Annotated in this window: 67 protein-coding genes and 1 pseudogene (2 of these 68 only partly in view); 22 read left to right on the top strand and 46 right to left on the bottom strand. The window is 62.0% G+C overall.

Features of this window, described 5'->3' with window-relative positions; genetic code table 11:
* From AC1Q67_RS17680 to AC1Q67_RS17665, 4 genes are all read right to left on the bottom strand, one after another.
* Nucleotides 1–1447, bottom strand: the beginning of a protein-coding gene (locus AC1Q67_RS17680; RefSeq protein ID WP_492237024.1) for a baseplate multidomain protein megatron. Its footprint begins 2411 nt before the window's first position; 1447 of the gene's 3858 nt are visible here — the first part of the coding sequence; its start codon is at nt 1445–1447; its stop codon lies off the left edge, out of view.
* Nucleotides 1448–1625: 178 nt separating this feature from the next.
* A complete protein-coding gene (locus tag AC1Q67_RS17675; RefSeq protein ID WP_492237025.1) occupies nt 1626–2069 on the bottom strand; it encodes a C40 family peptidase in 444 nt (147 codons plus the stop codon).
* Between the two features lie 172 nt (nt 2070–2241).
* Nucleotides 2242–3132, bottom strand: coding sequence for a phage/gene transfer agent baseplate hub protein (locus AC1Q67_RS17670; protein WP_492237026.1), 891 nt, complete (start codon nt 3130–3132; stop codon nt 2242–2244).
* A complete protein-coding gene (locus tag AC1Q67_RS17665; RefSeq protein WP_492237027.1) occupies nt 3129–3773 on the bottom strand; it encodes a phage distal tail protein, Rcc01695 family in 645 nt (214 codons plus the stop codon). Before AC1Q67_RS17665 ends, AC1Q67_RS17670 begins: the two co-directional genes overlap by 4 nt.
* A 93-nt stretch (nt 3774–3866) precedes the next feature.
* Between AC1Q67_RS17665 and AC1Q67_RS17660 the strand changes: the two genes are divergently transcribed.
* The gene (locus AC1Q67_RS17660) at nt 3867–4103 is read left to right on the top strand and encodes a hypothetical protein (RefSeq protein ID WP_024574028.1); all 237 of its coding nucleotides are present in this window, start codon (nt 3867–3869) and stop codon (nt 4101–4103) included.
* Here AC1Q67_RS17660 and AC1Q67_RS17655 read toward each other — a convergent pair.
* From AC1Q67_RS17655 to AC1Q67_RS17625, 7 genes are all read right to left on the bottom strand, one after another.
* The gene (locus AC1Q67_RS17655; RefSeq protein WP_492237028.1) at nt 4100–4684 is read right to left on the bottom strand and encodes a phage tail tape measure protein; all 585 of its coding nucleotides are present in this window, start codon (nt 4682–4684) and stop codon (nt 4100–4102) included. The genes AC1Q67_RS17660 and AC1Q67_RS17655 overlap by 4 nt on opposite strands.
* Before the next feature lie 3 nt (nt 4685–4687).
* Nucleotides 4688–4888, bottom strand: coding sequence for a rcc01693 family protein (locus AC1Q67_RS17650; RefSeq protein ID WP_492237029.1), 201 nt, complete (start codon nt 4886–4888; stop codon nt 4688–4690).
* Entirely contained in the window at nt 4885–5214 is a 330-nt protein-coding gene (locus AC1Q67_RS17645) for a gene transfer agent family protein (protein WP_492237030.1), read from the bottom strand. Before AC1Q67_RS17645 ends, AC1Q67_RS17650 begins: the two co-directional genes overlap by 4 nt.
* A 102-nt stretch (nt 5215–5316) precedes the next feature.
* Nucleotides 5317–5724, bottom strand: coding sequence for a phage major tail protein, TP901-1 family (locus AC1Q67_RS17640; RefSeq protein ID WP_492237031.1), 408 nt, complete (start codon nt 5722–5724; stop codon nt 5317–5319).
* Between the two features lie 10 nt (nt 5725–5734).
* Complete coding sequence (locus AC1Q67_RS17635) at nt 5735–6145, bottom strand: DUF3168 domain-containing protein (RefSeq protein WP_492237032.1); 411 nt, start codon at nt 6143–6145, stop codon at nt 5735–5737.
* Nucleotides 6146–6330: 185 nt separating this feature from the next.
* Nucleotides 6331–6651 carry a phage head closure protein gene (locus AC1Q67_RS17630; protein ID WP_492237033.1) on the bottom strand — a complete coding sequence of 107 codons (321 nt, stop codon included), beginning with the start codon at nt 6649–6651 and terminating at the stop codon, nt 6331–6333.
* Nucleotides 6648–7217, bottom strand: coding sequence for a head-tail connector protein (locus AC1Q67_RS17625; protein ID WP_492237034.1), 570 nt, complete (start codon nt 7215–7217; stop codon nt 6648–6650). The genes AC1Q67_RS17630 and AC1Q67_RS17625 overlap by 4 nt, the downstream gene beginning before the upstream one ends.
* Before the next feature lie 73 nt (nt 7218–7290).
* Between AC1Q67_RS17625 and AC1Q67_RS17620 the strand changes: the two genes are divergently transcribed.
* Both AC1Q67_RS17620 and AC1Q67_RS17615 read left to right on the top strand, forming a co-directional pair.
* Nucleotides 7291–8058: a S1 family peptidase gene (locus AC1Q67_RS17620; protein WP_492237035.1), complete on the top strand. Its 768-nt coding sequence runs from the start codon at nt 7291–7293 to the stop codon at nt 8056–8058.
* 110 nt (nt 8059–8168) lie between these two features.
* On the top strand, nt 8169–8579 hold the full coding sequence (locus AC1Q67_RS17615) for a YbaY family lipoprotein (RefSeq protein WP_029660816.1): 411 nt from the start codon (nt 8169–8171) through the stop codon (nt 8577–8579).
* A 372-nt stretch (nt 8580–8951) separates the two neighbouring features.
* Here AC1Q67_RS17615 and AC1Q67_RS17610 read toward each other — a convergent pair whose 3' ends face one another.
* From AC1Q67_RS17610 to AC1Q67_RS17550, 13 genes and pseudogenes are all read right to left on the bottom strand, one after another.
* Entirely contained in the window at nt 8952–9164 is a 213-nt protein-coding gene (locus AC1Q67_RS17610; RefSeq protein ID WP_492237036.1) for a hypothetical protein, read from the bottom strand.
* A gap of 71 nt (nt 9165–9235) precedes the next feature.
* On the bottom strand, nt 9236–9616 hold the full coding sequence (locus tag AC1Q67_RS17605; protein WP_492237037.1) for a DUF2019 domain-containing protein: 381 nt from the start codon (nt 9614–9616) through the stop codon (nt 9236–9238).
* Between the two features lie 480 nt (nt 9617–10096).
* A pseudogene (locus AC1Q67_RS17600) lies at nt 10097–10327 on the bottom strand (phage major capsid protein); the annotation flags it as partial.
* Nucleotides 10328–10349: 22 nt separating this feature from the next.
* Nucleotides 10350–10721, bottom strand: a complete 372-nt coding sequence (locus AC1Q67_RS17595; RefSeq protein WP_492237038.1) for a DUF2019 domain-containing protein — start codon at nt 10719–10721, stop codon at nt 10350–10352.
* 303 nt (nt 10722–11024) lie between these two features.
* Nucleotides 11025–11396 carry a DUF2019 domain-containing protein gene (locus AC1Q67_RS17590; protein ID WP_492237039.1) on the bottom strand — a complete coding sequence of 124 codons (372 nt, stop codon included), beginning with the start codon at nt 11394–11396 and terminating at the stop codon, nt 11025–11027.
* Nucleotides 11393–12304 (bottom strand): hypothetical protein, encoded by a 912-nt coding sequence (locus AC1Q67_RS17585; RefSeq protein WP_492237040.1) that lies wholly within the window; start codon nt 12302–12304, stop codon nt 11393–11395. The genes AC1Q67_RS17590 and AC1Q67_RS17585 overlap by 4 nt, the downstream gene beginning before the upstream one ends.
* Before the next feature lie 183 nt (nt 12305–12487).
* Entirely contained in the window at nt 12488–13759 is a 1272-nt protein-coding gene (locus tag AC1Q67_RS17580; protein ID WP_492237041.1) for a phage major capsid protein, read from the bottom strand.
* Nucleotides 13760–13864: 105 nt separating this feature from the next.
* Entirely contained in the window at nt 13865–14233 is a 369-nt protein-coding gene (locus AC1Q67_RS17575) for a hypothetical protein (protein WP_492237042.1), read from the bottom strand.
* A 77-nt stretch (nt 14234–14310) separates the two neighbouring features.
* Complete coding sequence (locus tag AC1Q67_RS17570) at nt 14311–14682, bottom strand: hypothetical protein (RefSeq protein WP_492237043.1); 372 nt, start codon at nt 14680–14682, stop codon at nt 14311–14313.
* 57 nt (nt 14683–14739) lie between these two features.
* Nucleotides 14740–15108 (bottom strand): hypothetical protein, encoded by a 369-nt coding sequence (locus AC1Q67_RS17565; RefSeq protein ID WP_492237044.1) that lies wholly within the window; start codon nt 15106–15108, stop codon nt 14740–14742.
* An 874-nt stretch (nt 15109–15982) separates the two neighbouring features.
* On the bottom strand, nt 15983–16495 hold the full coding sequence (locus tag AC1Q67_RS17560; protein WP_492237045.1) for an HK97 family phage prohead protease: 513 nt from the start codon (nt 16493–16495) through the stop codon (nt 15983–15985).
* 241 nt (nt 16496–16736) lie between these two features.
* Complete coding sequence (locus tag AC1Q67_RS17555) at nt 16737–16925, bottom strand: hypothetical protein (RefSeq protein WP_492237046.1); 189 nt, start codon at nt 16923–16925, stop codon at nt 16737–16739.
* Nucleotides 16926–16928: 3 nt separating this feature from the next.
* Nucleotides 16929–17144, bottom strand: a complete 216-nt coding sequence (locus AC1Q67_RS17550; RefSeq protein ID WP_492237047.1) for a hypothetical protein — start codon at nt 17142–17144, stop codon at nt 16929–16931.
* A 96-nt stretch (nt 17145–17240) separates the two neighbouring features.
* On the opposite strand from AC1Q67_RS17550, the gene AC1Q67_RS17545 reads away from it, so the two are divergent.
* Nucleotides 17241–18317: an acyltransferase family protein gene (locus AC1Q67_RS17545; protein WP_492237048.1), complete on the top strand. Its 1077-nt coding sequence runs from the start codon at nt 17241–17243 to the stop codon at nt 18315–18317.
* A gap of 4 nt (nt 18318–18321) precedes the next feature.
* On the opposite strand, the gene AC1Q67_RS17540 is transcribed toward AC1Q67_RS17545, so the two are convergent.
* The 3 genes from AC1Q67_RS17540 to AC1Q67_RS17530 all read right to left on the bottom strand — a co-directional run bounded on the left by AC1Q67_RS17540 (nt 18322) and on the right by AC1Q67_RS17530 (nt 21287).
* Entirely contained in the window at nt 18322–19494 is a 1173-nt protein-coding gene (locus tag AC1Q67_RS17540) for a phage portal protein (protein WP_492237049.1), read from the bottom strand.
* 214 nt (nt 19495–19708) lie between these two features.
* The gene (locus tag AC1Q67_RS17535; protein WP_492237170.1) at nt 19709–20977 is read right to left on the bottom strand and encodes a DNA-packaging protein; all 1269 of its coding nucleotides are present in this window, start codon (nt 20975–20977) and stop codon (nt 19709–19711) included.
* Nucleotides 20964–21287 carry a hypothetical protein gene (locus AC1Q67_RS17530; RefSeq protein WP_492237050.1) on the bottom strand — a complete coding sequence of 108 codons (324 nt, stop codon included), beginning with the start codon at nt 21285–21287 and terminating at the stop codon, nt 20964–20966. Before AC1Q67_RS17530 ends, AC1Q67_RS17535 begins: the two co-directional genes overlap by 14 nt.
* A gap of 163 nt (nt 21288–21450) precedes the next feature.
* Between AC1Q67_RS17530 and AC1Q67_RS17525 the strand changes: the two genes are divergently transcribed.
* Nucleotides 21451–21864, top strand: coding sequence for a hypothetical protein (locus AC1Q67_RS17525; RefSeq protein ID WP_492237051.1), 414 nt, complete (start codon nt 21451–21453; stop codon nt 21862–21864).
* Here AC1Q67_RS17525 and AC1Q67_RS17520 read toward each other — a convergent pair.
* Both AC1Q67_RS17520 and AC1Q67_RS17515 read right to left on the bottom strand, forming a co-directional pair.
* Nucleotides 21854–22018, bottom strand: coding sequence for a hypothetical protein (locus AC1Q67_RS17520; protein ID WP_492237052.1), 165 nt, complete (start codon nt 22016–22018; stop codon nt 21854–21856). The two genes, AC1Q67_RS17525 and AC1Q67_RS17520, sit on opposite strands and share 11 nt — an antisense overlap.
* Nucleotides 22019–22223: 205 nt before the next feature.
* Nucleotides 22224–22601 carry a response regulator gene (locus AC1Q67_RS17515; protein ID WP_492237053.1) on the bottom strand — a complete coding sequence of 126 codons (378 nt, stop codon included), beginning with the start codon at nt 22599–22601 and terminating at the stop codon, nt 22224–22226.
* A gap of 125 nt (nt 22602–22726) precedes the next feature.
* Here AC1Q67_RS17515 and AC1Q67_RS17510 point away from each other — a divergent pair, with 125 nt between their 5' ends.
* Nucleotides 22727–22912, top strand: a complete 186-nt coding sequence (locus AC1Q67_RS17510; RefSeq protein ID WP_024574004.1) for a hypothetical protein — start codon at nt 22727–22729, stop codon at nt 22910–22912.
* 137 nt (nt 22913–23049) lie between these two features.
* Nucleotides 23050–23289, top strand: a complete 240-nt coding sequence (locus AC1Q67_RS17505) for a hypothetical protein (RefSeq protein WP_024574003.1) — start codon at nt 23050–23052, stop codon at nt 23287–23289.
* A 96-nt stretch (nt 23290–23385) separates the two neighbouring features.
* On the opposite strand, the gene AC1Q67_RS17500 is transcribed toward AC1Q67_RS17505, so the two are convergent.
* From AC1Q67_RS17500 to AC1Q67_RS17485, 4 genes are all read right to left on the bottom strand, one after another.
* On the bottom strand, nt 23386–24102 hold the full coding sequence (locus tag AC1Q67_RS17500; RefSeq protein ID WP_492238161.1) for an RES family NAD+ phosphorylase: 717 nt from the start codon (nt 24100–24102) through the stop codon (nt 23386–23388).
* Nucleotides 24093–24491: an MbcA/ParS/Xre antitoxin family protein gene (locus tag AC1Q67_RS17495; RefSeq protein ID WP_024574001.1), complete on the bottom strand. Its 399-nt coding sequence runs from the start codon at nt 24489–24491 to the stop codon at nt 24093–24095. The genes AC1Q67_RS17500 and AC1Q67_RS17495 overlap by 10 nt, the downstream gene beginning before the upstream one ends.
* Before the next feature lie 869 nt (nt 24492–25360).
* Nucleotides 25361–26956: an MDR family MFS transporter gene (locus AC1Q67_RS17490; protein WP_492237055.1), complete on the bottom strand. Its 1596-nt coding sequence runs from the start codon at nt 26954–26956 to the stop codon at nt 25361–25363.
* A gap of 199 nt (nt 26957–27155) precedes the next feature.
* Complete coding sequence (locus AC1Q67_RS17485; protein WP_492237056.1) at nt 27156–27674, bottom strand: YcgN family cysteine cluster protein; 519 nt, start codon at nt 27672–27674, stop codon at nt 27156–27158.
* A gap of 316 nt (nt 27675–27990) precedes the next feature.
* Between AC1Q67_RS17485 and AC1Q67_RS17480 the strand changes: the two genes are divergently transcribed.
* The 3 genes from AC1Q67_RS17480 to AC1Q67_RS17470 are packed head-to-tail and all read left to right on the top strand — an operon-like array spanning nt 27991 to nt 31433.
* On the top strand, nt 27991–30267 hold the full coding sequence (locus AC1Q67_RS17480) for a transglycosylase domain-containing protein (RefSeq protein WP_492237057.1): 2277 nt from the start codon (nt 27991–27993) through the stop codon (nt 30265–30267).
* A gap of 24 nt (nt 30268–30291) precedes the next feature.
* The gene (locus tag AC1Q67_RS17475) at nt 30292–30870 is read left to right on the top strand and encodes a DUF1214 domain-containing protein (protein WP_024573997.1); all 579 of its coding nucleotides are present in this window, start codon (nt 30292–30294) and stop codon (nt 30868–30870) included.
* Entirely contained in the window at nt 30867–31433 is a 567-nt protein-coding gene (locus AC1Q67_RS17470) for a DUF1254 domain-containing protein (RefSeq protein WP_492237058.1), read from the top strand. The genes AC1Q67_RS17475 and AC1Q67_RS17470 overlap by 4 nt, the downstream gene beginning before the upstream one ends.
* Before the next feature lie 63 nt (nt 31434–31496).
* Here the strand turns inward: AC1Q67_RS17470 and AC1Q67_RS17465 are convergent, their stop codons facing one another.
* The 4 genes from AC1Q67_RS17465 to AC1Q67_RS17450 form a co-directional block, all read right to left on the bottom strand.
* On the bottom strand, nt 31497–32114 hold the full coding sequence (locus tag AC1Q67_RS17465) for a TerC family protein (RefSeq protein WP_492237059.1): 618 nt from the start codon (nt 32112–32114) through the stop codon (nt 31497–31499).
* A gap of 220 nt (nt 32115–32334) precedes the next feature.
* Nucleotides 32335–32676 carry a hypothetical protein gene (locus AC1Q67_RS17460; RefSeq protein ID WP_492237060.1) on the bottom strand — a complete coding sequence of 114 codons (342 nt, stop codon included), beginning with the start codon at nt 32674–32676 and terminating at the stop codon, nt 32335–32337.
* Nucleotides 32677–32818: 142 nt separating this feature from the next.
* Entirely contained in the window at nt 32819–33547 is a 729-nt protein-coding gene (locus AC1Q67_RS17455; protein WP_024573993.1) for a hypothetical protein, read from the bottom strand.
* Between the two features lie 63 nt (nt 33548–33610).
* The gene (locus AC1Q67_RS17450) at nt 33611–33817 is read right to left on the bottom strand and encodes a hypothetical protein (protein WP_024573992.1); all 207 of its coding nucleotides are present in this window, start codon (nt 33815–33817) and stop codon (nt 33611–33613) included.
* 126 nt (nt 33818–33943) lie between these two features.
* Here AC1Q67_RS17450 and AC1Q67_RS17445 point away from each other — a divergent pair, with 126 nt between their 5' ends.
* Nucleotides 33944–34942: a DUF2336 domain-containing protein gene (locus AC1Q67_RS17445; RefSeq protein ID WP_024573991.1), complete on the top strand. Its 999-nt coding sequence runs from the start codon at nt 33944–33946 to the stop codon at nt 34940–34942.
* On the opposite strand, the gene AC1Q67_RS17440 is transcribed toward AC1Q67_RS17445, so the two are convergent.
* The gene (locus tag AC1Q67_RS17440) at nt 34939–35286 is read right to left on the bottom strand and encodes a DUF1491 family protein (RefSeq protein WP_492237061.1); all 348 of its coding nucleotides are present in this window, start codon (nt 35284–35286) and stop codon (nt 34939–34941) included. The two genes, AC1Q67_RS17445 and AC1Q67_RS17440, sit on opposite strands and share 4 nt — an antisense overlap.
* Nucleotides 35287–35348: 62 nt before the next feature.
* On the opposite strand from AC1Q67_RS17440, the gene AC1Q67_RS17435 reads away from it, so the two are divergent.
* Complete coding sequence (locus AC1Q67_RS17435; protein ID WP_492237062.1) at nt 35349–35501, top strand: hypothetical protein; 153 nt, start codon at nt 35349–35351, stop codon at nt 35499–35501.
* Between the two features lie 3 nt (nt 35502–35504).
* On the opposite strand, the gene AC1Q67_RS17430 is transcribed toward AC1Q67_RS17435, so the two are convergent.
* Together AC1Q67_RS17430 and AC1Q67_RS17425 are read right to left on the bottom strand one after the other, a co-directional pair.
* Entirely contained in the window at nt 35505–36140 is a 636-nt protein-coding gene (locus tag AC1Q67_RS17430; RefSeq protein ID WP_492237063.1) for a peptidoglycan-binding domain-containing protein, read from the bottom strand.
* Nucleotides 36133–37893 (bottom strand): PAS domain-containing sensor histidine kinase, encoded by a 1761-nt coding sequence (locus tag AC1Q67_RS17425; protein WP_492237064.1) that lies wholly within the window; start codon nt 37891–37893, stop codon nt 36133–36135. Before AC1Q67_RS17425 ends, AC1Q67_RS17430 begins: the two co-directional genes overlap by 8 nt.
* A gap of 508 nt (nt 37894–38401) precedes the next feature.
* Between AC1Q67_RS17425 and AC1Q67_RS17420 the strand changes: the two genes are divergently transcribed.
* Nucleotides 38402–38860: a DUF5330 domain-containing protein gene (locus tag AC1Q67_RS17420; RefSeq protein ID WP_492237065.1), complete on the top strand. Its 459-nt coding sequence runs from the start codon at nt 38402–38404 to the stop codon at nt 38858–38860.
* A 115-nt stretch (nt 38861–38975) separates the two neighbouring features.
* Nucleotides 38976–39401 carry a SufE family protein gene (locus tag AC1Q67_RS17415; protein ID WP_024573986.1) on the top strand — a complete coding sequence of 142 codons (426 nt, stop codon included), beginning with the start codon at nt 38976–38978 and terminating at the stop codon, nt 39399–39401.
* Between the two features lie 4 nt (nt 39402–39405).
* Here AC1Q67_RS17415 and AC1Q67_RS17410 read toward each other — a convergent pair whose 3' ends face one another.
* The 4 genes from AC1Q67_RS17410 to AC1Q67_RS17395 form a co-directional block, all read right to left on the bottom strand.
* A complete protein-coding gene (locus AC1Q67_RS17410) occupies nt 39406–40008 on the bottom strand; it encodes a DUF6456 domain-containing protein (protein ID WP_492237066.1) in 603 nt (200 codons plus the stop codon).
* Nucleotides 40005–40379 carry a helix-turn-helix domain-containing protein gene (locus AC1Q67_RS17405; protein ID WP_492237067.1) on the bottom strand — a complete coding sequence of 125 codons (375 nt, stop codon included), beginning with the start codon at nt 40377–40379 and terminating at the stop codon, nt 40005–40007. Before AC1Q67_RS17405 ends, AC1Q67_RS17410 begins: the two co-directional genes overlap by 4 nt.
* A gap of 147 nt (nt 40380–40526) precedes the next feature.
* Nucleotides 40527–40940 carry a Ros/MucR family transcriptional regulator gene (locus AC1Q67_RS17400; RefSeq protein ID WP_024573963.1) on the bottom strand — a complete coding sequence of 138 codons (414 nt, stop codon included), beginning with the start codon at nt 40938–40940 and terminating at the stop codon, nt 40527–40529.
* Nucleotides 40941–41126: 186 nt separating this feature from the next.
* Nucleotides 41127–42104, bottom strand: coding sequence for a hypothetical protein (locus AC1Q67_RS17395; RefSeq protein ID WP_492237068.1), 978 nt, complete (start codon nt 42102–42104; stop codon nt 41127–41129).
* A 327-nt stretch (nt 42105–42431) separates the two neighbouring features.
* Between AC1Q67_RS17395 and AC1Q67_RS17390 the strand changes: the two genes are divergently transcribed.
* Both AC1Q67_RS17390 and AC1Q67_RS17385 read left to right on the top strand, forming a co-directional pair.
* Nucleotides 42432–44081, top strand: coding sequence for a glycosyltransferase family 39 protein (locus tag AC1Q67_RS17390; RefSeq protein ID WP_492237069.1), 1650 nt, complete (start codon nt 42432–42434; stop codon nt 44079–44081).
* A 122-nt stretch (nt 44082–44203) separates the two neighbouring features.
* Complete coding sequence (locus AC1Q67_RS17385; RefSeq protein WP_492237070.1) at nt 44204–44983, top strand: class II aldolase/adducin family protein; 780 nt, start codon at nt 44204–44206, stop codon at nt 44981–44983.
* Nucleotides 44984–45101: 118 nt separating this feature from the next.
* Here the strand turns inward: AC1Q67_RS17385 and AC1Q67_RS17380 are convergent, their stop codons facing one another.
* Together AC1Q67_RS17380 and AC1Q67_RS17375 are read right to left on the bottom strand one after the other, a co-directional pair.
* Nucleotides 45102–46502 (bottom strand): M20/M25/M40 family metallo-hydrolase, encoded by a 1401-nt coding sequence (locus tag AC1Q67_RS17380; RefSeq protein WP_492237071.1) that lies wholly within the window; start codon nt 46500–46502, stop codon nt 45102–45104.
* Nucleotides 46503–46550: 48 nt separating this feature from the next.
* A complete protein-coding gene (locus AC1Q67_RS17375) occupies nt 46551–48266 on the bottom strand; it encodes a helicase HerA-like domain-containing protein (protein ID WP_492237072.1) in 1716 nt (571 codons plus the stop codon).
* 463 nt (nt 48267–48729) lie between these two features.
* Here AC1Q67_RS17375 and AC1Q67_RS17370 point away from each other — a divergent pair, with 463 nt between their 5' ends.
* From AC1Q67_RS17370 to AC1Q67_RS17345, 6 genes are all read left to right on the top strand, one after another.
* Nucleotides 48730–49095 (top strand): DUF2267 domain-containing protein, encoded by a 366-nt coding sequence (locus AC1Q67_RS17370; protein ID WP_492237073.1) that lies wholly within the window; start codon nt 48730–48732, stop codon nt 49093–49095.
* A 26-nt stretch (nt 49096–49121) separates the two neighbouring features.
* Nucleotides 49122–49544, top strand: a complete 423-nt coding sequence (locus AC1Q67_RS17365; protein ID WP_024573956.1) for a DUF4332 domain-containing protein — start codon at nt 49122–49124, stop codon at nt 49542–49544.
* Between the two features lie 105 nt (nt 49545–49649).
* A complete protein-coding gene (gene folP, locus AC1Q67_RS17360) occupies nt 49650–50504 on the top strand; it encodes a dihydropteroate synthase (protein WP_492237074.1) in 855 nt (284 codons plus the stop codon).
* Nucleotides 50501–50866, top strand: a complete 366-nt coding sequence (gene folB, locus AC1Q67_RS17355; RefSeq protein WP_492237075.1) for a dihydroneopterin aldolase — start codon at nt 50501–50503, stop codon at nt 50864–50866. The genes folP and folB overlap by 4 nt, the downstream gene beginning before the upstream one ends.
* Before the next feature lie 6 nt (nt 50867–50872).
* Nucleotides 50873–51364, top strand: a complete 492-nt coding sequence (gene folK, locus AC1Q67_RS17350) for a 2-amino-4-hydroxy-6-hydroxymethyldihydropteridine diphosphokinase (RefSeq protein WP_492237076.1) — start codon at nt 50873–50875, stop codon at nt 51362–51364.
* 84 nt (nt 51365–51448) lie between these two features.
* Nucleotides 51449–53241, top strand: the 5' portion of a protein-coding gene (locus tag AC1Q67_RS17345; RefSeq protein WP_492237077.1) for a methylmalonyl-CoA mutase family protein. It continues 70 nt past the right edge of the window; only the first 1793 of its 1863 coding nucleotides appear in the window; the start codon lies at nt 51449–51451; the stop codon falls past the right edge of the window.

Raw genomic sequence — 53241 nt, 5'->3', positions numbered from 1 at the left:
CGCCGACGACAGCCTTTACATCCGAGGCCAGTGTCGTCAGCGCCTGCACCGCCGGATACACGCCTGACGCCGAGCGAACGCGCGTCAGCGCTTTCAGTTCCGAGCCGATCAGGAATGCATCGACGCCGTCGCATGACACAGCGAGATTGGCGTAATGCAAAATCATCCGGCGATAATTCCAGCCGCTGGTGCCGCCGCCGGAAAAGAAGTTCGCAATCTGCGTCGCAGCCGTGCTCGTCCCGTCTGGCGAGCCGCTCACGCCCGGCGCTGGATTGCACGTGATACGCCCGCGCCAGGGATAGACCGGCTGCGACGATGCACCGGTCCACGGATCGGTCAGCGTATTGCCCGCCGAAATATCCATCATCAGGAACGGATAGAGCGTGACCTTCAATCCGCGTGCCTTCAGCTCCGCGATCAGATGCCGCACGCTGTCGTCGGACGGGGTGCCGCCGTAGGCCGGACGCCCTTCCACCGAGGAAACAACCGAGGCTGTCCCCCGGCTCAGCCCCGCCACAGACCACGTCCCGCTGGATGTGACCTTGATCGCGTTATCCACGCGCGGCTGCGCGGTGCAATTGCCCGCGCGCAGATCGTTGCCGAACCACGTAACGACAATCGCGACACGTTCGAGATTGGGACAGGTCGCCTGAAGATCGTCCAGCGAAGCGATAACATCGGAGGGCGCATTGGCGACATGACGGTTTTCCGGCGCGGACTGGCCGGGGCCGAGTACGCGCACCACGGCCGATGTTTCGTAACCGAATTCGGTCGCGCCGGGGATCAGCGTCACCGCGCGCGTCATCTGTTCGAGCTTGCCGATCGGCCGTACGATCTCGAACGACAGTTGCGGAATGCGATTGCCGAAATCCGCCAGCGGCAGCCGCTCGAACACGACATAGGCCAGCCCGCGATAGGCCGGCGCATTGCCTGCGCCCTCCTTCGCGACGATCAGATCGTCCGCGGCCTGGTCTTCGCCGCCGCGATGAACGCGCACGTTGAGGTTCGACGTATCGAGCGGCTTGCCGTCAGCCCAGATGCGGCCGACATGGCCGATCTCACCTTCGCAAAGCCCGACCGCGAAGTTCGCATAATAGGAATACGTCGTCGTGGTGACGCTGCCGCCGCTACCTGTGATCCCGCCCTTGCCGCCCGCGCTGCCACCCTCGGTGCGCGTGGAGACGACTTCCTCCAGCCGCGTCGCCCAGATCACCTGGCCCGACAGCCGCGCGCGGCCATAGACCCGCGGGATCGGCGCGCCCTCAGTGGAGGCCATGACGTCGAGGTCCGCAAGGCGCGGCCCCTGCACCGTGCGGTCCTGCGCGAACAGGGAATGGTCGATGATGTTGCCGACCAGCGCGCCGGCGATCCGGCCCGCGATGGCGCCGGCCGGACCGAATACCGCACCCGCCGCGCCGCCTGCGACTGAAAGAACGAGAGCTGCCATGTGGACCCGCTGAATGTCGATATGTTTCAGATGTCCGCTCGTCCCCGCGAAAGCGGGGACCCAGACGGAAATGGACTGGATTCCCGCTTTCGCGGGAATGAGCGGAGAAAATGTAAACGCGCGAAGATTTCATCGTCGTCCCGGCGCAGGCCGGGACGACCAGTGAATGTTTCGGCGATCAATCCGTCACTCCCGGAAACCGAAACGCAAATGCGAGCCGCCGCCGCCACCAGGGCGACAGCGCGACTTCGCAAACCGCAGCCCCGTCGTGGGCGTGGATCATGGTGCCTTCGCCGGTCGCAATCGCCGCGTGCTTGGCGACAAAGCCGTCGCGCCAGCGAAACAGCAGCACATCGCCGCCGCCGATCTCATCGCGCGCCACCGGAACGAGATGCCGCGTGGCGGCGTCCACCAGCGTCTCCGCGCCAGAGGCTTCGGCCCAGTCCGGCGCATAAGGTGGCGGCAGCTCCGGCTCCTCGCCGATACAGTTGCGCCAGACCCCGCGCACGAGGCCGAGGCAATCGCAGCCGACACCTTTCAGTGAACCCTGATGGCGATAGCGCGTGCCGATCCATGCGCGCGTCTCGGCGACGATGGCGGCGCGGGTAAGAGATGAGGTCATCGATACGTCCAAAAAATGGAGCCACCCCCACCCCGGCGCTGCGCGCCGACCCTCCCCACAAGGGGGAGGGATAAAATCGGGCGCGATCCCGCCAGGAGTTGATCCCTCCCCTCGATGGGGAGGGTGGCCGACCGACAGGTCGGTCGGGTGGGGTGAAAGCATCCGCTATTACTCATCCCGCCAACGACCGGCCATCATTGCCCGCCCCCGCATCCGGCGACGCGATGACGAAGTCATTGCCCGGAATATGCGGGAAGCCGCGAAAGTTGACGGCATTGGAAAAACGCTCGCGACAGGTGGCAAACCGCTTGTCGCATCCTGCCGTCACCGCGAACGCATCACCGCTCGTGATCGCTTCCGGCATCGCCTGCCATAGCGACAGCCGCGGGTGTCCCGACGCCATGCGGTGATCCTTGATCTCGACGGACAGTCCGGCGTTGGCGCCGGACGTCCAGGTCAGCCTGCCGCCGGTGAAAACGCCATCCGCAAACGTATCGAGCCCTGCCGCAACGAGCGCAGACGTGGACTCGATGGACATCACGCTGCCCGCGCCTTGCAGCCCCGCAGCGACGAGATCGAACCTGCAACGCGGATCGCCGAGATCGGCGCTGCATCGCGCGGTGAACAGCCGCCCGCTCTGTTGCGAAAGCGAGTCCGCCAGCCCGCGCAGTTCGGCGCTGAATGCCTGCCCCTCGCGCTTGACCTCGCCGAGCGTCGAGCGCGCCGTCAGCACACGCAGCGACACGTCGCTCCAGTCCACCAGCCAGCTTTCGACACCTGCAGCGTCATAGCGGCCCGCGGCGAGATCGCTTTCGAGCAGCGCGTCGTCCGACAGCGCGCCGGCGATTTCCGCGCCATCGACCGAAAGGTCGAAGCGGCTGGTGGCTTCTGAAGACGTAAAGCCGGTGCCGGCGCGATAGGTCACGCCGGCAATGACCAGATCGTCATCATGATCGGTGAAGCCCTGCACCACACCGTCGCGCCGCGAGAGCTTCCAGCAATGCGCCAGTGTGGTGACGCCGGAATCAAGCCTGGCCTGAAGTTCCGATGGAATGTCTCTCATGGGCGGATCTCCACCAAGGGAATCTTCGGGATCGCGCCCGCAGCGAAAGCCGACAGGTCGACCTCAAGATAATCGGTGTCGAACCGCACCGGCACATCGAACAGGAAGCCTGCCGTCACTGCCGCGCCGCTCGCAGGGGCGTGTCCCGGCAAAAACGTGACAACGCCCGTTGTGGGGTCACAGGTAAACGCGATGCCCGCTGAAACCTCGCTGCCTGCGACCGCGACCCGCACGCTGCCCGGCACCGGCTTCGCGACAGTACGTGTGTAAGGCGCATAGGTGCTGCCGTAGGTCTTGACCAACTGAAAAGCCGCACGAGCGCCATCGCCCGTGCCCAGCGTCTGGTCGAGCGGCGTAACGCTCGACGCTGGCGCCGCGGAGGAATGATCGAGCCGGTCGCGCCAGCGGAAGCCGTAGAGCTGTCCCCGCCGCTCCTCAAAGAACGCTACCACCTGCTGCAATGCGTCGAGCGTCTTGACGCCGTAACCGGCATCGAAGCGGCGGCGGGAATGGGCCCAGCGTGCGTTGCGCTCTTCGCGCCCGGAGCCAAAGGTAATAATGTCGGTGCGCCGCTCGGGTCCGCCCGCGCTTTTCAGCGCGACGTCGAGCGGAAACAGCACCTCATGAAAACCGGCGGGCATGGTTCAATCCCGTGTTTGTTAACGACGGCCGGGAACCGATGTGCCCGGCGGACATTGATTGATCGGAGATCGCCACGAACGGGAGACCGGACCATGGCCCAGTGCGAAACCTGCGGAAACGACTACGACAAGGCATTTCAGGTCACGATGGGTGGCAAGACCCACACCTATGACAGCTTCGAATGCGCCATCCACGCCCTGGCGCCGTCATGCGCCAACTGCGGCACGCGCATTGTCGGTCACGGGCTCGAGAACAAGGGCACGTTCTATTGCTGCGACCACTGCGCCGAGCACAAGGGCGTCAAGGGGTTGCGCGACCGCGTGCATTAAAGGCTGCGTTGCCCGCGCGACACCGCGCGCGCGATCTGGCCGGTGATATAGTTCTCTGAACGGCGGAAACTTTCGAGATCCGGCGTGGCGATCTGGATTGTGACGTTGTTACCGCTCGTGCGCCCGGTCACGCCGAGCTTGCCGTCCGGTCCCCGCGCCAGCGGCATGATCGCTTCCGGCCCCGCCTCGCCCGCAAGGCCGACGCCGCCCTGCATCAGCGGGAAATATTCCGGCGTGCCGATCACCCCGCCGCTCGCGAACGGCTTCACCGCCCCGGAGGCAGCAGCCAAAGAGATCCCGGCCGATGACCCCGTTCCGGTGAGGCCCGAGAGCAGGTTTGACAACCCGCCCGCAATGCTTTTCTCCAGCGGCCTGAATGCGAGACGCACCGCCATGTCGGACAGCCGCAGCGTCAGCGACTTCAGCACGTCGTCGAACTGCCTGCCGCCGACCACCGACGCCGTAAACGCGCTGGTCATCGCCCGCGAAAATGCCATCGCTCCGGTCGTGAGTTCGCGCGTGCGCAACCCAAGCGCGCCAAGCGTCAGCGAAACGTCGTCGCCAGATGAATCGATTGCCATGAATTACTCTCCACGCGGTTTATCGGGAAACGTCTTCATCAAGTTGTCGAGCGCTGTGCGGTCCATCGGCGCTGTGATCGGACCGCGCACCGCCGCGACTGCGCAGGCCAGTTCGCGCGGCGTCATCCGCCAGAATTGATCCGGCGGCAGATGCAGCACGCCGATGCCAAAGCCGATCGCTTCATGCCAGGGAAACGGCTTCATCGCGCCTCACCGATCGGTGCGTCGTCGAACGTAGCAGCAATCAGATCGGCAGCGATGCGCACATAACCCGCCGCACCGCCGTCAACTGTCATGGCCGCGACTTCATCGTCCGACACAGCCTCGCCCGCGCCGCGCAGGCCCGCGGCGATAATTTTCGTCAGATCGCGCGATGACAGCCGCCCGGTGCCGAAGCGCTCCGCCAGTGCCATAAGGTCATTCGCACCGAACGCGGATTCCAGTTCGGCGAGTGCACCGAGCGTCAGCACCAATGTGCGCCGCCTGCCGCCGATGTCGGCGGAAATTTCCCCGCGATAGGTGTTGGGCATCTTTCTCTCCTCTATTCCCGTCATTGCGAGCGAAGCGAAGCAATCCATCTTTGGATTTCGAAAGAATGGATTGCTTCGTCGCAAGTGCTCCTCGCAATGACGCTACGCCGCCGTAAATGTGAGCGCGCCGGCCGATTCCAGCGAAAGGTCGAACGTCACCTCGCCGTTGTGCTCGCCGGAAAACTCGAGACTCGAAATCTGGAACAGGCCTTCGATAATGCCGAAGTCCGGCACCAAGACCTGGCACAATTTCAGTGCGCCGTCGAAGAACACTTGACGCACCAGCGCGTCAGAAGCTGTGTCCCTGAACAGTCCCCTGCCCGAGACCGACGCACGCTTGATTCCGGCACCCGCGAGCAGTTCGCGCCAGCGCTCGGTGGATTCCGCGTGGGTGACATCCACCGTTTCCGCGTTGAACGCGATCCTGCGGCTGCGCAATCCGGCGACGGTGACGAAGCTCGTGCCGTCGTGCATCTTCAGCAACAGATCCTTGCCTTTCTGGGCGCCCATTATTGTCTCCTCAGATCATGGGTTCAGTAACCGCGCGAAACCGCACCAGCGCGTGATAGGTGCGTCCGTCGGACTCGCGGCGGATGTCGGCGATTGAAAATCGTAAGTTGACCAGCCGGTGGCCATCCGGCTCCAGCGGTGCGTCGTCGAGCGCCTGCAACAGCACACCGGCGATCACATGCGCCTCACGGTGGCCACCCTTGCGCGACCAGGCATGCAGCGTGAGCTGATGTTCCTGTGCCTGCCCGCCGTCAGACGAGGCATCGATCAGCCGCGCCTCGCCCAGCGTTACGTAAGGAAATTCAGCATCGCGCGGCGGCTCATCGTAAACCCGCGCCCCACCGAGAACGGATGCGAGCGCGCTATCCGCGAGCAGCGCGTCATGGATCGCGGCGCGCAGCGCCACGTTGGCAAGAGTCATAAATGGGGTCTTTCTTTCGATCTCCCCTTGAGGGGAGCTGAGTGTGTATGGCTCCCTCTCCCCGCCCGCGGGGAGAGGGTTGGGGTGAGGGGCAGCTTCTTTGACAAACCTGAGATCGGCCCCTCACCCGGATCGCTTCGCGACCCGACCTCTCCCCGTAAAAACGGGGAGAGGTTTCAAGAGGGTCACCCCATCCGCACGTCCGCATCGATCTCGATGAAGCGGCGATCGTCGCGCTCGCGAATCGAGACGATGCGATAGATCCGCGCGCCGTCGCTGAAGCGATGCTGCAGCGTCAGCGACAGATTGCTGCGCAGGACGATGCGATAATCCTGCGTCGCGCCGTCGGCATCGGCCTGTACGTCGCGGCGCGAGCCAAGCGGCGTCACCTGCGCCCACACTGTGGCGAACGTTGTCCAGGTCCGCACCACGCCGCCCTGATCGTCGGGCGTCTCGACCGGTTGCTGGACCGCCAGCCGTGTTTTCAACTGTCCGAGATCGATCATAGCGACAGCACCCGATGCGACGAAATCATGGCGTTGACGCTGGCCGGCATCATCGGCACAGACTGGCCAATGGCAATCAGCCCGCGGTTCTCATACCAGTGCGCCACCAGCATGCGGATCGCCTGCAACAATGTCGGCGGCACGTCCGCCCCGGACGCACCGAAGCCGACGTCGAGATCGAGTTCGATCCCCGCGACGCTGCGTCCCGGCACCGGCAGCGACCAGCTCGGCGCCGCGATGACGCCTGTGGCGGCATCGATCACAAAGATTTCCGGATCGATCGCGCTTGCTTCATTCGCCGCGCTGAACACACGGGCCCCCGCAAGCGCCCGCAGCGGGCCGATGCGGGGCGCGATGCGCCCGCCGTCCGGCCAGCGATCCAGCACCAGCCGCCAGGTCTGCGCGATCAATGCACGGCGCGTCAGCGCCTCGACATGGTTGCGTGCCGCGGAGATCAGCGACGAGATGATGGCGTCGTCGTCGCCGTGCTCCACGCGCAGAAAGCGCTTCGCGTCCACAAGCGAGAGCGGTTCCGCCGCAGGCGCGGTAAGAAGGTATGCAGGCATTGATGAAACCTTTGTGTTCAGTCGTTACGCAACGCGGTTGACAAAGCGCGCCCGGCGAGGCTCAACCTTGCGGATGATCCCGCTTTCCCGCCTTTGCGCCGCCCTCGTCATTTCGTCGGTCTTCGTGCAGCCGTCGCATGCGATCACCGGCAGCCGCTCCGCGCCGAGCAGCGACGTTGCGCGATCCATCGTCACAGTGGTTGCCGCGGGTGGCGGCGTCTGCACCGGCACGATGATTTCGCCGAGCATTATCCTGACCGCCGCGCATTGCATCGCGCCGGGCACGGCCAATCGTGTGATCGACTATTCATCGAAGCCGCCGACGCTGATCGCGCCGAAGCAGGTCGCGGTGCATCCGCGCTACAACGCGCAATCCATCGCCGCGCATCGGGCAACAGCGGATGTCGCGCTGCTGCGCCTGTCCGCGCCGATGCCCGGCAAGTCGGCCGCGCTTCTCGGCGTGCCGCGCATTCCGTTTTCGCCGGTGTCGCGCTTCACTGTCGTCGGCATCGGATCGACGGTCGCCGGCAGCGATAGCGGCGTCGGCACCGTCCGCGCGGCGCCGCTCGCCGTCACCGGCCAGCCCGGCACATTGCAGGTGCGCCTGGTCGATCCGCAAACCCAGAATAAAAGCGCTGGCATGGGCGCCTGCACCGGAGACTCCGGCGCGCCCGCGTTCGAGGATCAGGACGGCCGCAGCGTCATCACCGGTGTGGTGAGCTGGTCGACCGGCGCAAACAACTCGGCGGGCTGCGGCGGCCTCACCGGCGTAACGCCGCTGACGCTCTACCGCGACTGGATCGTCACCACCGCGCGAAGCTGGGGCGCTGGGATTCCGTAAACGCCATGCGGCGGCGTGCCGCATCGCCGCTCCGGTTCCCGCCCCAAGGGCCTGACAAACGGCCGGCGATCGCCTACCCTTCGATTCATAAAAAGAAACGGGAGCTCCTCATGATCTCACGACGCGGTATCGTCGCACTTCTCGCCGCGCCGCTGCTGTTGCCCGCCGCAACCGCAGGCGCGCAGACCACCATGCTGATGGGAACCGTGAACTACAATGAGCGCATGGCGCTGCCGCAGAATGCAACCGTTCTGGTGCAGCTCCTCGATATCTCGCTTGCCGATGCGCCCGCCCAGGTGATCGCCGAGGATCGCATCACCGGCGCCGCCGGCAGCCCGATTCCCTACAAACTGCGCTTCGACCAGAACCTGATCAAGCCGCGCCGCACCTACGCTTTGCAAGCCCGCATCTCGGACGGCGATCGCCTGATGTTCATCAACACCAACCGCCACGCTGTCTTCGCGGGCGGCCGCAACAACACGCGCATCCTGGTGCAGCGCGTGGACTCGCAGCAGCGCTAGGATCCGTCCGCGAATAAAACAATCTGTGAGGGACAAAGATGCATCGGGATCTCGCATATGGTCTTCGGCCAGTCGCCGTTGCTGCGTTGTCAGTCGCGCTAATGGCCGCCGCGTCGGCGCAGCAGAGCGACCCGAAAGTCAGGCAACGCCAGCACGCCGCGCCATCGCATCAGGCGGCAAAGCCGCAGCCCGTCGCGCGTCGGCGCCCAACACCCTGCTCCGAGTTCGGCGCAGGCTTCGTGCGAATGCCTGGCTCGGACAGCTGCATCCGCTTCGGCGGCGGTGTCGGGATCGGCGTGGGCGCGGTGCCTTGAGAAGCAACGCAAACGGCGGCGCGCGAAAGATCGCGCCTGCCAGGACCTTCCTCGCCCTTCAGCGCTGATAGTGATGGTGCTTCTTGCGCTTGTGGACTTTTGACGGTTGAACGGGTTGTACGGACTGCTGATACCGCTTGCGCGATTCTTCCAGTGCCCGCTGATAGCCCGGCGAACTCATGATGTTCGGCGCTGCGCCGCGCGCGGAGGCCGGGGTGGCTGCGGAGAGACCGGACGCCGCAACAAGCATCAACAAGGCAATTCTGATCATGGCGTCACGTCCGACCTTTTTTCACTCTTCCCAACGTTTCTCGCGAAAGACAGACCGCGAACGGAGTAAATTCAGTTTCGCCGCAACATCTCAGCCAATTCTCCATCGAGCGAGCTAAGGTATAAGCCGGCTTCGATAGCGAATGGATATTTTCCTGAGTCCGCTATAGCTTGGATTTGCATTCGAGCCTCCTCGGGAAACATATTCATCAAACTTCTGCCAGCGTTGAGCCGCACGTTAAGATTTGGATGATCGAAAAGCCTCATGAGAGTCCTACCTCGATCGTCCGGCCGAGATTTCAGCTCGTCGCCGATTTCACGGATTTCGCCGCCTAGCCGGTTGACGACGGACATTTGCGCTAAATCGGATGCAACACTCTGACGTACACTGAGCTCAGCATATTGCTCGCACAAATCATCGACCTTCCAGGTCGTAAAGTCTCGCTTGCTCATTTGAGAACTCCATAATCCCGGAGCACTTTGAGTCCGTATTCCCTTCGGGTCTCAAAGTCCTTGTCTTTCAACAGGTCCCGGGGCGAAAGCCAGCTTCCGTCTGCCTGTTCGACCTTCCTCGCGTAGTGGCTGGTAATATCAAGATGCTTCAAGAACGGCACCAGAACGAGATTTTCGCGCCCCTGAACCAAATCCTCGGAAAAAGCCCGCCGTTCGTGCAGCTTTTTCCTCTACAATGTGATGTCGGTGGTAGCCGCTCCTATCTTCTAGATTAACTCGATCCTGCAGTTCCTCAAGTGATCTTGGCGGATCATTAGCCGATTTAATCGTATAGCAGTCACACGTGCTGTACGGCGCTCACCTCTCTCCGCACGCGGGGAGAGGTCGGAGACAGAGCGAAGCGAAGTCTCCGGGTGAGGGGCAATTTTTTAAGGCCCCTCACCCCAACCCTCTCCCCGCGAGAGCGGGGAGAGGGCGACGTCAACTCGCCGCGAACTTCACCAGCTTGATCGCATCGAAATCCTGGACGCCGCCGCCGACACGCTTGGTGGTGTAGAACAGCACATAGGGCTTTGCGGAATACGGATCGCGCAGTACGCGCACGCCGACGCGATCCACGATGCGTTGCGATGGCTTAAAAACGCCTCGGTCGAGATTCAAGAGCGTCATTCCCGCATCACCCGCCTGGGGAAACCACTTAGACTGAGCAATCGCCTCAAGCTGGCTGCGCGCCTCAAGTCGGCTTGTAAAATCCAGTGTCAAGATTATGAAGGCACATTCCGGCATCGCCAGCCTGCGGAAACCATTTTGAATCGACAATTGCCTGAAGCTGGCATCGCGCTTCCAGCGGAGCGACTGCAAGCGTGAGTTTAGCAGCCTGGAGACGAACATGCATATTAGGAAACTCAAAGAGTTGGACGAGCATCCTGCGCTGATCCCCAGGGCGAGCCTTCAACCCGTCATGGATGTCTTTCATTCGCTCGAACAGCCGGTTGTATTTCGCGCTCTGACCACCGAGTAACGCTTTATCCTGCTCTCGTGTATTTTCCGCAAAAAGCTGAATGAGGGCATCATCGCTTAATTTCGAAAGATCAACTCTCTTCATGGCTTGAAAACCCCGAACAGAATCATGGCGTCCCGCCCGACCTTTTTTCGCTCTTCCCAACTCTTGTCCGATAAATACTCACGCGGCGACAGCCAGCCATACTCTGGACTACGCTGCGCATACCAACCCGTAATCTGGTAGTGCTTTAGCCTAGGGATACTAACCAGATTTGACGGATCAACAATCTGACTTCGCGTGAAACCGAAGTACTCCGCCCATGTCTGCTCCACCACATGATGCGTGTCATAGCCGGGCCTCTTCTGACATTCGCCAGCTTAGAGTTCTTCGCCATCACCGGCAGAGTTAACCTGGAGTATAGCGCCCTTCATCAATTGCGCTCAGCATCTGAGATGCATTCATCGCAATCGGAAATTCCTTCCGGTCCTTGATCAATTGCAAGACTTCCCTTGCCTCTCGGGGTGCAAAGACAAACGTAGCTATCGCAGCCTTGAACCGCACGGTCGGACTTGGGTGACGATAGAGTGGTAATAGCGCGCGACGCTGATCGCCTTCTCGAGCTTTAAGCTGCGCTTCAACTTTTTCCATCTGCCTGTAGAGACGATTGTATTCGGCACTTCTAATGCCTTCCAATGCCGCGTTCTGTTTTTCAGCGATCGCTGTGAATATAGCTACAAAGTCTTCGATTGTTGCCGTTTCAAGATCACCCTGACTCATGGCTTGAGAACTCCAGCATCGATCAACGCTCTTATCCCGACCCGCCTCCGTTCGCCTGCGTCTTTGTCTCTCAGATAATTTCGAGGGGTTACTCCCCCGAACTCCTCGTTAGGTGTATCGTACCATCCTGAAATTTCATAATGCTTTAGCGTCGGAATTCGCACGATGTTGCTCGGCTCATTGATTTCGCGCCGTGTGAACCCCAGTCGGTCCAGCAAGGTTCGCTCCTCGATATGATGGTCTTCGTAACCTCTCTCGCTGACAGGACTTACCCTGCTCTGAAGTTCATCCAACGTTCGCGGCGGATCGCTATATGATTTCATCGCCGGATCGTAGGACTTCAACCACTCAATCTGGTCCTTCGCTCCGAAGAACATATCTACAACCGGAGCATATCGGCCAACCCGGCTCACCCACCGCGCAATCCCCCAGACGATTTCCATCCTACCTGATGGAGTTTGGGGCCGCTGTTGTGGAATCTCCGACGGCTCAAGTGGTGGCCCCTCGTTGTGACCAATGCCTGGGCCGTCGCCGTCCTCCGATACGGCCGCAAGCTGCGTGTAGACACTGTTGTCCGTCTCGCCCGGAGTGATCTGAAACAGCGAAAACACATCGCTGAAGTTCGGCAGATCGCCAAAATCGATATTTCCCATCGGTGACGCGGCGGGATTGGCTCCGCTGCCAGCACCGCCGCCACTGCCGTCCGTCCATCGTCCGCTCTCGCGCCCGTTTCCGGCGGGCACACGCGGCTGGTTCGGGCTGTATTTGCGCTCGACACCGCAATAGACGCTGGCTGCTGCACTGGGCGCCAGAAAGCGCGCGACATCCGAACGCACCCAGCGATAAGCATCCGGCCGCAGCCATCTCTGCTGTTGATGGCGTGCGTAGGCATCCTCGCGTGCGGACATGCGACGTGATCCTGTGGGACATAATGAAAGGAAAAGCGGTCACACGTGCTGTACGGCGCTCACCTCTCCCCGCGCGCGGGGAGAGGTCGGAGACAGAGCGAAGCGAAGTCTCCGGATGAGGGGCAACTTTTTAAAGACCCCTCACCCCAACCCTCTCCCCGCAAGGGCGGGGAGAGGGCGAAGTCAACTCGCCGCGAACTTGACGAGCTTGATCGCATCAAAATCCTGGACGCCGCCGCCGACACGCTTGGTGGTATAGAACAGCACATAGGGCTTGGCGGAATACGGATCGCGCAGCACGCGCACGCCGACGCGATCCACGATCAGGTAGCCGCGGCGGAAATCACCGAACGCGATGGAAAGCGAGTTCGCGCCGATATCCGGCATGTCCTCGGCCTCGATCAGCGGGAACGTCATCAGCGATGCGCGCCCGCCCGCCTGCGCCGGCGGCTGCCACAGATACGCGCCGCCGCTATCCTTGAACTTGCGGATCGCAGCCTGCGTCTTGCGGTTCATCACGAAGGTGCCGTTCTGGCGATAGCCCGCCTTCAGTGCGTAGATGGTGTCGACCAGTACATCGGACGGATTGCTTGCGGGAAACGCGCCCGCGCTGCCGCTCGCGACATAGCCGAGATTGCCCCAGGTCCACGAGCCGTTGGCCACCGCCGTGTAGTTGAGAAAGCCCTTCGGCTTGTTGCTGCCGTCGCCGTTGACGAAGGCCGCGCCCTCCTGCACCGCGAAGGTCAGCTCGACTTCGGAGGCGATCCACTCGTCGATGTTCACCGCCGAGTCATCGAGCAGCGTCGCGGTCGCCGCAGGCATGGCGTAAAGCTCCATCGCCGGGAAGCTCAGCGCATCGAGCGTCGGCGACGTGGTCTGCGCGCGCGCATCGCTCTCGCCGACCCAGCCGGTGGCGGGACCTGCGGTCATGAACGGCTTCTTGTAGACATTGCCGGATATCTCGCGCACCGACGAGATGGCGCGGATCGGCGAGATCACCGCAAGCCGCGCGCCGATCTCGTGTTCGAGTTCGGCCGGCACGAGATAGCCGCCATCGGCATTGGAGCCGGCGGACATCGCCTTGGTTTCCAGCGCGCGCAGCGCCCCGCTCTCGCCCTGGCGCACATAAGCCTCGAACGCGCTCTTGTGCTCGCGCGCCGCGCCATCCGAAAAACGCGAACGGCTGCTGTCCCGCCGGGTGCCTTCAAGCACGGGACGCGCGGATTTCAACGCGAGATCGTCGATCCGCTTCATCTGCGCGTCGAGCGCGCCATTGATGCGATCGACCTTCTCGTCCAGCAGCACGTCGGCGCGGCGGCCCATCGATGCGAGGCGTTCGTCGTTCGATGCCTTGAACTCCTCGAACATCGCCATGATGGCGTCGTGCTCGCCCCGCGCAGCGGATGAAATGCCGGACTTGTGCTCCGGCGCCGTGTCGTTGATGTCGTAGTCCATGTGGTTCTCCTTGGTTAGGATCGGGTTGAAAGTGAAATGCGCAAACAAAAACGCCGCCCGAAGGGGGCGGCGAATTGCGGTCAGCAGTATCGTTAGCGACGATTGTTAATCAAAAGTGAGACTGCGAAGCAGTTCAGGAAAATACTCGCGCTTCAGATCGTCGATAATCTTATCTCTGGAAATAACAATGCCCATGCCAGGCCAGCCCTGCGGGCGTCCCGCAAGGCGAATGGTGATCCGCCAATCAGGATACCGCTCAAGAATAAGCTGCAGCTTCTTTGCAATTGGGGGCCACGCCAAAGACAACGGCAATTCGACTTGCAGGACATCCCAGCCCCAGTCCTCATCGACGAGCCAGTAGTCAGACTCTCCGATCAATCCCTGACGGGCAAAATCCTTGAGAATGGCCTCCGTTTCATCAAACAGGTTTTTCCAGACGCGTTCGTGCGCGTTGTCGAGGTCAATTTCGCTCATCATCGTCACACCGAGTTGTGGAGTTCAAATGCGCAACGCAGCTTTCTCCAATTACAGTGACAACAAGTTCGAAGCGTTCAGAACGTCATGTCACGCAACTCTGCCGGCAGGAATTCCCGTCTGAGTTCGTCCTTGATGCCACTGACGGAAACAATGACGCCCATGCCGGGCTGCTTGTCCGTGTATTTTCTCATCACCTGCATGGTAATCCGCCAATGCGAAAAATCAGCCAGAAGAAGCTGAAAACTTCGCGCGATCCGCGGCCACAAAGGAGAGAAAACGAGCTCGATCTCCACAATATCCCAGCCTAAATCGTCCTCGACGACAAAATAGTCGCGTTCCTTGAGCATTCCCTGCTCGCAGAACTCTCTGAGTACTTCAACGACCGGCGCATGGAGTGTCCGCCAGATGGCCTCGTGGGCTCGGATCGCCTCGAGTTTAGCGTTCACCTTTCACTCCCCTCGGCCACGGAAACGAAATATCCGCCGAAATACCCGCGAAACCACCTATCCCAGCACGACGAGAATACGATCCGGACAGATCGAATGATTGGTCCAGACTCTGACTCTGGTAAAGTGAGTAGAAACCGGCATGGTTAGCAACGTTTCCTTCTCCGAAGTCGATACACGGAAAACCCGGTTGGGTGTTTCCAGTACACCATCGAAAATTGGCGCTGTCGGCAGTACATCTTCGGCGGAGCTGGAAACGATCATTTCGGTTTCTCCGTCGACCCATGGCAAACATCCAACAATGATGCATGAACGTGTCGACCAGACAGCGACGGGCCGATCATCGATTTCCGGTGATTTGCCCTGAACTGTATCCTCAAGGAAGAAAATGCCGTTTGGCGGTGCAGCCCTAAATACCTGTTTCATGGGTCCTACTTTTGAAGATCTCTCACAAAAGGGCCTTGCCTTGCGCTACATGAGCGACATTGAGGATAAAGTCTCTGGGCGCGTCCTTCAGGATTTATCCGGGTTGGAAACTGGTGATCGGCGAAGAAATTGCCTGAGGGCGTTCCGGAATTCAGTCTCCCACATGTGTGGCATCCTGTCTCCGAGCCAATGCGGTTTAGCTCCTCCCTCGCCTGAGACGTTATGGAATAACCCGGCCCCCGCGCTGGAATGGATTCACCTGCGAACGGCCCCGGCATTGCTCCTCGCGCAGCCAATTCACTCGCGCGGACTTGAGCCGCTGCAGCATCAGCCTGATAAGCTCGGATAAGACCTTCGGGCGACTGATATGCACTTTGCGGCGGACTCCAGCCAGGATCAAGCTCCCTGATACGGGCAACCGCCTCAGTCGCGTTCGATTGCGCAACTGATAGCCGCGCGCCCTGCGCTGGGGTCAATTCAAATTGCTGCCCATTGATCGTAACCGAGTTTCCGCTTCGGCCATATCTGTTCTGCGCAAGCTCGTCCCCCGCATTGCCCACGACATCGGGATCGATGTCGAACATTGTCGACGCTTGAGACTCTTCAGCAAATGCCAGAATGCCACCCGAATTCGCCTCTCCTTCTGCCCCTTCCTGAGCTGGTTGAATGTCGAGAGAACCAAACGGCCTCGCCAATACTCCAATAGAGACCGTCCACCGGCCTCGCCAGTCACGCGGCTGGCTCGGACTGTACTTCTGCTCATCGGGATGCGGCGGCTTCTGCCAACGCGAAGTATCCGGATGAATATACCGCGCAGCGTCCGGCCGCATGAAACGTGCCTGCTGATGCGCGTTGTAGAGATCGCCATGCCGGATCATCGGCGCGCCTCCGTGTAACTACGCACACACGAAGACCTGCACTGCGGCGGCGCACCTTTTACCGCCCGCACCCGCGCTCCAGCGAGAAGCGGGAAGGTGACGATGGACACTTCCCACAGGTCGACCTGATAGAGCTTGCGCACGCGCGTCTTCGGATCGATCTGGCCGCGCACGGTGCGATAGCCGATTGAAAGGCCGTCGATGGCGCCCTGCTTCACCAGCGCGAACAGTTCGCGGCCGCGCGCGACATCGGGGATCAGCCGCCCCCTCGCCCAAAGCCCGCGAAAGTCCTCATGCAGGTCCAGCCAGATGCCCACCGGCTCGGCGGGATCGTGCTGAAACAGCATCGGGATTTTTCGCAGGCCGCGCTGCGCCAGCGTCTTCGTGAACGCCCCGGGCATCACCATGTCCCGCGCCTGGTCCACCTCGCCGAACAGGCTCGCATAGCCTTCCACATTGCCGTCGCTGGAGAGCGAAATGCGGGATGACGATGACATCGGCGCGTGCATGGGCATCCTCGCGAACGGCGCGTGGGTGGAGAGGCGTGAACTTTCAAAGATGGCTTGCGCCGCAAAGCGCGATTCAAACTCGGAGTCGTCCCCGCGAAAGCGGGGACCCATAACCACTAGATTTTCCGCTGATCGAAGGAGGACGTCCCGAACCATCGCGGCAAAGTCGATGGCTTAGGGAGTATGGGTCCCCGCTTTCGCGGGGACGACATCGGAAATAATCGTAGCGTTTTTTCGCGGGTTACTTCCCGCGCTTGGGACTCTTCCGCCGCGCGGGCTTTGCGCGCGGAGACTTCGACGCCGGCTTCACCGGCGCCTTGTGCTGAATGCGATCGAGATGCGCGAGAAATTCGCGAAACACCGTCAGATGGTCAGGCGACGATTTCTTCTCCGGCTGTATCGCGCGCAGCACCGTGTGCAACGTATCCATAACTCAATCCTCGCTGATGAAATGAGAGAGACTGCGATGGCCCTTCGCCCTGCGGTTGAAACGCGAGAGCTGGCGGACGAATTCGTCGAAGCGCTGCGACGCCGCCGCCAGTTCGCGGAGCGTCACCAGGAACGCGGCGCTCGCCGCGAGCGCCCACAACAGCAGCGCCAGATGCGCGAGATCGCCGCGCTCGGTGAAGATGCGTATCAGGTCGGACATGGGCGTCGTGCCCTCCAATTGGGGGGACAGCGGCCGTCCCGCGGTTGAGACCCTCTATCCTCTCGGATATGGTTTTCCGTCTCACCGGGTTTATCCATGCCGTCCGAAGCCATCGACCTGTCGCGGACCGTATCGCCTGCGGCATCAGCCAGCCGCATTCGCGGCATCGACGGATTGCGCGCGCTCGCCGCGGTCGGTGTTTACCTTCTTCATGCCGGGCTCCCCTTCGCCCAGCGCGGCGGCATTGGCGTCGATGTCTTCTTCATCATCAGCGGTTTCGTCATCACCCGATCGCTGCTCGCCGAGCATGGCCGCAGCGGTGTGATCGATATCCCCGCCTTCTACCTCCGCCGCGCCGTCCGGTTATGGCCCGCGCTGGCTGTGATGATCCTGACGTTCGTGCTGATCGACTCTTCCCGGATGCCGCTGAAGAACGAGATCCTGCCGTCTCTACTCTATTATTCGAACTGGACACGCGCCTTCGACCTCGGCGGCCCGGTTCTCATGGGACACACATGGACGCTGGCCGTGGAGGAGCAGTTCTATCTGGTCTGGCCTTTCGCCCTGCTCGCCTGTCTGCGCTGGCGGTCGCATGCCGTCACAATTGCGCTCGCGCTCGCGGCCGCGTCGGCGGTCTGGCGTGCGCACCTTCTCCTGAGCGGCCATTCCGAAAACGAAATCTTCCACCGCTTCGATACGCGGTTCGACGGGCTGATGGTCGGCGCAGCATTGGCGTTCGTGAGCATCGGCACGATCAGAGCGATCGGAAGGCTCTTTCCGCTCGCGGCGGTGGTCCTTGCTGCTGCACTCTATAACTATCAGTGGCCGAAGGCCTGGCTCTTCCTTGGCGGCTACCTGCTCGTCGCATGTGCCACGGCGATCGTGCTGGCCAGAATCATCGCCACTCCCCGAAGCGTGGTCACGCAATGTCTGGAATGGTCTCCGCTGGTGTTCTTCGGACGGATCTCTTACGGATTTTATCTGTGGCACCTGCCGGTGCTGCTGACGCTGCCCGGCTACGGTTTGCCGATCTGGCAAAGAGCGGTGGTTTGCTTTCTCATCACGCTCGGCTTTGCAGTCCTGTCCTGGTTTCTGATCGAGACGCCCGCGAAACGATATTTGTTGCCGCGCTGGGCTGCGGCAGATAGCAGCCGCCCCGTTCCTGCGGCCTAGCAGGTCATCCCAGCCTGTCTCCATCCGCCACCGGCGCATAGCCGGTCGCTTCGCGTTTTTCGTTGAGCGTCAGGAACGGCGCACTGGCGACGCGGTCCCACAGCGCAGCGCGGTCGCTTGCCAGCGCATCGATGCGATCGGTGTCGACAACGATGCGCAGGCTCTCGCCGAACTGCGGCGACAGCCAGTGCGCCAGCGAGCTGCCGACGCGCGAGGCCAGCGGCAAAATCGTCTGCCGCCAGAACACGCGGTTGGCTTCCTGGAAGTTCGCATAGGTGTTGTCGCCGGGAATGCCGAGCAGCATCGGCGGCACGCCGAAGGCGAGCGCGATCTCGCGCGCGGCGGAATTCTTCGCCTCGAGAAAATCCATGTCCTTCGGCGTCAGCGACATCGCCTTCCAGTCGAGCCCGCCTTCCAGCAGCAGCGGCCGCCCGGCATTCACCGCGCCCTGATAGGTGTCGGTGAGTTCGCGCTTGAGCCGGTCGAACTGCTGATCCGACAGCACCGCGCCTTCCGGCCCGGAGTAAACCAGCGCGCCGGACGGCCGCGCCGCGTTGTCGAGCAGCGCCTTGTTCCATTGCGAGCTGGCATTGTGCGTATCGACCGCGACCGCCGCAGCCTCGACCGGAGCCAATCCATAGTGATCGTCGAGCGGATGAAAGAACGTCAGATGCAGGATCGGCGGCACGCTTGAGCCAAGCTGATCGAACCGCACGCTGCGTCCCGCGACGCTGTATTCATACGCCTCCGCCCAGCCGTCGTGACCGGGCACCACCTTCATGCGATCGGGCCTCAGCGCATAAAGCTCGCGCACCTCGTCGCCGAGCGCGACGGCTTCGACATAAGCATTGCCGGCGAGCAGCATGTGCGCATAGAGCGCCTCGAAGAAGCTTGCGCCGTCCTGCCGCGCGTTCGGCCTGGTCAGCAGTTGCAGCAGCGGATGCGCGTCACGCTCCTGCGCGCCGTCATACAAAAGGAAGCTGCACGACGCGGCGTTCTCCGCGATCAGCCGCACCGCGCGATGCACGATGGCATTGGTGAGATACCCCTCGCGCGCCAGCGCCCCGTAATCGCGCGGCGTCCATCGTGCCCGCCCGCCGGACTCGAATGCCAGCACCTGCGACGTGCGCGAGGCTTTCGCTTCGGGTGCGCGGAAGAGGTTTTTGAAGTTGAGCATGGGTGTCCTTTCTCTCAGGAGGCAGAGAGAACGTCGGCGCAAACATCATCAGGGTCGTCCCCGCGAAAGCGGGGACCCATACTCCCTGAACTATCGTTTTGGACGCTGCTGTGTCGGCAAGGCCGCTATCTCCACGCCGTTCCGGTTGTTATGGGTCCCCGCTTTCGCGGGGACGACATCGTGAAAAATTTCCAGGCCGCGCATAACAGCTAACCTACAACCCCCGCACCCTCGGTGCGGCCCTTGCGGTAAACGTCAGCGACGCGATCGCCCACACCAGGGCGTCGAGCCGGTCCGGCGAGCGGCCGGACGTCAGCCCGCCGGGGCCGAAGTCGCACATCTCGTCTTCCAGCGCCGAAAAACTTCCCGCATGCCTGACGCGGCCCTGCTCGTAGAGTGTCGCAACGGGCTCCGCGCGCAGATACTTGCCGCGATGCGCGCGGACGGACACCACCGGCACGCCGGCATCGACCTCGTTGATTACCGAGCGCACCATCTCCCCGCCCTGATTGGTCTCCGCCACCAGCGAATCCGCCTCAAGCCGCCGCCACAGCGCGATGGCCTTCGCCGCCCACACCGCAGGCGTCGCCTGCGACACCGTCTCGTCGGCGATCACATGGATCGCGCCCTCGCTTGTGATGCCCGCCGCGACAATGCCGCACGCATCCGCGCGCTTGCCGGATGATGCCGGCGGGTCGACCGCAACGACAATACGCGCCAGCGGCGGCGCGTCGCTCACGCGGCAACTCTCGATCAGCGCGCGCGACCACAGCGCGTCGGGGCGATCCTCGATAATCTCGCCGTCCAGTTCCTGCCGCCCGAGCCGCGTATCCTTGTAGCGCGCGAGCACGCCTTTCAGGAACGTTGGCGCAAGATGCCAGGCATTGGCCTGCGTCGCCGCGCGCGTGACGACACTGGTCGGCTCCAGCATCAGCCGTTTGATCAGCGCGGTCGGCCGCGGCGTGGTTGTGATCAGTTGCCGCGGTTGCGCGCCGAGGCGCAGGCCGAACTGCAGCATGTCGAAGGTGGCCTGCGCGTAACGCCACTTCGCCATTTCGTCGGACCAGGCGCAGCCGAACTGCGGCCCGCGCAGACTTTCCGGATCTTCCGCCGAGAAGGCATAGGCCACCGCGCCATTGCTCCACTCGAGCCGCCGCCGCGACGACGTCCAGACCGGGCGCTCATCGCGCGGGTGCACGGCGAGCAGCCCCGAAATTCCCTCCACCATCACTTCACGAACATCATGCTCGGTCTCCCCAACCAGCGCGATGTTCCGAACCGGCGCATCGGCCAGCGGCGGAAGCCCGAGCGCCTGCGCCCTCACCCATTCCGCCCCCGCGCGGGTCTTGCCCGCGCCGCGTCCGCCGATCAGCAGCCATGTCAGCCATGGCTGGCCGTTCGGCGCCAATGACGGCGGCACCTGATGGTCATGCGCGAAGATATCCCAGCGCGACAGCACCAGTTCTATCTCAGCCTGGCTCATCCCCTCGATCAGAAACCGGCGCTGCGCTTTCGACCAGCCCTTCCAGGCGTCGCGAAAGCTCGCGGCGGAATTCGTCGAGGTCTCGGGGAACGGCGTCGTCATCGGCGGCTTTCGTAGTGTCGTCTCCTGCCCCGCGTTCCTGATCGCGAAGCCGCATCACTTCCTTCAGCGTGCGCGCCAGCGACGCCAGCACCCTGGCGCGGCTTTCGGTCTCGATGCGCTGCGCCGGATAGAGCCGCGACGGATTTCCGACAATGTGCTCGATCTTCGACAGTTCGCGTTCGATCGCGTTGCTCACGCGCTCAACCATGGACCCCGCCGGCGTCTCGCCCGGCGGCGGAACGGCCGCGATGTCGGTAGCCGTCTGCTTTCTGGGCTTGGGGCGCGTTGTCCGCCGTGCGCTGCGCGCCGCGATCGCCTCGTTCGCGGCATGATCGTGCGGATCGGCGACAAGATTACCGGGATGTTCGTGAATGACTCTCGCGCGCGGACGCTTTTCCTTTTCAGGCTTCGCCGCGATGGGCTTCTTTGCAGTCTTCGCGGCAATATTTCCGGCGCTGGTCGTTTTGACAGGCGCCTTCTTGACCGCAGTTTTCCTGGCAATTTTCCCGGCAGTTTTCTTGGCAGTTGTCCTGGCCGTCTTCTTCACAACCGTCTTGCGTGCAGCCTTCTTCGCCGCCGGCCTCTTGACCGGAGCTGAGAAAGGCTTTTTCGGCATTGTGGAAGCTCTCGCACTGAAACGAAAACGCCGCGCTCAAGGCGCGGCGATCAACCAGATTATTGCTGTCATTGCCGGGCTCGACCCGGCAATCCATTTTCTTGACGAAGCTTTCCGGCGCATGACACTCAGAGCATCACGTGATCTGTTCAGCGTGCCTACGTCCTGAAGAAAACGAACCAGACAATCGCCAGCACGAAAATCGCGGCGACGGTGCTGACGGTCAGCAGCGCCAAGATCGACGGCCCCGGCTCCGCCTGCCGCGCTTCGGTGGGCGTTTCGACAACCCGCCGATGGCCTTCTGCGTGTTCGACTTTTGCCATTGCGTCCTCATTCACTGAATGCGCGAAACAGCCCGCGCATCATATGAAGGGCAACGCCCGATGGCAGACGAGGTTCCTGATCGAACCGACGCCGCCGCGTGCATGTCTCTCGGGCACAACTCTGGAGCATGCCATAACCCTACTGCGGGAGCGTTACGCTGTCAAGGACTATTTTCCTAGAATCAATCCTGCTTAATCCGGTCCCTCAGTGCACCGTGTGCCGCTGGCGCGAAATCTCGGCCTGCCGCAGCAGTTCAAGCGGCAGCCATGGCTTTTGCATGACCATCGCATTGTCGGGGACCTCCTCGATAGCCTGCTCCGATGTCACGATGACATCGATATGCGGAAACCGCTCCATCGCGATCCAGGCCAGTTCGACTCCCGACATCTCGCCGTGAAGATCCGCGTTGGTGAACATCAGCATCAGGTCACCGCCGGTTCGTTCAAGCACGGCAGCGGCCGCCTCGGCGCTCCTGCACTGAATGACGTTGAGATCGCTCTCTTCGAAAATCAGGCTGACGAGTTCCCGCTGCAGCTGATCGTCTTCGACAACCAGCACAGTCTGTTTCAGAGCGTGTCCCATGGGTCTCCCCTTTCCATGAAGAAAGGCAATGCACAAAGGCGGGAGAAGTTCGCCTGGTGCTGAGGAACCAAATGAGCAATGTCACGTTTTCCTTCGCGAAACGAGCTACACCATCGAGGTACATCGTGAAGCAAACCGTCGACCGCGTGATGAAGGCGTTCGCACAAAAGCACAAGGCGATGACGCCCGAACAGGAGCGCCGCGTCCGCGACGAGGTTTCTGATTTCGTTGCAGAACTTCTGGAGAAACGCGCGGCGCAACTCACCAAATTCGGCAATGCGCGGCTGCGGGAAACCGAGCCGCATATTTAATTCTCATTCGACAGAAGCTGCCGCAAAACTGCATGACCCGCCTGACCGAGGCGGATTTTTCATTGCCGAATGGAACTCCGCCGGAGGAACCGGAACCCTCGAAAGCCGTTTCCACCTCACAGTGTGGAGACCCGATCATGACAGCTCAAGAGCATGTTCTCGACGCGGTTCTACGGGCACAGGGCGTTCTGGCCGACTATATCGAACCAGGCCCACGCGACTGTGCCCAGACGCTTACCAAGCTTTACGCGATCTTCGCTGACGACAGGCTGACCAACGCCGTCAACATTCTGAATCTGGAAGCAGTTCACGCGGCGATGGCGTCGGATACGTCCAAGCACATATCCGCCTCTCCTCCTCGTCGAACCAGCAGTTGATGCGACCGCCATTCGTATGGCGCGCCGCTCCTGCGGCAACATCGTATGGATAGCGATGATCAATCTGGATCGTGGGTCGCGACACGATCGGTAGCGCTAAAACGCGCTCACCCACCTCTCCTCTTTATAATCGAACCACCGGCTGAAGCGGCTGCCGTCCCATTCGTACTGCAGGTGCCGTTCCTGCACAGGCACGCCCACCACGTCCGGCCAGAACGCGGCAATGCACGAGCCCCCTTTGTCCCGCACGCTCGGATAAACGATGCCGTCGCTGCCGCTCTCGCGCAGGTTCGCCGCGAACGGCCGGCTGTGCGCGTAGCTCTCGCTGTCCAGAATCAGCCGCCTTGTCTTGTCGTCGAGCTTCGTCACGTCGTGAAGTTTCGCATCGACGTGACCGAGCAGTACGCGCATGTCTTCCCGGCGCGGCGGATCGTTGGAATCCGCTGCGAAGCGCGCGAAGTGATAGCCGGTTTCCCTGATAGCGGTGTGCAAGGTGCGCGCGGCGTAATAGACGCCGTAGCTGCCGTCCGAAAAACGCGAGCCGTTCCGGTTTACATGGGTGAACGGCGCCATCACCCACGAAGCGTTCGGCCCGGTCACGCGCCGCTCCGGCGGCACCAGCGCGATCTCGCCTGTCTCATCACGCACGCGCGGGTTGGTCGCCTGCTCAAGGTCAATCAGCACATCCCACACGGCAGGATCATCCGAGACGCGCTCGAACAGCGCGATCGGCGGATAGCGCGAGGCAATGATGCGCCATGCTTCGCGCCAGCGCACCCGCGTCGTGTCGGGACTTTCGGCGTTCACGACCACGGCGCGCGCGCGGCATCGACATAGGCGCGCACAGCGGCGAGATCGGTGACATCGCCTGCGGTCATCCGCGCCAGCGGAGTCTGTCCCGCAAAGGCACGGTTCGGGCGCAGCACCCAGCCGTCGGCGAGCACGGCATCGGAATAGACAATCTGCAGCGCCTTCCAGATGCCCGCCACATAACCGATCCGGCGCAGTGTATCGTCCGGCAGGCGCGCAGCCTTGCCGCTCTTCCATTGAAAGAACGTGCGCTCCGCGGGGTTGCCGAGGATGCGCCGCGCGTCGCTGTTGCCGACGCCCCAGCGGGCCATGATGCGGAAGAAACCTTCCAGCGCGAGGCCGTGACGGTCGGCAGGAATAAGTTCCGATGCCTTCTGCAGATTTGCAGACATATGCCTATCCTCTGCGATACTGCATAAGATAGGAACCCTGCCTGCGCGCGTCAACGGCGTTCAAACCCCTGCCGGGGGCCAAAAACACAATTCTGGAGCATGGACCGACCCTAACCCGGCAGCGTCACACTGTCAAGGATTTATTTCCTAGAAACCAGGGTGTCGCCGGAACAAGAGCCGCCGCCCATAAAGCGGCGCGCCATTTGGCCTATTCCTCATCCAGCACGACGGCCTCGGTTCTCGTGTAGCCGCACAGGGTACAGAAATAGACGGCACGATCTGTCGTGCCGCCTCCGCGCGTCCGAAGCGCCAGTCCCTGGATTTCCATGGGGTAGCCTTTGCAATTGGGGCATCCCACCACCGGAGGTAGCGCTGGCTTTGTTTCGAAGTGACGATCCGTTTTCATCCCATCATCCTTTGGCAACAGCCATGGGAATTCTGATCGCTCAAACTTGCGTGACCGGGTTTTGTTCCTTGATTGCCAGGCACTTCGTTCGGAACATCTGGATGCGCGTGTAGCCGCTGGCGTCGACAGGCTTACGATGCGGCACAAAGTCCCGCCGCAACCCGTTGCCGGATTCGCGCGTCGCAGTAACTGTTGCAGATGGACCCGTTGAGCCGGGTGCATTTCGCCATGCACGCCTGATAGGTGCAGGTCACACCCACGGGTTGAGAGGCGGCCGCCGTCCCCGGCAACGATGTTGCGGTTGCGATCAGATGAACGATGAGCCAAGCGGCGTTGAGCATGCAACCCTCCTCGGAGAGTGCAGCACGACGCGGCAGACCGCGCAACACCGCCCTCAGGGTCCGCCTTATGCGCCGAAGTTCGTCACCGTTTCGCCTTTTCGCGCGAACGATCGGATCCTGCCCTATTCCGCCATCTCGGCAGGAGCCTGTTGCGGCCCGGCCAGCGGGCGCTCTTCCATCAGGATCACGAGAGTCGCAGCGGTCGTCAGCAGCACGGCCGCCGCGGCGAACACGTAACGGAACGCGGCGATCATGTCGCTCGCAGCAATCGCATGCCGGGAGCCGATCTGATGCTCCGCGCCGATGGTGAGATTTCCCCCGAGCACCATCAGCAGGATCGCAGTGAACACCGCAACGGTGAACGACGCCATCAGCGAGCGGAAGAAATTCATCGCGCCTGTCGCGGTGCCGACCTGCATGCGCGGCACGGCATTCTGGATCGACACCACGCTGACCGGAAACACCGTGCCGAGACCGACCGCCATCAACGACAGCGCCGCAAGCAGTTGCCACAGCGGCAGCGGCGTTGCCAGCGCGAGCGCGGTCGCGGCACAAGCCGCGAGCGATACGCCCCCGATAGCCGCGCGCTTGTAGTGTCTGGTGAACATCATCGCGCGGCCCGCCGCCCATGCGCCGAGCACCGACACCGCGACCAGCGGAATCAAAGCGAGTCCCGCTTCACTCGCCGAGAGGCCGTACACCACCTCGTAGTACAGCGGCATATGCACCGTGAGGCCGATCATCGTGCCGATGGCGCAGCCGCCTGCGGCCATCGCGAACGGCACCACCGATCCCGACAGCAATGGAATCGGCAGGAACGGTTCACTGGTGCGCTTCGCATGCCACACGAATGCGACGCCGAGAAACAGCGCGGACCCGATCATCGCAAGGATCGCAGGCGACGCCCACGCGAAGCGGTTGCCGCCCCATGTCAGCACCAGCATCACGATCACGGCGGACGCCATCAGCAGCACGCCGCCAAGCCAGTCGACCTTGCGCCTGCGGTGGAACACCGGAATCTTTTTCATCTTCGGCAGCAGCAGCGCCAGCGACAGCGCGCCGAGCGGCAGGTTGATCCAGAAGATCACCGACCAGTGCAGATGTTCGGCGAACAACCCGCCGAGCACCGGACCACCGATGCCGGCGGCAACCCACACCGATGAGAAATAGGCTTGGTACTGGCCGCGTTCGCGCGGCGTCACCACATCGGAGATCACCGTCTGCACGAGCGGCAGGATGCCGCCGCCGCCGATGCCCTGAAGGGCGCGGGCGAGAATCAACGTGAGCATGTTCGGCGCGATCGCGCACAGCACCGAGCCGAGCAGGAACAGCGCCAGCGAAACGATAATCATCGCGCGGCGGCCGTAGATGTCGCTCAGCGTGCCATAGACCGGCGCGACCGCGGTCCCCGACAACAGATACGCGGTAATGACCCAGGACAGATTGCTGACGTCGCCGAACTGGCGGCCGATGGTCGGCAGCGCGGTCGCGACAATGGTCTGGTCGAGTGCGGTCAGGAACATCGTGAGCATCAGGCTCAGCAGGATGGTCCGCACTTCGCTTTTCGAGAGCGGCGGCGCCGGCACGATCGGCGGCGCTTCAGTAAGATCGATCACTTCGGTGGCGATGTTTGCAACGTCATCAGGTGAATCCAGCGCCTGAGCTTCGTCGGCCGAGTCACTCGCCATGTCGCCGCGCTGTCGATGTGTCTCGGTCATGAGTCTGGACGGGGTCCGGAAAATGCTTCTGCGGAAGGATCAAGTCGCAAATGACTTGAACTCGAAATGTACGGAATGAGGTCAGCTTTATCCTGTTTCGCATCCCTTCATAACCGGCAACGCCGCATGGGTGTACCGCGCGGAAAGGCCATCACGTGGCCGTTATCCGTGCGGAACGCGGTCTTGATCGAGGAATGGATTACTTGGACACGGGTCGCTTTTTGAGCCGGGCGCGCCTTGGAATCACGCCGGGCCACTGCACGATGTGGTCCTCGAGGTCGGCTTCCTCGATCTCGTCCTCGGTGCCCCAGACCCTGCCCTGCACCGAAACGCCGGCCTCGTGGACGGTGTTGGGATCGCCGGAAATCAGCGGATGCCACCAGTACAGATCGCGGCCCTCCGCCACGAGCTTGTAGCCGCAACTCGGCGGCAGCCAGTTCAACGTCCGGACGTTCTCCGGCGTCAGCCGCACGCAATCGGATACTTTGGCCGACCGGTTGGGATAATCCTTGCAGGCACAAAGCCCGGCATCGAGCAGCGAGCAGGAGATATGGGTGAAGTAGATCTTGCCCGTATCCTCGTCTTCCAGCTTTTCCAGGCAGCAGCGCGCGCAGCCATCGCACAGGCTCTCCCACTCGCTGTCGGACATCTCCTCCAACGTCTTGGTTTTCCAGAAAGATTCGCTCTGGGTCGAGGGCGGCCGAGGCCGGGCTGTCATGGCTTTGAACCTGTTGGGATATTAAAGCGTCCTTACGCTAATATGGTGCTTTATGAGCCTTGGCGGCTGTTGCGCAAGCGGCAAGGTGCCGGTCGATGTTTCCGGCGCTAAAAAGCGTGGGCAGCATTCACCGTCATCATTAAAAAACCAACGCGGCCATTGGTTTATGGTTCATGGTCGGCTAGAAGATGGCGGATTCCCGCTGGCAAAATCGGCTCTCCTAGCGCCTTGGGGATGCCGCAAATAGATCAGCATCGTCTGACCAGCGATTTTCTCAGGCTGCGACTCGGTCGCCGCGTCATTTTCAAGGGTTCCGGTGCGCCAGATCGTACCCAGCGAGTGGAAGAAATGGTTCCGGCATTTCCTGCTGGACCTCGACGCGCGAATTGATTCATCGCTGTTTAATTCGGCTGTCGGCCTGCGCGAGCTCTGGGAGCGCTATTCGACCTTCATGGATCGCTTCTATGTCGGCCGCTGGAAGCGCTGGGTTTTCATCGAGCCGCTTTCCGAAGGCGCAACAATCGGCCTCGCCGGCCTCGTTCTAATGCTCGCGCTAGCTATCCCGGCTTTTCGCGAAACTTCCGATGACGACTGGCTGAAAAAATCCGATCTCGCTGTGACCTTCCTCGATCGCTACGGCAATCCGATCGGCAGCCGCGGCATCAAGCACAACGATTCGATTCCGCTCGAAGATTTCCCCGACAACCTGATCAAGGCCACCCTCGCCACCGAGGACCGCCGCTTCTACGATCACTTCGGCATCGATGTGGCCGGCACGGCACGCGCTCTTATGACCAACGCGCAGGCGGGCGGTGTGCGCCAAGGCGGCTCGTCAATCACACAGCAGCTTGCGAAGAACCTGTTCCTCAACAACGAGCGCACCATCGAGCGCAAGGTGAAGGAAGCGTTCCTCGCCATCTGGCTTGAAACACGGCTGACCAAGAACGAAATCCTGAAGCTCTATCTCGACCGCGCCTATATGGGCGGCGGCACCTTCGGCGTCGACGGCGCCGCGCACTTCTATTTCAACAAGTCCGCACGCGATGTGAATCTCGCGGAAGCCGCGATGCTCGCCGGCCTGTTCAAGGCGCCGACCAAATACGCGCCGCACATCAACCTGCCCGCAGCCCGCGCCCGCGCCAACGTCGTGCTCGACAATCTGGTCGACGCCGGTTTCATGACCGAGGGCCAGGTATTCGGCGCACGCCGCAATCCGGCCAACGCCGTCGACCGGCGCGACGAGAATTCGCCCAACTATTATCTCGACTATGCCTTCGACGAGATGCGCAAGCTCGTCATGACGTTCCCGAAATCCTATGTCGAGCGCGTCTTCGTGGTCCGCACCGCGATCGACATGAATGTGCAGCACGCCGCGGAATCCGCCGTCGAAAACCAGTTGCGCCAGTTCGGCCGCGACTATCACGCGACCCAAGCCGCCGTGGTTCTTGCCGATCTCGACGGCGGCGTGCGCGCCATGGTGGGCGGCCGCGACTACGGCGCCAGCCAGTTCAACCGCGCCGTCGACGCGATGCGCCAGCCTGGCTCCTCGTTCAAGCCTTACGTGTACGCCACTGCGCTGATGAACGGCTTCACACCGAAGTCCATCGTGGTGGACGGCCCGGTTTGTATCGGCAACTGGTGTCCGCAGAACTATGGACGTTCGTATTCGGGCTCAGTGACGCTGACGCAGGCGATCACGCGCTCCATCAACGTCGTGCCTGTCAAGCTGTCGATCGCGATGGGCAAAGGCAGCCCCAATCCACCGAAGGCGGGCCGCGCGAAGATCGTCGAGACGGCGCGCAAGATGGGCATCACGGCTCCCCTCGTCGATACGCCGTCGCTGCCGATCGGCTCGACCGAAGTGAGCGTTGTCGAGCACGCGGTCGCCTACGCCACGTTCCCGAATAAGGGACGCGCGGTAAAGCCGCATTCCGTGCTCGAGGTCCGCACCGGCGCAGGCGATCTGGTCTGGCGCTGGGACCGCGACGGCAAGAAGCCGACACAAGCCATTCCTGCATCGGTGGCGGCCGACATGGCGGAAATGATGAGCCACGTTGTCGACGAAGGCACCGCCAGGCGCGCCCAACTCGACGGCATTCCCGCGGCCGGCAAGACCGGCACGACGAACGCGTTCCGCGACGCATGGTTCGTCGGCTACACCGGCAACTTCACTGCGGCCGTATGGTACGGCAACGACGACTACTCATCGACCAACCGCATGACCGGCGGTTCGCTGCCGGCACAGACATGGCACGACGTGATGGTCGTCGCGCACCAGGGCGTTGAGATCAAGGACATCCCCGGCATCGGTGCCGGCAAGAAGCGGCCGGACGCCGTTGCATCGGCAAACGCCAATGCGAAAGCCTCCGAGGTCAATCCCGGCCCTCCTCCAATCCTGACACGGCGCGGCGCGAACATTCTGGTGCGCGTCGAGAAGCTGTTTGACGACGCGGCAAAGACCATCACCGTGCCCGGCAAGACTTCCTCGAACGAAAGCGGGAAGCCCGCGCCGGCCTCGAGCGTGGCCTTCCCGGACAGCTTCGCATCGGCAACCGATCAGCCTGCGGCGGCCCAGCCGCCGCGCAAGAACTAACCGCGTCATGAGTGCGCTTCGATCGTGCGGCTGATCCTTATCACCCTTGTTACGCTGATCATCGCAACCGTCGTCGGCCTCGGCGCGACGTGGACGACGGCGACACGCGGCGTCAACGTCGGTACCATCACGATCGGCGCATGGACCGCCCGCCCCCGGACCGGCACCAGCAGTATCGATCCCTACTCGCGCGCCTCGGTCGCCCGCAGCGGCGAGCTACCGGTCGGCACGGGTGACGGCGTGATGTTCACCGCAAACAAGGATGATGCAGGCCGCGCGCTCGACGGACGATGCGATGTGGTCGTGAAAGGCGTGACGCCCCCGGCGCGTTTCTGGACCATGACGATCTATGATCCCAAGGGCCAGCTCGTCGCCAACTCGCTCCAGCGTTACGGATTCACCAGCCAGGAAATCGTGCGCGCCTCGGATGGCAGCTTCGAGATGCGGGTGACATCGCGCCCGCGCGCCGGCAACTGGCTGCCGACCGGGGGCCTCGACCGGTACATGCTGGTGCTGCGGCTCTATGATACGCCGGTCGGCGTCGGAACGCGCACGCAAAAGGATGCGCCGATGCCATCCATCAGCACGGTGAGCTGCCCATGATCCGCTGGCTGTTTGCAATTCTCGGTGGCGTGATCCTGGGCGGCGTGGTTCATCTCGTGAGCGTGCTGGTGCTTCCGCGCGTCGCAACGCTCGATGCATATTCCCGCCTCGCTCCGATCACGAAGCTGAATGCAGTGACGGCGTTGCCGGTGGCTGCGCCGAACAGCGCTCCGATGCCGTTCATGGACCCCGCTTTCGCCAGCGCCGCCTGCCGCTATGACCTTTCCAGTGGTCCGCTCAAACTCACAGTCCCGGTGAGTCAGGCCTATACCTCGGTGTCGTTCTACACCCGCAACGATGTCGCCTATTACGCGATCAACGATCGCTCGGCGGGACGGCGCGTCATCGAGCTCGACCTGATGACGGAGGCACAGCATGCCGAACTGCCGGAAGACGAAGAGGTCACCGCAGCCGACCGCCTGATCATCGACTCACCGACCACAACGGGCCTCATCGTGCTCAAGGCGCTGGCGGCAGAGCCTGGCCTGATGCCACAGGCGCAGGCGTCACTGGCGGCAGCGAAATGCGGCCTGCAAACCGATACACCGCAAGCCAAACGATAGCTTCAGATCTCCGGAACACGCCAACGCCGCCCGCAATGCTGCGAGCGGCGTTGACAGCGCAGTTCACTTTAGATGCGGCCAGATCTCCAGCGCGCCGCGATAGATCATCTCGCCCGCAACATAGAGAATGACCGCGAGGCCAACATAGGCGATCCAGCGATGCTTCTGGAGCAGCTTCGCAATGAACGAAGCAGCAAGCCCCATCAGCGCTATCGACAAGGCGAGGCCGAAAACCAGCACCATGGGATGTTCACGCGCCGCACCGGCAACCGCGAGCACATTGTCGAGCGACATCGACACGTCGGCGATAACGATCTGCCATGTGGCCTGGGCCAAAGTCTTGGTCGGGGCACCTTCGCCCGTTCCCTCCGACGTCACGGCATGCTCTTCATGACCGGCGCGCAGCTCTCGCCACATCTTCCAGCAGACCCAGAGCAGCAGGATGCCGCCCGCGAGCAGCAGACCGACAATGGCCAGGAGCTGGGTTGTGAGAGTTGCGAAGACAATTCGCAGGAGTGTCGCGGCGCCAACGCCGATCAGAATTGCCTTGTTGCGCTGCTCTTTTGGCAGACCCGCAGCGGCTAGACCGATGACAATCGCATTGTCACCGGCGAGTACAAGGTCGATGAGGATGACCTGAACAAGTGCAGTCAGGGCTTCTGGGGTGATAAGATCGAACATGAGCCGGGCTTCCCTATTTTGTGGAAGAGCGGCCCTGTCACAGGCGAATACGATGCGTCACAACAGGAATCACGCACCGACCAGAGATCGGTGGATCATGTTGCCGGACAACAGCCGTATATTCTAAAGGGCCACTCCAATTGAATTCCAGTCCGACATCGCAGCATCAAAGCTGCCAGAGGGGCCCGGCCTGGTCGTCTAACGTCTAAAACATCTCCCGTTACTGTATGTTGCTTCTGCGTTCGAACAGATGCTCGAACAGTTGTGCGACCTGTTCCGGTTCGCCCAGCACTGAGGCTGCGCAACCGGTGATGACAAGGCCGCCGGCGACATCCCAGAGATTCAGATTCTCGGTGTTTTTGTTGGTCCTGATCGAGAGCGCCGTGATCGCGGCGAGAGCTGCGGCCGCGAAAAACAGCACACTGAGCGCCGGAAGCACCAGATGCGGTTCCAGTGCGTAGACAATGAAAAACGCAGGCACAGCAACGGCAAAACTCAGCGCGATCAGAGTTCCAAAAGACTTTCCGAGAAGAAATATTCTTTCGACTGGGGAACCTGTCATTCCATCCCCCATCTTCATGGCAAATCAGTTGGTTCGATGTCTTGGAAAAGCAAACAACCGATTGCAGACGGACTCAACGCGACCATCCGCCGCGTGTCCGAACGACGCGTGTCGGAACGTCGCAGAGATTCAGGATTTTGATTTATCCGCCGACGCGCAGCGCGCGGCCGACGACAGGCGTCGCCTTGATCCAAAGTTCCGATGCGCGCTGGGACAGTTGCGCGATCAGGCGGTCGGCATCGGCGGCCATCGGATCAGGTGCGTGAATCACCAGCCGATCCAGCGCCCATCGGTACGACGCTACACGCTGTTGCAGACACTGCTGCGCCCACTGCACGACAAGAACGTTCTCGCGCATCCGGGCCTGCGCATCGTCGTATTCGCGCGGTGAAATTTCAGAGACGATTCCGAGCGCCTTGTTGCGCTTGATGTCGAGATCGTTGACCTTCAGGGCGACGGGAATGAACTGATCGAGCATCACGCCGTCGTTGCGCACGTCTTCGATCAATCCTGCATAGGCCGCGGTCTGAGACCGGTGCGGCTCATCGATCATGCGCCGGCCATACAGCGTGTGGTCAAAGACGGCCTTTTGATTCCACGGCGCGGGAATCTTCTTGTAGTCGCCGAACACCGCTTTCCAGGCCGGATGCGAATGCGGCGGCTCGATGAAGTAGTAGGCGAGATCGCGCAGCGATCGTTCCAGATCGGTCAACTGGAATTGCGACGGCTGCCCGCCCAGACTTGTGGTGGCTTCGGTGCCGACCCACCTGTGCATGTCTTCATGATAGAAGGTCGAGCGGGTACGGCCGAAATCGTCGCTCGGGCAAGCGAGACTCGCAACGAATGGCAAAAGATAGAGCGGATTACACATCGCGGTCCGGTCTGAAAGCGTTGCTGATCCGGCGTGTTGTCCGCCGGAGAGCCTGACTTGTCCTCAGGAACGCGCCCTGCGCTTGCGGCGGCGTCCCGGAGCCGCTCCCTCCCCCGGCCCGACCCCATCGCTGGTTTCGTCAGCGTAGCGCTCGATCCGGATAGCAGGGAGAATCAGGATCGTTGCCGTTCCCTCGCGCGGGACCATGTTCACGTCCGGCCCGGCGCGCCGCGCCGCTGCATCCGCCGGAAATTCAACAATGATGCCCATATCGATCTCTCCTGACCGCCTGCTTCCTGCGCCGACGGCACCCGGTCATTAAGAGCGGTCATGGTTAATGGCTTGTTAACAGGCACCCGATAACGTCAGGCGCAGACTTAAACCCGCGTATCCGGCATGACGACACTTCCGATGTTTCACGGCTTCGATGGCCTGATGACACTGTCCCGGCGCGAGGGCGTCGACATACGCCCGACGCTGCTTCGCGTGTTGACGGATCTCTATGTCCAGACCTCGGACCATACCCTCGACGAGGAGCGCCAGTTCGCCGAACTCGCCACGCGCCTGATCGACGAGGTGGACGATGCCACCCGCGCGGCTGTGCGCGCACGCCTTGCGATCTATCCCAACACGCCGCGTGAGATCGCCTGGAAGCTGCAACTGAAACACACGACCGGAAATCGCCAGCCGGTCGCGCCGGACGACGAGCATATCCTTGACGACACGCTCGAAGCCGACCCTGCGGCAGATATCGAAATCGTATCGGAGCCCGAAGCTCCGCTCGCTCCCGTCATGCCTGCGCCGACCATGTCGATGCAGCCCGACGATGCAGCAGAACTGATCGAGATGTTTCTGTCCGCAGACAAGAGCCGCCGCGCCCAATTGCTGCGTGGTCTCACCGAGACACCGCTGAAACCGTCCACCCAGGTCGATCCGCGCCGCGCCGCGCGCGCGGTCATCTCGCTGGAGCAGGCCGCGCTGGCGGCCGACCCAGCAGGATTCGCGGCCGAACTCGCTGATGCGCTGATCCTGACATCGAAGGTTGCGACCCAGATCGTCAACGAACCGGGCGGAGAACCGCTCGCCTGCGCGCTCAAGGCCCTCGGCATGCCGGGCGAGTCGTATCAGCGCGTGCTGTTGTTCCTGAATCCGTCGCTCGGCGCATCGGTGATGGACGTCTACCGGCTGGCGCGGCTCTATGAGGTGATCGAACTGCGAACCGCCCTGATCATGCTTGCCGCATGGCGTGGCTCGGCGCTCGCTGCCACCCGCGCGAAATACCGCCCTGCTCTCTACGATGACGAGCGTCAGCGCGCCCGTTCAACGCCCGCGCAATCGCGCCCGGTGGCCCAGCCCGGCACGCACATCACAACCCGGAACACCTCGCGCGGCTAGGCTTTGGCCAGATCGAGGAAGTGCCGTCCTTCCCTGTCCTCAATTTCGACAATCCAGACATCTGGATCGAAACCGATTTCCTTCGCAAGACGCGATTCGACCACCTGCTCGTCAACGGCCTGCGCCGGTGACTGGATGAAGACTCGCTCGGCAGGCCGGCTCTCGTCATAAGCGGTCTGCGGGGCCGGAACGAACAGCATGGCCGTGCCATCCATCAAGGCGATCTTGACGAAGACCGCGCCCGCCTCTTCCGCGCCGCGGCGGCGAACGGCACCGAACATGCCGGCACCCTGGCATCGCCGCAGATAGCCCGCGACCCAGATCGATGATTTTAGACGGGACATGGAGATTTGAACCGATCAGGCGAATGGAAAGACGAGCAGGTGCTACCATAGTCCGAGCCCCGATGTTTACAGCCTTTCTCGAATTCCTGCCCTATGTGCTCGGTGCTGCACTGTACCTTTTTCTGCTGGCAGGATTCTGGCGCGGATTGACGCCGCACAAGGAAGGGCATCGCCCGCGCCAATCAATCCATTGGTGGTATGGGCCGCGCGACTGACTCTTATTCGATCGGCCGTCCCGTCAGAACCGTCAGATCGCGGATCAGACGGTCGGACAACTGGCCGGTGACCGGCATCTTGCGGTCCCGTTCGAATTTCTGGATCGCGGCCTGCGTATCAGTGCCGACAACGCCAGTGGGCTTGAGCTGGCCATAGCCATACTCGGTCAGGGCACGCTGGACGGCAGCTATGCGCCGGGTCGACACGATCAGATCGCCGACCGGATCACTCTTTGCAGCGTGAACGGGGGCCAGTGGCCGCGGCGCAGCGGCTGTTGCAGCCTGCTTCGCCGGCACCGGCGTTGCTGATTCCGCGGGCTTCTCGACAACGCGCGGCTCAGCTTCAGCCGGACGGACGCGCGGCAATGGCGCGGAAGCCGGAGCAACGGCCGGCAGCGACGACACCGAAGCCGTGCTGAACATCGGCGATGGATGCCGCCCGGCCTGCAGGAACATTGCATTGGTGACGATGGCGATGACGGCGGCGAGCGCCGCCGTTGCCGCCAGCGTATCCTTCGGGCTGTGCAACAAAACGCGCATGATCAGGCCTCGTTCCGGCTCTGCCTCGACCGCAGCAACTGCGGCAGCGCGACGGCGGCGGCGTGGTTTCTCGTCATCTTCTGCGATCTGTCTAGGCACTTTTCTTCACCTGATAATCTTGAGGTTCCGCGCGCACGGGCGCGAGCTTTGCAACGTTGCTGGATTTCTCGGCTGGCGGCGAAAACACCATCGGCAGCGCGACCGTGACCGTCGTACCCTCATCGATCTGGCTCTGCACGATCATTTCACCGCCATGCATCGCAACCAGGCTCTTGACGATGGAGAGCCCGAGACCGGTGCCTTCGTGGCGGCGCTGGTAGGTTTTCCCGGCCTGGAAGAACGGATCGCCGATCCGCTTCAGATCCTCGGCGCCAATTCCGACACCGCTGTCGATCACGCGAACCAGCAGGCGCGATCCTTCGATCGCCGCGGTGACGGTGACCGTACCGCCGCGCTCGGAGAACTTGATCGCGTTGGACAGCAGATTCAGGATCATCTGCTTGAAGGCACGCGGATCGCCGGTGATCTGCGGTAAGTCGGCCGGCGCTCGCGTCACGACATCAATGCCGTTTTCGCGCGCCTTCAGGACCATCAGATTGCAGCAGCTGATCAGGGACTCGCGCGGCGAGAACAACTCGGGAAGAATCTCGAAGTTTCCGCTTTCCATCTTCGACATGTCGAGAATGCCGTTGACCACCGACAACAGGTGAAGGCCGGATTCGTTGATCAGCTTGGCGTACTCCTGCCGCCGCGCTGCGTCGATCATCATTTCTTTCTCGCGGACGATCATCTCCGAAAATCCGATGATGGCATTCAGCGGGGTACGCAGTTCATGGCTCATCGTGGCGAGGAAGCGCGACTTGGAGGCTCCTGCGCGCTCCGCTTCCATGTGAGCGTTTTCCAGCGCCTGCTCCTGAAGCTTGCGCTCGGTCACATCGCGCATCACCGCGACAACTTCGACGCCGGGATCGGCCAGCGACTGCGACACCGCATCGATCGGCCGGCAGCGCATTTCGATCCAGATGAATTCGGCAGCCGGTGTACGTTCGTGATCAGAGTTGCGTGCCGCGTCCCGTTTCACGCGGAACTCGACGCTGCGCTCGTCGCCGCTGCGCGCGGCCTCCGAGAGAGCGGTCAGATAGGCTGGCCGGTCGGCGACATGGACCCTGTCGAACAGGCCATGTTCGTGAAGCAGCGCTGCCGGTGTGCCAAGCAGGGTTTCCGCCGCCGGGGAAATGAACCGGATCGCGCCGTTGCGGCTGTGCCGGGAAATCACGTCGCTGATGTTGTGCGCGAGCAGCCGATAGCGCTCCTCTTCGACCATCAGCAGCTTTCTGCTCATCCGGGCCAGCGATTCCGCGCTGAACGCGAGAGCCGATGCATAGATCGTCGCCGAAGCAATCCCGAGAGCCTCGAACAGCGAACTGTAGGACGCAGGCACCCTCGAAGCCGGAAGGACGCCGAAAGCGTCGATCATGACAAGGCCCAGCGCGCAGCCGAGCGCCAGCACCACCGCGATGATAACGGCGCGCCGCGAGGCGGACAGCGCCGCGTCGAGCGGAACGGCCACGAGCCAGATTGCCGCGAACGACGAAATTCCTCCGGTATTGACGCAGACCGCCATGACCACCGCCGCCAGCGCGGTCGACGACAGAATATGCGCGCGCTCATAATGGCCGGTGCGCGACAGATAGTATGAGACGAGAATGGGCGCGATCAGCCATGCGAACACCATGACCTCGACTTCCTGCGGAGCGCCGCAAACCGCAAGATAAAGCGGAAGCGATGCAAGTGCCGCGAGGCCGCCCAACAGCCGCGGCCCGATGAAGGCGCGGTGGCGGGCTTTCGTCATCAGATCCCGCCGCGCTGATGGATGCAGCAGCGAGTCCAGATGATCGCGTATGATGCCGGACAATCTCACGTTGTTCTCACCGTTCGGCCGGTCGTCGTCTTGACGGCCGGAACGCCCCCGTTTTTCGTTTGGCGGATCGTGTCAGAGTGAACTTAAGCGAACGCTAAGGCGCGCATCCGATTGCAAGTTACGTCGGCTGGATGCGCTGTTTTCACGATATTCGGCGGTTTCATCCGGTCGAATGGTGAACGCGAAGTTTCCATGCCGCGCCGTTATGGTTTCGAAATCGTGCACGGCGCGCGGACATGCCTGCGCGTATCGAAGCAAAATGCCGCCGTATCAATCGAAAATTTACGCCAAATCAAACCATTCAAATTTTAGACAGCGCAAGAACCGGAGATTTATCCGCGTCTGATACGACACGGAATGATTGCGAGATCAATCGCAACGGGGCGGAGTGCTTCCTCGCGTGAAGCCACTCCGGTGAAAGTGACTAACGGGGTGTGAGATGTTTTTCCTCCTTCGCATGGCGTTCTGGCTGGGGCTGGTGCTTGTGCTGCTCCCGACCGACAAGACGCCCGATTCGGACAAGGGTCTACAGATCGGCGCGTCGGACGCCATCTCGGCCGCCACTGCGGCCATGTCCGACATGAGCCAGTTCTGTAACCGGCAGCCTGCGGCATGCGTCGTCGGCGGACAGGCTGCGACCGTGATCGGCGAGCGCGCCCAATCCGGCGCCAAGAAGGTCTATCAGTTCATCACGGATAAGGCCGACAAGAACGAAAAGAAGGTGCCGGATTCGACCGACAAGGCCGGCAAGAAGGCGCCTGATCATACCGGCTCCATCGGAACGCCGGATGATCGCACGACCGGCGAATCCGAGGTTGCGGCGGTCGTTCACCAAACGCTGACGCAGGACGATCTTGCGATCGACTGGCAGCCACCAGGAGCCACAGCGGCACCCTGAAGGCTCCGACAGGCGATATCCCGGGCCGAAAAAGGCCCGGAACTTATGGCTATCGATGCCCCGCGATCTCATATAAGGGTCGAATGAGACCTTTGATACGAGTATGCGGGCCGCCATGACCATCGACGACATCAGGGACAATTTCGAACTGCTCGATGAGTGGGACGACCGCTATCGCTATGTGATCGAACTTGGCCGCACGCTGGCCCCGATGTCCGACGCCGAGCATTCCGCCGGGAACAAGGTTCAGGGCTGCGCCAGCCAGGTCTGGCTGTCGCGCGACATCGACCGCAGCGGCGAAGAGCCCGTGCTGAATTTCAAGGGCGACAGCGACGCGCATATCGTGCGCGGGCTGATCGCGATCCTGCTCTCCATCCAGTCCGGAAGAACACCGCGGCAGATTCTCGACACCGACCCGATCGCGATCTTCGACGAGTTGGGTTTCCGCGAACATCTGACACCGCAGCGCTCCAATGGCCTGCGGTCCATGGTGGAGCGGATCAAGAACGACGCCCGCGAAACGCTGGCGGCGGCATCCTGAATCCTTACGGCGTGAAAGCCGCGTCGTCCGCGAGCCAGCTCCTGATAGCCGTGCCGGTGCCGATCGTATCGCTGCGCAATCCGTAATGACGCGCCAGCCGGTCGAGCGCCAGTTGCAGCACAACTTTAGCCGAACGCGACGGCCAGCCGCGCTCGCGCTCGATATCCTCCAGACCGCGCAGAAAACAGCAGACATCGAGCAATAGCCCGGAAAACTCCGGACCGCAGGCGTCGAGCGCAAGGCGCACGCGCTGGCGTGACGCGACGATCAGATCCGTCATTTCGCCGCCACCTCCGCTGCCACGCGTCCGTCCGATCCCCGACCAACTCGATGTGATGCGCGGCGTCATGTGCCCACGGGTGAAGTCTGCACGCAGGCGCTCACCAGCGATGAATTGATCCGGTCCGATCATGGCCCGGCCATCGCGTCCTTTGCGGCGCGCCAGCCATGCCAGCGGACTTTCGCTGTCATTCACAACGACTTTTGTCAGTCCGGCTTCCGTCATGAGATCGCGCGTTGCAAGATCGAGATGCTGCGCGCGGAATGAATCGATTTCGTCACCGGAAACCCGTGCAGCAGATTGCCCGTTCTTCTCCTGTCGCTTCATCGGACGCCTCCGCCGGTTTTCGCGCGGCAGATCAGCTCAAGCGTCGCGACACGGCAATCGAACCAGATGTCGTCGCGGCCGTCTTCCACGACGCGGCACGCATGGGCGACGGTAGTCCGGTCTCGCCCGAAGACGTGTCCGACGATCTCGAAGCTGAGCCCAAATCCGACATGGGCGAGGTACATCGCGATCTGCCGCGCAAAAGCCAGACGCTGCGAGCCCCGCAAGCCGCTTTCAAGGGCGGCAGCATTGACACCAAAATCGAACGCGACAGTGGCTGCGACCACGCGGCAGATTTCATCTGGGGGCGGCTCGGCGATACTGGTTTGCGGCGGGGAGAAAGCTGGCGCAGGCGGCTGGATTTCAAGCATCGTCGGAACCTCACTAGGAATTTATACCTATATCCTAGTGACGATGCCAACACCGGGGATAGCCATCCCCGAAAAATATAAAAGCCTCTCCGGACTTGACTCCGGAAACGTCTAATGTGGAATTATTCCTAGACTACGGCAAGTCGGTTATTTCCGCCGCCGCCGCTGCTGGCCGAGGCCCATCTTCCTGGCCAGTTGCGAGCGGGCCACCGCATAGTTCGGGGCAACCATCGGATAGTCGGCCGGAAGACCCCATTTCTCCCGGTACTGCTCGGGGCTCATATTGTACTGCGAGCGCAGATGCCGCTTCAGGGACTTGAAGCGTTTTCCGTCCTCCAGGCACACGAGGTAGTCCGAGGTCATCGATTTCTTGACAGAAACGGCAGGCTTGGCCGGCTCCGCCGCAGCCTCGGTGCCGCCATTCGAAACCCGCACGAGCGCAGCATGAATCTGACTGATGAGGGCCGGGATTTCGGCTGCGGTGGTCGCGTTGTTGCTGACATAGGCGGAAACGATCGACGCGGTCAGGTCGACGAATCCCTTCGGGGTGGTTTCACTCATCGCGATGTCTTTCAGGGCTCAAGCGTAGCCGAAAAGCAGATGGTCCAAGCAAATGTGCGCCGGGCGGCAGTTTTCGGCGCCATCTATACTTGGGAGTATGTGAGAAATGCTGCCGGGCTGACAAGCACAACAAGAATACCGGCCTGCATTATTTACAACGGAAAGTACCTGCCCGCGGAGGATGGATCAGCCGCGCTGATCCAGATGCGCGCGCAATTCGTCAATCGATGCAAACCGCACCATGCCTTCAGGCATCTGCGCCTCGATCGATCCGTCGGAATACAGGGAATACGCCATCGAATCGACGACACCCGACTTCACGATGGTGACCGACGAAGCATCCGCACGCCGAGGCGGAAATCGTTCGCGCACGGGCTCAGGCGCGTCAGGCTCGGGCTCCGGCGGCGGCGCGCTCCGGCCTGGCCGGGACAGGGATGAATCCTGGCGTCCCTTGTCGGAATGAGGCCACGCGCTATCGAACGCGCCACCGGTTTCCGGTTCAGGATCGCGATGCCCGAAGTCCTCCGTTGCAGGCCTGTCAGCGGTATCGTCCAGCGGCGGATCGCGCGATGGCAGGTCGCGAGACTTGTCGCGCCGATGCGACGAAAACATGATGTTTCGGCGCTGGCGCGGAGCTTCTGCGGCGGGGTCTAGTGACTCTGCAGCGGGCACAGGATTGCGAGCGCGCGAGACCGGATGCTCCGGCCAGGGCGCAGATTCCTGCGTGGAAAGCGGCGCACGCCCATGATCGTCCCGTGTGTCGCTGAAATCGTCCCGGTCTTGCAAATCCGCCGGCTGGTCGCGCGTAAACAGGGTGTCTTCACGGCCCGGCCTTGGCGGCAGCGGACGCGGCGTGAGCGGCGGTTCAGGCAGGGTCCGCGCCGGACGAATTGGCGGCGCGGAAGTTTCGGCCCCGGCTTCCGCCACTGACTCGCGCGGCAATACGGCTGGAACTGGCAAACCGGTTTCCAGGCGCCGCGCGAGATTCCGGAATTCCCGGCCGACGAAATACAGTCCGATCAGGACCAGCCCGGTGCAGGACACCACGGCCCCGGCCAGGATCATTGTGTTGCCGAAACTGAACTCCTTGATCGGAATCCCGAAAACGACCGTCAGAAGGCCGATGCACACGACGACCGTTCCGCCGATCAATAGCGCAATCATTACAATCTCCAGACCCGCGCCAGCGGACTCAACAGGGTGAGTTCCATAATAGTTTCAAGTCGACGCATTACCAATTGGTAATTGAGCGCTTTTTCGATGAAAGGGGCCGCTGGTCAGACGCTGTTCAGATTCAGAAGCGCAATCTGTCCGGCATGGAACACACGCCTGGAGTATGGTTTTTTACCCTGACGGCAAATGTTGCATTGCAATTAGAGAAAATGCGCCACATTTGGCAATTACCTGAACACCGATCTGGGATAGAAAGTTCCCGGGGCGGCCTGCCCGGAAGAGACGCAGGCACTGAAACGGCTGGGTTCATTAGCTGAGATGTCATCCATTACAACATCGGCCCTCGATACGCCGGCCGGGCGCTCGATCGAGCAGACGTGTGACGATCTTGCGCTGGCCGTGCTGGCTGTTGTCACAGTCGTCGCGGGCCTGACGTTCAAGGACTACGGCCTCGGCTGGGACGACTACACGCACGCGGAATATGCCGACCTGCTGCTGAAGATGTTCGGCAGCGGCTTCACCGACACCAGCGCGCTCTCATTCGCCAACCTCTATATGTATGGTGGCGGCTTCGACATGGCGGCCGCGCTTCTGCACAAGATCATCCCGCTCGAACTGTTCGAAACGCGGCGCCTTCTCGGCGCTATCGTCGGTGTGATCGGCATCGGCGTCACATGGCGGCTGGCGCGGCGCGTCGGCGGACCGGTGGCCGGTCTTGCCGCGATCGTCCTGCTCGCGCTTTGTCCGACCTTCTACGGACACATGTTCATGAATCCGAAGGATGCGCCGTTCGCCGTGGCGATGGTCATACTGATGCTCGGACTCGTCAGGCTGGCGCAGGAATATCCCTCGCCAAAGCCGAACACGATCCTGATCATCGGTCTCGGTGCAGGTCTGTCGATCGGCTGCCGTATCCTCGGCGGACTGGCGCTGATCTACGCTGCGATCGGATTTCTGCCGATCTGGATTTCCGACGTCCGCACCCATGGCCTGCGCGAGGCCGCGCACCGGCTCGGTCATGTCGTTTATGTTCTGCTGCCCGGCGTGCTGCTGGGCTATCTGATCATGGGCCTCGTCTGGCCCTGGTCGATTATCAACCCCGCCAATCCATTCCACGCGCTGACCTACTTCTCGCATTTCTTTGAGAAGCCGTGGAAGGAGCTGTTCAACGGCGCGATCGTCTCCGTGCCGGACATGCCGTGGTCCTATCTGCCGACGCTGTTCGCATTGCAACTTCCAGAAGTCATGCTCGGCCTGCTCGGCGCAGGCATCGCGGGCACGTTCGTCGCGCTGATGCGCTCGAACGTCGATACCCGGCGCAAAAGCATTCTGCTGATGCTAACACTGGCAGCGACGCTCCCTCTTATCATCGCGATGGTAAAGCGCCCGGCGCTTTACAACGGCATTCGCCATTTCATCTTCGTGATCCCGCCGATGGCCGTCCTCGGGGGCGTGGCCTTCGCGGCGATCATCGGATGGCTCAAGGAACGCAGCCGCCCCGCGCAGGCCGTGTTCGTCGCAATGTTTATGCTTGGGCTGATGCTGCCGCTCAACGAAATGATCCGGCTGCATCCCTATCAGTACACGCACTTCAATCACATCGCCGGCACGGTTCGCGCCGCCGACGACCGCTACATGCTCGACTACTGGGGGCTCGCGCTCAAACAGGCGTCCGAGGGACTGCGGCAGGAGATCGAGGAACGTCAGGAACCTGCTCCCAAGAATCGCAAGTGGCGTGTCGCGGTGTGCGGTCCGCAGCGTCCGGCACAGGTCGCACTTGGCCCCGATTTCACCATCGGCTGGGACAGCCAGGCCGCGGATTTCGCCATGACGCTCGGCGAGTTCTACTGCAAGGGACTGAACGCGCCGGTTGTGGTCGAAATCAAGCGTGACGACGTGGTGTTCGCGCGGGTGTACGACATCCGCGGCAAGAGCATCGCCAGTCTGCTCACTATTCCGGCACCCTGATCCCTGTGCGTTTCGGGTTCGCGGCATGGCGCCCCTGCGGGCGTCGCATGTTGCGATAGCGGTATCCCGGGACTAGGCTCCTCCCCGAGCAAGATCAAAACAAATCGCGGGAGAAAATCGCCATGTCACCGGCTGAAGCACGTCTCAAGGAAGTCCAATCCAACATGGTTCCCGGTGAGTGGGAGCAGCGCGTCAATCTCGCCGCGGCCTATCGCCTTGTTGCGTATTATGGCTGGGATGACCTGGTGGATACGCACATCTCCGCCCGCGTCCCCGGTCCAGAACATCACTTCCTGATCAATCCCTATGGCCTGATGTTCGACGAGATCACCGCATCGAGCCTGGTGAAGGTCGACCTCGACGGCAACCAGCTCACCCAGAGCGAATACAGCATCAATCCCGCCGGCTTCACCATTCACTCGGCGATCCACGAGGTTCGCGAGGATGCGGGCTGCGTTCTGCACCTTCACACGCCCGACGGCACCGCGGTTGCAAGCTGCATGGAAGGGCTGCTGCCGCTGAACCAGACCGCCCAGCTCGTCACCGGCGACCTCGCCTATCACGACTACGAAGGGATTGCGCTCGACCACGACGAACGCCCACGCATCCAGAAGGATCTCGGCACCAAGAACCATCTCTTGCTGCGCAATCACGGCACGCTGACAGTCGGACGTTCAGTCGCTTCCGCATTCGAGCGCATGTTTCATCTTGAGCGCGCCTGCACGATGCAGGTCCGCACCCGCATGCTCGGGCCGACCGCCTACCCGGTCGAAAAGCTGGTGATCGAGAAAAACGAAAAGCTGGTCAGCGACCCGGATCGTTCGGACCTGCGCTCCACCAAGCTCGTCTGGCCGCCGTTGCTGCGCAAGCTCGACCGGCTCGATCCAAGCTACAAGACTTGACAGGATCGGCTTCGGATATAGATTCCATCCGTCAGCCTCTACACTGACAGAGACTAAAAACGCCGCCCAATTCCGGGCGGCGTTTTTGCGTTTGGCGGATGCTTCAGCATCAACCGCCTTAGCGCGGCGTGTCCGCGAACGCTGCGAGAATGCGCGCCCACGAGCGGATACCCTTGTGGAAGCTCTTCAGGTCGTATTTCTCGTTCGGCGAGTGGATGTTGTCATCCTCGAGGCCGAAACCTATCAGCACCGTGTCGAGTCCAAGCGTCTTCTTGAAATCCGCGACAATCGGAATCGACGCCCCCGACCCGATCAGCAGCGCATCCTTGCCCCATTCATCGGTCAGCGCATGCTTTGCCGCCGCCAGCGGCTTCATGCTCCAATCAAGCGCGATCGCCGGCGCACCGGCGTGATCGATGAACTCAGCCGAGCAGTCGGCAGGCAGACGCGAGGTGACGAAATCCCGGAAGGCTTTGCGGATTTTCTCCGGGTCCTGTCCCTCCACCAGACGGAACGAGACTTTCGCCGATGCGTGCGCGGGAATGACGGTCTTGGAGCCTTCGCCGGTGTAGCCGCCGAAGATGCCATTGATATCGCAGGTCGGCCGCGAGGAAACCTGCTCGATCAGCAACCGGTCCTTTTCACCGGCGGGAACCGAAAGCCCGATCGGCTTGAGAAATGTCTCCGGCGACAGGTTGAGATTCTTCCACTGCGCGAGAATATCCGCCGGAAGATCTTTCACGCCGTCGTAAAAACCCGGAATGGTGATGTGGCCGTTGTCGTCGTGGATGCTGCCGAGAATGCGGGTCAACACGCGGATCGGGTTTTGCGCGCCGCCGCCGAAAATACCTGAATGCAGATCGCGGTTCGCCGCCTTGATCCTGACCTCGTCATAAACGAGACCGCGCAGCGAGGTTGTGATCGCCGGCGTGTTCTGGTCCCACATGCCGGTGTCGCAGACCAGCACGAAATCGGCTGCGAGCTCCTTCTTGTTCTTGTCGAGGAATGGGCCGAAGTTCTTCGAGCCGATTTCCTCCTCGCCCTCGATCAGGATCGTCACATTGAGCGGCAACGATCCCGTGACGTTCTTCCAGGCACGGCAGGCTTCAACGAACGTCATCAACTGACCTTTGTCGTCTTCGGCGCCGCGCGCGACAATGATCTTGCGGCCGTCGGCATGATCGGTGACGACGGGCTCGAACGGCGGGCGGTGCCAGAGGTCCAGCGGATCGACCGGCTGCACGTCATAGTGACCGTAGAACAGGACATGCGCACCGCTCTGACCGTTGCTCTTGCCGACGATCGCCGGATGCCCGGCGGTCGGGCGCACGTCGGTCGCAAAACCGATGGAGGCGATATCCGCAGCGAGATGATCCGCCGCCTTTTTGCAATCATCCGCGAAAGCCGGATCGGCGGAGATAGACTTGATCCGGAGCAGCGTGAACAACCGCTCGAGGCTGTTGTCGAATTCCTTGTCGATGTGATCGAGAACGGCGGCGAGTTGCGGTGTGGCTGACATGCTTGATTGTTCCTCTGATCCGGGCAGTTCGCGTGCGAAGAGCAGAAACTACCGCCGCAGCAGGCTCCCCAGCACATTGCGCACGATGGAACGGCCGATCGACCCGCCAAGCGAACCGCCGACCGACTTGCCGATGCTGGAAGCAACATCTCCGGCGACCTTGTTGGTCACAGAACGGGTGACGCTGCGTGCGATGACCTGGGTGGTCGACAATTTGCCGCGGGGCGTGTTGGTGCCAAAGACCGTCCCGACAATCGATCCGATCTGGCCGAGCACGCCGCCGCCTTCCGGCGCCGATCCATCGGCACCCGGCGTGCCAACCGGCGCGGCAGTGTTTGACAGACGCTTCTGCAAGATTTCGAATGCAGTTTCCCCGTCGATCGCGGTGTCGTATTTCCCCTTCACCGGGCTCGCGGCAATAATCGCCTTGCGTTCCTCAGGAGTGATCGGCCCGATCCGCGCCGTCGGCGGGCGGATCATCACGCGCTCGACCATCGACGGCGTACCGTTGCCTTCCAGGAACGACACGAGAGCTTCGCCCTTGCCGAGCTCCGTGATGACCTGGGCGGTATCGAGATTGGGATTGGGCCTGAACGTCTGCGCCGCCGCCTGAACGGCCTTCTGATCACGCGGGGTAAACGCGCGCAGCGCGTGCTGAACGCGGTTACCAAGCTGGGCGAGAATCTTGTCCGGAACGTCGATCGGGTTCTGGGTCACGAAATAGACACCGATACCCTTCGAGCGGATCAGACGGACGACCTGCTCGATCTTGTCCATCAGGGCTTTGGGCGCATCGTCGAAAAGCAGATGCGCTTCGTCGAAGAAGAACACCAGCTTGGGCTTTGCCGGGTCGCCGACCTCGGGCAGTTCCTCAAACAGCTCCGAAAGCATCCAGAGCAGGAACGTCGAATACAGTTTCGGGCTCGACATCAGCTTGTCGGCGACAAGGATGTTGACCATGCCGCGGCCGCTGGAGTCGGTCCGCATGAAATCCTTCAACTGGAGCGCAGGTTCGCCGAAGAACTTGTCCGCCCCTTGATTTTCCAGCACCAGCAATTGGCGCTGAATGGTGCCGACCGTCGCCTTGCTGACATTGCCGAAGGATTGCGCGGCCTTGCGGATATCCTGCAACGGATCAACGTCGGCGTCCTTCGCAGAGCCAGGTACGATGGCGTCCAGCAAGGCCCGCAGATCCTTCATGTCGACCAGCGCGAGGCCATGCTCATCAGCGACGCGGAACGCGACGTTGAGGACGCCCTCCTGCACATCGTTGAGCTGGAGCATCTGGGACAGCAGCAACGGTCCCATTTCGGTGACGGTGGCACGGACCGGGTGCCCCTGCTCGCCGAACACGTCCCAGAATACTGTCGAGAACTGATCCGGCTGAAACTGAAGACCCATTTCCTTGGCGCGGCTGAGGATGAAATCCTTTGCCTCGCCTACTTCCGCGATGCCGGAGAGATCGCCTTTGATGTCGGCTGCGAACACAGGAACGCCCGCGCGGGCGAAACCTTCGGCCATCACCTGAAGCGTAACTGTCTTACCGGTACCGGTGGCACCCGTGACAAGGCCGTGGCGGTTCGCCAGCCCGAGCGTCAAAAATGCTGACTGGTCGCCCTTTCCGATGAAAAGCGTCTTGTCGGTATCGGCTGATGCAACATTTCCGCTACCGGCAGGCCTCGCCGCCGAGGCAGCTTTTGGAGAGGGAACGGTTTTGTCGGAAGCAGCCTTGTCAGAAACGGTCTTGGACGTCTTCTTGGCCATGTCTCGCCTCTCGCAGGCTTTCGATATCTTGCGCTCGCCTCAGAAGCGGCGCGTCATGCATGATCTTGCAGGCCGGAACCCGCCGGTCAACCCGCAGAACGCGTCTCATCGCACAAGCCAATACCGCGCCGCATTATTTATAATATGGCGTCCAGCCGCCGCGGATGAACGAATTATTCCCCGGACATCGGGAATTCTTATCCGTATCGTCCGCGAAAGATCGATCGTAAAACTGAAACCAATTCGCCTCGTAATCTTGGGCCGCACCTCATCAAGGGGCACCATTCACACGGAAATCCTCATCAAGACAGCGGCAACGCTTGCATAGCTGCAACACTTCACGATCGATTGCGCTCAAACCGCGGTTCCGAAAAGCGGCATCGCTTGTAATTCGCAACGCACACGCTCAAGATAAAATCACAAACAAAGATCCGGCAAGCAACCGGAGGGCACGGGGCATTTAATGGACGAATTGACTGACGCTCTGGCTGCAAAAGCCGGCATCGATAAAGCCGTGGCTGAAAAGGCCATCGGCGCCATTCTGGGGTTCCTGCGCAAGGAAGGTCCTGCCGATCAGGTGCGTGCGCTGATCGAAAAGATTCCCGGCGCAGAACCGGCGATCGAAGCTGCTGGTTCCACCGGCGGCTTCGCGAGCATGCTGGGCGGCGGTGTGATGGCGCTCGGCGCCAAACTGATGGGTTTCGGTCTTGGCATGAACGAGATTCAAAGTCTCGCGCGTGAACTTTTCCGGTTTGGCCGCGACAAAATTGGCGCGGACGGAATGCGCACGATCATTGCCGAGACCCCCGGCCTTTCCAAGCTCGCTTAAAATTCATTTTCCAAGTTCGAGTATCCATGTCCAATCCGCTTGCAGCGTATCCACTCTCCAAAATCGACGGCCTGAGCACGCATGCCCAGGCGAAACTCAAAGCCCAGGGTATTCGGACGACGGCCGCGCTGCTTGACAGCGCGAGTACGCCAAAAGGCCGCAAGGCGCTCGCGGCAAAAACCGGGCTCAGCGAACAGCAGTTGCTGGCCTGGGCGAATATGGTCGACTGCATGCGTATCAAGGGGATGGGCAAGGCCAAGGCCGAACTGCTCCGGGCGGCAGGGGTGGTGACGGTGCGTGAGTTCGTGCAGCGCAACCCCCAGCGGCTGGCTCAGGCCATGAAGGAAGCCAACGACAAGCGAAAGCTTGTTCAGGTTCTCCCCTCGGACAAGTCTGTCGCGGAGCTGATCCAGCGCGCCCGCAAGCTGCCGCTGAAGATTTCCTACTGAAACTCCGCCCACGGGTACGGCTGAACCGGCTACCCGAAACTCCTTGGGCCATATCCCCTCCCGCTACCGCTTGACTCGTCAGCGGGGACCGCGCAAAGCCACCGCATGATGGCTGCTCCGTCCCGCTCAAATCCGGCTGCCTCGCAGTATCATCCGGTGCTGCAGGACCTCTTCGTGCGGCGTTATCCGGCGGTGATGGGCGTGCTCAATGTCACCCCCGACTCCTTCTCCGACGGCGGCCGGTTCATCGTGCCCGAGCAGGCGTTCGTACAGGCGAAACGCATGATCGCCGAGGGCGCGGATATCCTCGATATCGGCGCGGAATCCACCCGCCCGTATGGCTCGAAGCCCGTCTCGGCGGACGACGAATTGCAACGGTTGCGGGATGTCCTGCCCGCCGTTGCCCGCCTGGGAAGTCCCGTCTCGATCGACACCATGAAGGCATCAGTGGCCACATGGGCGCTGGGCAATGGCGCAGTGATCGCCAACGACGTATGGGGCCTGCAACGCGATCCCGACATGGCGCGGGTCGTCGCAGATCACGGCGCGCCGGTGATCGTCATGCACAACCGCGACAGCGTCGATCCCGCTATCGATATTGTCGCCGACATGGTGGGATTCTTCGCCCGATCGCTCGACATCGCGACCAATGCAAATATCCCACGGGAAAACATTGTCCTCGACCCCGGCATCGGCTTTGGCAAGACACCCGAGCAAAGCATGATCGCGCTGGCGCGACTCGATGATTTGAGCCAGTTCGGCCTTCCGTTGCTGGTCGGCGCATCGCGAAAACGCTTCATCGCGTCGGTCGCCCCGTCCGAACCGGATCAGCGGCTCGGCGGATCCATCGCGGCGCACCTATTGGCAGCACAGCGCGGCGCAAAAATCATCCGCGCGCACGATGTCGCGGAAACCGTGCAGGGCCTGCGCGTGGCATCGGCAATCGAGGACAAACGATGAGCGACGTGATTTTCATCAAGGGACTTTTGATCCACGCCCGGCACGGAGTGATGGATCATGAGGCCGAAGTCGGCCAGCGGTTCGTGATCGACCTCGAACTGTCGATTGATCTGGCGGAGTCCTCCCGCACCGACAAGCTCGCCGACACGGTATCCTATTCGGATGTGGTCGCGACCGCGAGCGCGGCTTTCAAGGGGCACAACTACTATCTGCTGGAGCGCGCAGCGGGTGCCGTGGCGGAAGCAGTCCTCACTGCATTTGTCCGCGTCAGCGCGGTGAAGGTCACGGTACACAAGCCGCACGCCCCCATCGCTGCGATCTTCGACGATGTCGGCGTCGTCATCACGCGAACACGGTCCTGAGCTGATATGGCGAGCGTCCTGATTGCTCTCGGCGGCAATGTCGGCGATGTCCGCGCAACCTTCGTGAAGGCCATCGCCAATATCTGCGGCATGACGCAGGCCGCCCTGGTCGCACGGTCATCAGATTATAGGACGCCGCCGTGGGGTGACGAGCATCAGGAACCATTCATCAACGCCTGCATCGAGATCGAGACCAGTCTCGATCCGCATGCGCTGCTGTTCACACTGCACAAGATCGAGAAGAAATTCGGCCGTGACCGTGCCAATGAGCGGCGTTGGGGGCCGCGCACTCTGGACCTCGACATCATCGCCTATGACGACGTCCGCCTGGACAAGCCCGAACTAATGTTGCCGCACCCGCGCCTGTTCGAGCGGGCCTTCGTGCTGGTGCCGCTGGCCGAGATCGTACCCAATCGTCCGATTGCGGGACAAACGCCGCTTCAGGCCCTCGCCCGGCTTCCCGCCGATGGCATCGAACGCCTGCCTGATTTGCAATAAACGCCTGAAACAACCATTTGGCTTGCGCCCCGCCACATGGCATTTTCCGGCCCACAAACACGTGTCCGGGAGCTAACCCTCTGAATGTCCGCTGAAACCGATGACCTGCCGCTCGCGGCCGATTTCCCCCCTGCCACGCGTGACGACTGGCGGAAGCTGGCTGACGGGGTTCTCAAGGGTGCTCCATTCGACAAGCTGGTGGGCAAGACCTACGACGGGCTGCGGATCGATCCGATCTATGAGCGTGCCCGCAATGCGACCGCCATTCCCGCGCGTGCCGCAGGCAGCCCCTGGCAGATCATGCAGCGGGTGGATCATCCCGATGCGGCGATCGCGAACGCGCAGGCGCTGCATGATCTCGAGAACGGCGCCACCGGTCTGACGCTCGTGTTCGCCGGAGCCAACGGCGCGCGCGGCTATGGCCTGCCGCCGACCAAGGAGGCGCTGGCGCGCGCGCTCGACGGCGTGTACCTCGACGCCGGCATCGGCATTGAGTTCGAGATCGGCCCGCAGTCGCGCGACATGGGGCTGCACCTTGCCGAGTTGCTCGCCGCACGCAAGATTTCACCTGCGGCTGTCAATGTCCGCTTCGGTCTCGATCCGATTGGCGGCGGCGGCGTGCGCGGCAGCAGCCACGGCCCGTGGGAGTCCATCGCCAAGGTTTTCGGCGGCAAGATCGCCCAGCTTGCGAAACTCGGCTTTCGCGGGCCCTTCGCCCCGGCCGATGGCCGGGTGATCCATGACGCGGGCGGCTCGGAAGCGCAGGAACTGGCTTACGTTCTCGCGGTCGGTGTCGCCTATCTGCGCGCGCTGGAAGACGCCGGCATTGCGCTCGAAGAGGCTCGGCGCATGATCTATGCGCGCCTCAGCGCCGACGCCGACCAGTTTCTAACCATGGCGAAATTCCGTGCGCTGCGTCTGCTCTGGGCGCGCGTCGAGCAAAGCTGCGGGCTTACCCCACAGCCGCTTTTCATTGCGGCGGACACCGCGTGGCGAATGCTCACACAGCGAGATCCCGACGTGAACATGCTGCGCGCGACCATCGCAGCGTTCTCGGCGGGACTCGGCGGCGCAAACAGCATCAATGTACTGCCGCACACGCTGGCACTCGGACTGCCGGATGCATTCGCGCGCCGTATCGCCCGAAACACCCAGCTCGTGCTGCTGGAAGAATCCAATCTCGACAAAGTCTCCGATCCGGCCGCAGGATCGGGCGGCATCGAAACGCTCACCAGACAGCTTTGCGAAGCCGCATGGACGCAGTTTCAGGACATCGAAAAGGCCGGAGGCCCGTTTGCCGCGCTCGAAAAGAACATCATCCAGACCAAGGTGGCCGCCGTGCGCGCGGCACGCGATGTCAATATCGCCAGGCGTAAGGATGTGTTGACCGGAGCCAGCGAGTTTCCGAACCTTCACGAAAAGACACCGGCCGTGCTCGATGCCAAACCGGTGACGGGGCTGTTGCCGGATGACATCGTGATCCGGTTCGACGCGCTCGCGCCCATTCGGCTCGCGGCACCTTTTGAGGCGCTGCGCGATCGCTCCGATCAGATGTCGAAGACCGGCAAGCGCCCGAAGGTGTTTCTGGCCAATCTCGGCACCGCGGCCGATTTCACTGCGCGGGCGACCTTCGCGAAAAGCTTTTTCGAGACCGGCGGCATCGAGGCCATCGATACCGAAGGCTTCTCCGATCCGTCGGCGCTCGCTGCGGCCTTCAAGTCGTCAGGCGCGGCGCTCGTCTGCCTCTGCTCGTCCGACAAGGTCTATGCTGCGCATGCCGAGGCCGCCGCGAAAGCTCTTCACGACGCCGGCGCAAAACATATCTATCTGGCAGGCCGGCCGGGCGAACTCGAAGCCCCCCTACGCGCTGCGGGTGT

The sequence above is a fragment of the Afipia sp. GW823-FHT06G09 genome (assembly GCF_058794875.1).
The sequence above is the reverse complement of the archived record's forward strand: the minus strand, read 5'-3'. Positions and strand labels throughout refer to the sequence as shown.

Coding starts and splice junctions, on each gene's coding strand:
- AC1Q67_RS17445 (WP_024573991.1), top strand. CDS start 33,944: ATGACGACACTTCCGATGTTTCACGGCTTCGATGGCCTGATGACACTG.
- AC1Q67_RS17495 (WP_024574001.1), bottom strand. CDS start 24,491: ATGTCTGCAAATCTGCAGAAGGCATCGGAACTTATTCCTGCCGACCGT.
- AC1Q67_RS17595 (WP_492237038.1), bottom strand. CDS start 10,721: ATGAAGAGAGTTGATCTTTCGAAATTAAGCGATGATGCCCTCATTCAG.
- AC1Q67_RS17585 (WP_492237040.1), bottom strand. CDS start 12,304: ATGTCCGCACGCGAGGATGCCTACGCACGCCATCAACAGCAGAGATGG.
- AC1Q67_RS17405 (WP_492237067.1), bottom strand. CDS start 40,379: ATGCTTGAAATCCAGCCGCCTGCGCCAGCTTTCTCCCCGCCGCAAACC.
- AC1Q67_RS17490 (WP_492237055.1), bottom strand. CDS start 26,956: ATGACCGAGACACATCGACAGCGCGGCGACATGGCGAGTGACTCGGCC.
- AC1Q67_RS17385 (WP_492237070.1), top strand. CDS start 44,204: ATGTCACCGGCTGAAGCACGTCTCAAGGAAGTCCAATCCAACATGGTT.
- AC1Q67_RS17505 (WP_024574003.1), top strand. CDS start 23,050: ATGACAGCTCAAGAGCATGTTCTCGACGCGGTTCTACGGGCACAGGGC.
- AC1Q67_RS17610 (WP_492237036.1), bottom strand. CDS start 9,164: ATGATCAGAATTGCCTTGTTGATGCTTGTTGCGGCGTCCGGTCTCTCC.
- AC1Q67_RS17390 (WP_492237069.1), top strand. CDS start 42,432: ATGTCATCCATTACAACATCGGCCCTCGATACGCCGGCCGGGCGCTCG.
- AC1Q67_RS17545 (WP_492237048.1), top strand. CDS start 17,241: ATGCCGTCCGAAGCCATCGACCTGTCGCGGACCGTATCGCCTGCGGCA.
- AC1Q67_RS17425 (WP_492237064.1), bottom strand. CDS start 37,893: ATGACGAAAGCCCGCCACCGCGCCTTCATCGGGCCGCGGCTGTTGGGC.
- AC1Q67_RS17555 (WP_492237046.1), bottom strand. CDS start 16,925: ATGGATACGTTGCACACGGTGCTGCGCGCGATACAGCCGGAGAAGAAA.
- folK (WP_492237076.1), top strand. CDS start 50,873: ATGGCGAGCGTCCTGATTGCTCTCGGCGGCAATGTCGGCGATGTCCGC.
- AC1Q67_RS17380 (WP_492237071.1), bottom strand. CDS start 46,502: ATGTCAGCCACACCGCAACTCGCCGCCGTTCTCGATCACATCGACAAG.
- AC1Q67_RS17440 (WP_492237061.1), bottom strand. CDS start 35,286: ATGTCCCGTCTAAAATCATCGATCTGGGTCGCGGGCTATCTGCGGCGA.
- AC1Q67_RS17415 (WP_024573986.1), top strand. CDS start 38,976: ATGACCATCGACGACATCAGGGACAATTTCGAACTGCTCGATGAGTGG.
- AC1Q67_RS17540 (WP_492237049.1), bottom strand. CDS start 19,494: ATGCTCAACTTCAAAAACCTCTTCCGCGCACCCGAAGCGAAAGCCTCG.
- AC1Q67_RS17565 (WP_492237044.1), bottom strand. CDS start 15,108: ATGAAACAGGTATTTAGGGCTGCACCGCCAAACGGCATTTTCTTCCTT.
- AC1Q67_RS17605 (WP_492237037.1), bottom strand. CDS start 9,616: ATGAGCAAGCGAGACTTTACGACCTGGAAGGTCGATGATTTGTGCGAG.
- AC1Q67_RS17435 (WP_492237062.1), top strand. CDS start 35,349: ATGTTTACAGCCTTTCTCGAATTCCTGCCCTATGTGCTCGGTGCTGCA.
- AC1Q67_RS17675 (WP_492237025.1), bottom strand. CDS start 2,069: ATGACCTCATCTCTTACCCGCGCCGCCATCGTCGCCGAGACGCGCGCA.
- AC1Q67_RS17465 (WP_492237059.1), bottom strand. CDS start 32,114: ATGTTCGATCTTATCACCCCAGAAGCCCTGACTGCACTTGTTCAGGTC.
- AC1Q67_RS17455 (WP_024573993.1), bottom strand. CDS start 33,547: ATGTGTAATCCGCTCTATCTTTTGCCATTCGTTGCGAGTCTCGCTTGC.
- AC1Q67_RS17410 (WP_492237066.1), bottom strand. CDS start 40,008: ATGAAGCGACAGGAGAAGAACGGGCAATCTGCTGCACGGGTTTCCGGT.
- AC1Q67_RS17650 (WP_492237029.1), bottom strand. CDS start 4,888: ATGAAGCCGTTTCCCTGGCATGAAGCGATCGGCTTTGGCATCGGCGTG.
- AC1Q67_RS17550 (WP_492237047.1), bottom strand. CDS start 17,144: ATGTCCGACCTGATACGCATCTTCACCGAGCGCGGCGATCTCGCGCAT.
- AC1Q67_RS17625 (WP_492237034.1), bottom strand. CDS start 7,217: ATGCCTGCATACCTTCTTACCGCGCCTGCGGCGGAACCGCTCTCGCTT.
- AC1Q67_RS17530 (WP_492237050.1), bottom strand. CDS start 21,287: ATGGTTGAGCGCGTGAGCAACGCGATCGAACGCGAACTGTCGAAGATC.
- AC1Q67_RS17590 (WP_492237039.1), bottom strand. CDS start 11,396: ATGAGTCAGGGTGATCTTGAAACGGCAACAATCGAAGACTTTGTAGCT.
- AC1Q67_RS17520 (WP_492237052.1), bottom strand. CDS start 22,018: ATGGCAAAAGTCGAACACGCAGAAGGCCATCGGCGGGTTGTCGAAACG.
- AC1Q67_RS17640 (WP_492237031.1), bottom strand. CDS start 5,724: ATGGGCGCCCAGAAAGGCAAGGATCTGTTGCTGAAGATGCACGACGGC.
- AC1Q67_RS17665 (WP_492237027.1), bottom strand. CDS start 3,773: ATGCCCGCCGGTTTTCATGAGGTGCTGTTTCCGCTCGACGTCGCGCTG.
- AC1Q67_RS17575 (WP_492237042.1), bottom strand. CDS start 14,233: ATGAGCGAAATTGACCTCGACAACGCGCACGAACGCGTCTGGAAAAAC.
- AC1Q67_RS17645 (WP_492237030.1), bottom strand. CDS start 5,214: ATGCCCAACACCTATCGCGGGGAAATTTCCGCCGACATCGGCGGCAGG.
- AC1Q67_RS17635 (WP_492237032.1), bottom strand. CDS start 6,145: ATGACTCTTGCCAACGTGGCGCTGCGCGCCGCGATCCATGACGCGCTG.
- AC1Q67_RS17670 (WP_492237026.1), bottom strand. CDS start 3,132: ATGAGAGACATTCCATCGGAACTTCAGGCCAGGCTTGATTCCGGCGTC.
- AC1Q67_RS17400 (WP_024573963.1), bottom strand. CDS start 40,940: ATGAGTGAAACCACCCCGAAGGGATTCGTCGACCTGACCGCGTCGATC.
- AC1Q67_RS17365 (WP_024573956.1), top strand. CDS start 49,122: ATGTCCAATCCGCTTGCAGCGTATCCACTCTCCAAAATCGACGGCCTG.
- AC1Q67_RS17630 (WP_492237033.1), bottom strand. CDS start 6,651: ATGATCGATCTCGGACAGTTGAAAACACGGCTGGCGGTCCAGCAACCG.
- folB (WP_492237075.1), top strand. CDS start 50,501: ATGAGCGACGTGATTTTCATCAAGGGACTTTTGATCCACGCCCGGCAC.
- AC1Q67_RS17525 (WP_492237051.1), top strand. CDS start 21,451: ATGACTCTCGCGCGCGGACGCTTTTCCTTTTCAGGCTTCGCCGCGATG.
- AC1Q67_RS17395 (WP_492237068.1), bottom strand. CDS start 42,104: ATGATTGCGCTATTGATCGGCGGAACGGTCGTCGTGTGCATCGGCCTT.
- AC1Q67_RS17620 (WP_492237035.1), top strand. CDS start 7,291: ATGATCCCGCTTTCCCGCCTTTGCGCCGCCCTCGTCATTTCGTCGGTC.
- AC1Q67_RS17515 (WP_492237053.1), bottom strand. CDS start 22,601: ATGGGACACGCTCTGAAACAGACTGTGCTGGTTGTCGAAGACGATCAG.
- folP (WP_492237074.1), top strand. CDS start 49,650: ATGATGGCTGCTCCGTCCCGCTCAAATCCGGCTGCCTCGCAGTATCAT.
- AC1Q67_RS17535 (WP_492237170.1), bottom strand. CDS start 20,977: ATGAGCCAGGCTGAGATAGAACTGGTGCTGTCGCGCTGGGATATCTTC.
- AC1Q67_RS17655 (WP_492237028.1), bottom strand. CDS start 4,684: ATGGCAATCGATTCATCTGGCGACGACGTTTCGCTGACGCTTGGCGCG.
- AC1Q67_RS17485 (WP_492237056.1), bottom strand. CDS start 27,674: ATGACAGCCCGGCCTCGGCCGCCCTCGACCCAGAGCGAATCTTTCTGG.
- AC1Q67_RS17370 (WP_492237073.1), top strand. CDS start 48,730: ATGGACGAATTGACTGACGCTCTGGCTGCAAAAGCCGGCATCGATAAA.
- AC1Q67_RS17580 (WP_492237041.1), bottom strand. CDS start 13,759: ATGGACTACGACATCAACGACACGGCGCCGGAGCACAAGTCCGGCATT.
- AC1Q67_RS17560 (WP_492237045.1), bottom strand. CDS start 16,495: ATGCACGCGCCGATGTCATCGTCATCCCGCATTTCGCTCTCCAGCGAC.
- AC1Q67_RS17375 (WP_492237072.1), bottom strand. CDS start 48,266: ATGGCCAAGAAGACGTCCAAGACCGTTTCTGACAAGGCTGCTTCCGAC.
- AC1Q67_RS17615 (WP_029660816.1), top strand. CDS start 8,169: ATGATCTCACGACGCGGTATCGTCGCACTTCTCGCCGCGCCGCTGCTG.
- AC1Q67_RS17450 (WP_024573992.1), bottom strand. CDS start 33,817: ATGGGCATCATTGTTGAATTTCCGGCGGATGCAGCGGCGCGGCGCGCC.
- AC1Q67_RS17470 (WP_492237058.1), top strand. CDS start 30,867: ATGATCCGCTGGCTGTTTGCAATTCTCGGTGGCGTGATCCTGGGCGGC.
- AC1Q67_RS17460 (WP_492237060.1), bottom strand. CDS start 32,676: ATGACAGGTTCCCCAGTCGAAAGAATATTTCTTCTCGGAAAGTCTTTT.
- AC1Q67_RS17660 (WP_024574028.1), top strand. CDS start 3,867: ATGGCCCAGTGCGAAACCTGCGGAAACGACTACGACAAGGCATTTCAG.
- AC1Q67_RS17420 (WP_492237065.1), top strand. CDS start 38,402: ATGTTTTTCCTCCTTCGCATGGCGTTCTGGCTGGGGCTGGTGCTTGTG.